Annotated in this window: 64 protein-coding genes, 4 tRNA genes and 1 pseudogene (2 of these 69 cut by a window edge); 66 read left to right on the top strand and 3 right to left on the bottom strand. The window is 57.8% G+C overall.

Going from position 1 to position 55786, the window contains the following annotated elements; all coding sequences use genetic code 11:
* Both glgP and P0111_12535 read right to left on the bottom strand, forming a co-directional pair.
* Positions 1-1462: the 5' portion of an alpha-glucan family phosphorylase gene (gene glgP, locus P0111_12540; protein ID MDF0644851.1), read on the bottom strand. The gene continues 695 nt to the left of window position 1, outside the view; 1462 of the gene's 2157 nt are visible here — the first part of the coding sequence; the start codon lies at positions 1460-1462; its stop codon lies off the left edge, out of view.
* 73 nt (positions 1463-1535) lie between these two features.
* Positions 1536-2381 carry a hypothetical protein gene (locus tag P0111_12535; protein MDF0644850.1) on the bottom strand — a complete coding sequence of 282 codons (846 nt, stop codon included), beginning with the start codon at positions 2379-2381 and terminating at the stop codon, positions 1536-1538.
* A 181-nt stretch (positions 2382-2562) separates the two neighbouring features.
* Here P0111_12535 and P0111_12530 point away from each other — a divergent pair, with 181 nt between their 5' ends.
* The 64 genes and pseudogenes from P0111_12530 (at position 2563) to P0111_12215 (ending at position 52684) form a co-directional block, all read left to right on the top strand.
* Positions 2563-4593 carry an ATP-dependent helicase gene (locus P0111_12530; protein MDF0644849.1) on the top strand — a complete coding sequence of 677 codons (2031 nt, stop codon included), beginning with the start codon at positions 2563-2565 and terminating at the stop codon, positions 4591-4593.
* A 3-nt stretch (positions 4594-4596) separates the two neighbouring features.
* The gene (locus P0111_12525; protein ID MDF0644848.1) at positions 4597-5478 is read left to right on the top strand and encodes a hypothetical protein; all 882 of its coding nucleotides are present in this window, start codon (positions 4597-4599) and stop codon (positions 5476-5478) included.
* A gap of 389 nt (positions 5479-5867) precedes the next feature.
* Positions 5868-5952: transfer RNA gene (locus P0111_12520), tRNA-Tyr, on the top strand.
* A gap of 115 nt (positions 5953-6067) precedes the next feature.
* A tRNA-Gly gene (locus tag P0111_12515) sits at positions 6068-6142 on the top strand.
* Between the two features lie 108 nt (positions 6143-6250).
* Positions 6251-6326: transfer RNA gene (locus P0111_12510), tRNA-Thr, on the top strand.
* A 158-nt stretch (positions 6327-6484) separates the two neighbouring features.
* A complete protein-coding gene (tuf, locus tag P0111_12505) occupies positions 6485-7690 on the top strand; it encodes an elongation factor Tu (GenBank protein MDF0644847.1) in 1206 nt (401 codons plus the stop codon).
* Between the two features lie 41 nt (positions 7691-7731).
* Positions 7732-7881, top strand: coding sequence for a 50S ribosomal protein L33 (gene rpmG / locus P0111_12500; GenBank protein ID MDF0644846.1), 150 nt, complete (start codon positions 7732-7734; stop codon positions 7879-7881).
* A 21-nt stretch (positions 7882-7902) separates the two neighbouring features.
* Positions 7903-7977, top strand: a tRNA-Trp gene (locus P0111_12495).
* Between the two features lie 154 nt (positions 7978-8131).
* Complete coding sequence (gene secE, locus P0111_12490) at positions 8132-8326, top strand: preprotein translocase subunit SecE (protein ID MDF0644845.1); 195 nt, start codon at positions 8132-8134, stop codon at positions 8324-8326.
* A gap of 143 nt (positions 8327-8469) precedes the next feature.
* A complete protein-coding gene (gene nusG, locus P0111_12485) occupies positions 8470-9006 on the top strand; it encodes a transcription termination/antitermination protein NusG (GenBank protein ID MDF0644844.1) in 537 nt (178 codons plus the stop codon).
* Positions 9007-9112: 106 nt separating this feature from the next.
* Positions 9113-9538: a 50S ribosomal protein L11 gene (gene rplK, locus P0111_12480; protein ID MDF0644843.1), complete on the top strand. Its 426-nt coding sequence runs from the start codon at positions 9113-9115 to the stop codon at positions 9536-9538.
* Positions 9539-9563: 25 nt separating this feature from the next.
* Positions 9564-10256, top strand: a complete 693-nt coding sequence (gene rplA, locus P0111_12475) for a 50S ribosomal protein L1 (GenBank protein ID MDF0644842.1) — start codon at positions 9564-9566, stop codon at positions 10254-10256.
* A 148-nt stretch (positions 10257-10404) separates the two neighbouring features.
* Positions 10405-10911 (top strand): annotated as a pseudogene (gene rplJ, locus P0111_12470) (50S ribosomal protein L10).
* 27 nt (positions 10912-10938) lie between these two features.
* On the top strand, positions 10939-11340 hold the full coding sequence (gene rplL, locus P0111_12465) for a 50S ribosomal protein L7/L12 (protein ID MDF0644841.1): 402 nt from the start codon (positions 10939-10941) through the stop codon (positions 11338-11340).
* 78 nt (positions 11341-11418) lie between these two features.
* Positions 11419-15375 (top strand): DNA-directed RNA polymerase subunit beta, encoded by a 3957-nt coding sequence (gene rpoB, locus P0111_12460; GenBank protein ID MDF0644840.1) that lies wholly within the window; start codon positions 11419-11421, stop codon positions 15373-15375.
* A gap of 103 nt (positions 15376-15478) precedes the next feature.
* On the top strand, positions 15479-19603 hold the full coding sequence (rpoC, locus tag P0111_12455) for a DNA-directed RNA polymerase subunit beta' (GenBank protein ID MDF0644839.1): 4125 nt from the start codon (positions 15479-15481) through the stop codon (positions 19601-19603).
* Positions 19604-19726: 123 nt separating this feature from the next.
* Positions 19727-20098, top strand: a complete 372-nt coding sequence (gene rpsL, locus P0111_12450) for a 30S ribosomal protein S12 (GenBank protein MDF0644838.1) — start codon at positions 19727-19729, stop codon at positions 20096-20098.
* Between the two features lie 37 nt (positions 20099-20135).
* Entirely contained in the window at positions 20136-20606 is a 471-nt protein-coding gene (gene rpsG, locus P0111_12445) for a 30S ribosomal protein S7 (protein ID MDF0644837.1), read from the top strand.
* 111 nt (positions 20607-20717) lie between these two features.
* Positions 20718-22799, top strand: a complete 2082-nt coding sequence (gene fusA, locus P0111_12440) for an elongation factor G (protein ID MDF0644836.1) — start codon at positions 20718-20720, stop codon at positions 22797-22799.
* A gap of 35 nt (positions 22800-22834) precedes the next feature.
* Positions 22835-24040, top strand: a complete 1206-nt coding sequence (gene tuf, locus P0111_12435) for an elongation factor Tu (protein ID MDF0644835.1) — start codon at positions 22835-22837, stop codon at positions 24038-24040.
* Positions 24041-24064: 24 nt separating this feature from the next.
* Positions 24065-24379: a 30S ribosomal protein S10 gene (gene rpsJ, locus P0111_12430; protein ID MDF0644834.1), complete on the top strand. Its 315-nt coding sequence runs from the start codon at positions 24065-24067 to the stop codon at positions 24377-24379.
* A gap of 78 nt (positions 24380-24457) precedes the next feature.
* A complete protein-coding gene (rplC, locus tag P0111_12425) occupies positions 24458-25078 on the top strand; it encodes a 50S ribosomal protein L3 (GenBank protein ID MDF0644833.1) in 621 nt (206 codons plus the stop codon).
* 3 nt (positions 25079-25081) lie between these two features.
* Positions 25082-25705: a 50S ribosomal protein L4 gene (rplD, locus tag P0111_12420; protein ID MDF0644832.1), complete on the top strand. Its 624-nt coding sequence runs from the start codon at positions 25082-25084 to the stop codon at positions 25703-25705.
* Complete coding sequence (locus P0111_12415) at positions 25702-25995, top strand: 50S ribosomal protein L23 (GenBank protein ID MDF0644831.1); 294 nt, start codon at positions 25702-25704, stop codon at positions 25993-25995. The genes rplD and P0111_12415 overlap by 4 nt, the downstream gene beginning before the upstream one ends.
* An 18-nt stretch (positions 25996-26013) precedes the next feature.
* Positions 26014-26856, top strand: a complete 843-nt coding sequence (gene rplB, locus P0111_12410; GenBank protein ID MDF0644830.1) for a 50S ribosomal protein L2 — start codon at positions 26014-26016, stop codon at positions 26854-26856.
* Entirely contained in the window at positions 26849-27136 is a 288-nt protein-coding gene (rpsS, locus tag P0111_12405) for a 30S ribosomal protein S19 (protein ID MDF0644829.1), read from the top strand. Before rplB ends, rpsS begins: the two co-directional genes overlap by 8 nt.
* A gap of 24 nt (positions 27137-27160) precedes the next feature.
* On the top strand, positions 27161-27511 hold the full coding sequence (gene rplV, locus P0111_12400; GenBank protein MDF0644828.1) for a 50S ribosomal protein L22: 351 nt from the start codon (positions 27161-27163) through the stop codon (positions 27509-27511).
* 47 nt (positions 27512-27558) lie between these two features.
* Positions 27559-28230 (top strand): 30S ribosomal protein S3, encoded by a 672-nt coding sequence (gene rpsC / locus P0111_12395; GenBank protein ID MDF0644827.1) that lies wholly within the window; start codon positions 27559-27561, stop codon positions 28228-28230.
* Between the two features lie 14 nt (positions 28231-28244).
* Positions 28245-28658 (top strand): 50S ribosomal protein L16, encoded by a 414-nt coding sequence (rplP, locus tag P0111_12390; protein MDF0644826.1) that lies wholly within the window; start codon positions 28245-28247, stop codon positions 28656-28658.
* A gap of 33 nt (positions 28659-28691) precedes the next feature.
* The gene (rpmC, locus tag P0111_12385; GenBank protein MDF0644825.1) at positions 28692-28901 is read left to right on the top strand and encodes a 50S ribosomal protein L29; all 210 of its coding nucleotides are present in this window, start codon (positions 28692-28694) and stop codon (positions 28899-28901) included.
* 21 nt (positions 28902-28922) lie between these two features.
* Positions 28923-29189: a 30S ribosomal protein S17 gene (gene rpsQ, locus P0111_12380; GenBank protein MDF0644824.1), complete on the top strand. Its 267-nt coding sequence runs from the start codon at positions 28923-28925 to the stop codon at positions 29187-29189.
* Positions 29190-29224: 35 nt separating this feature from the next.
* Positions 29225-29593: a 50S ribosomal protein L14 gene (gene rplN / locus P0111_12375; GenBank protein ID MDF0644823.1), complete on the top strand. Its 369-nt coding sequence runs from the start codon at positions 29225-29227 to the stop codon at positions 29591-29593.
* 25 nt (positions 29594-29618) lie between these two features.
* Positions 29619-29948, top strand: coding sequence for a 50S ribosomal protein L24 (gene rplX, locus P0111_12370; GenBank protein ID MDF0644822.1), 330 nt, complete (start codon positions 29619-29621; stop codon positions 29946-29948).
* A 17-nt stretch (positions 29949-29965) separates the two neighbouring features.
* Positions 29966-30625 (top strand): 50S ribosomal protein L5, encoded by a 660-nt coding sequence (gene rplE, locus P0111_12365; GenBank protein MDF0644821.1) that lies wholly within the window; start codon positions 29966-29968, stop codon positions 30623-30625.
* A gap of 21 nt (positions 30626-30646) precedes the next feature.
* On the top strand, positions 30647-30832 hold the full coding sequence (locus P0111_12360) for a type Z 30S ribosomal protein S14 (GenBank protein ID MDF0644820.1): 186 nt from the start codon (positions 30647-30649) through the stop codon (positions 30830-30832).
* An 83-nt stretch (positions 30833-30915) separates the two neighbouring features.
* A complete protein-coding gene (rpsH, locus tag P0111_12355) occupies positions 30916-31311 on the top strand; it encodes a 30S ribosomal protein S8 (GenBank protein MDF0644819.1) in 396 nt (131 codons plus the stop codon).
* A gap of 39 nt (positions 31312-31350) precedes the next feature.
* Positions 31351-31887, top strand: a complete 537-nt coding sequence (rplF, locus tag P0111_12350; GenBank protein ID MDF0644818.1) for a 50S ribosomal protein L6 — start codon at positions 31351-31353, stop codon at positions 31885-31887.
* A gap of 6 nt (positions 31888-31893) precedes the next feature.
* On the top strand, positions 31894-32259 hold the full coding sequence (gene rplR, locus P0111_12345; protein MDF0644817.1) for a 50S ribosomal protein L18: 366 nt from the start codon (positions 31894-31896) through the stop codon (positions 32257-32259).
* 44 nt (positions 32260-32303) lie between these two features.
* Positions 32304-32813 (top strand): 30S ribosomal protein S5, encoded by a 510-nt coding sequence (gene rpsE, locus P0111_12340; protein ID MDF0644816.1) that lies wholly within the window; start codon positions 32304-32306, stop codon positions 32811-32813.
* A gap of 8 nt (positions 32814-32821) precedes the next feature.
* On the top strand, positions 32822-33013 hold the full coding sequence (gene rpmD, locus P0111_12335) for a 50S ribosomal protein L30 (GenBank protein ID MDF0644815.1): 192 nt from the start codon (positions 32822-32824) through the stop codon (positions 33011-33013).
* On the top strand, positions 33010-33459 hold the full coding sequence (rplO, locus tag P0111_12330; GenBank protein MDF0644814.1) for a 50S ribosomal protein L15: 450 nt from the start codon (positions 33010-33012) through the stop codon (positions 33457-33459). The genes rpmD and rplO overlap by 4 nt, the downstream gene beginning before the upstream one ends.
* A complete protein-coding gene (gene secY / locus P0111_12325; GenBank protein ID MDF0644813.1) occupies positions 33452-34771 on the top strand; it encodes a preprotein translocase subunit SecY in 1320 nt (439 codons plus the stop codon). Before rplO ends, secY begins: the two co-directional genes overlap by 8 nt.
* A 4-nt stretch (positions 34772-34775) precedes the next feature.
* Complete coding sequence (locus tag P0111_12320) at positions 34776-35432, top strand: adenylate kinase (protein ID MDF0644812.1); 657 nt, start codon at positions 34776-34778, stop codon at positions 35430-35432.
* Positions 35429-36178: a type I methionyl aminopeptidase gene (map, locus tag P0111_12315; GenBank protein ID MDF0644811.1), complete on the top strand. Its 750-nt coding sequence runs from the start codon at positions 35429-35431 to the stop codon at positions 36176-36178. The genes P0111_12320 and map overlap by 4 nt, the downstream gene beginning before the upstream one ends.
* 29 nt (positions 36179-36207) lie before the next feature.
* Positions 36208-36426 carry a translation initiation factor IF-1 gene (infA, locus tag P0111_12310; protein MDF0644810.1) on the top strand — a complete coding sequence of 73 codons (219 nt, stop codon included), beginning with the start codon at positions 36208-36210 and terminating at the stop codon, positions 36424-36426.
* 16 nt (positions 36427-36442) lie between these two features.
* The gene (rpmJ, locus tag P0111_12305) at positions 36443-36556 is read left to right on the top strand and encodes a 50S ribosomal protein L36 (protein MDF0644809.1); all 114 of its coding nucleotides are present in this window, start codon (positions 36443-36445) and stop codon (positions 36554-36556) included.
* A gap of 112 nt (positions 36557-36668) precedes the next feature.
* The gene (gene rpsM, locus P0111_12300) at positions 36669-37064 is read left to right on the top strand and encodes a 30S ribosomal protein S13 (GenBank protein ID MDF0644808.1); all 396 of its coding nucleotides are present in this window, start codon (positions 36669-36671) and stop codon (positions 37062-37064) included.
* Between the two features lie 24 nt (positions 37065-37088).
* Positions 37089-37472, top strand: coding sequence for a 30S ribosomal protein S11 (gene rpsK, locus P0111_12295; protein ID MDF0644807.1), 384 nt, complete (start codon positions 37089-37091; stop codon positions 37470-37472).
* A gap of 81 nt (positions 37473-37553) precedes the next feature.
* Positions 37554-38180: a 30S ribosomal protein S4 gene (gene rpsD / locus P0111_12290; GenBank protein MDF0644806.1), complete on the top strand. Its 627-nt coding sequence runs from the start codon at positions 37554-37556 to the stop codon at positions 38178-38180.
* A 92-nt stretch (positions 38181-38272) separates the two neighbouring features.
* Positions 38273-39262: a DNA-directed RNA polymerase subunit alpha gene (locus tag P0111_12285; protein ID MDF0644805.1), complete on the top strand. Its 990-nt coding sequence runs from the start codon at positions 38273-38275 to the stop codon at positions 39260-39262.
* A gap of 16 nt (positions 39263-39278) precedes the next feature.
* Positions 39279-39689, top strand: coding sequence for a 50S ribosomal protein L17 (gene rplQ, locus P0111_12280; protein ID MDF0644804.1), 411 nt, complete (start codon positions 39279-39281; stop codon positions 39687-39689).
* Between the two features lie 231 nt (positions 39690-39920).
* Positions 39921-40445 (top strand): LPS export ABC transporter periplasmic protein LptC, encoded by a 525-nt coding sequence (lptC, locus tag P0111_12275; GenBank protein MDF0644803.1) that lies wholly within the window; start codon positions 39921-39923, stop codon positions 40443-40445.
* Positions 40420-40977, top strand: a complete 558-nt coding sequence (locus P0111_12270; GenBank protein MDF0644802.1) for an LptA/OstA family protein — start codon at positions 40420-40422, stop codon at positions 40975-40977. The genes lptC and P0111_12270 overlap by 26 nt, the downstream gene beginning before the upstream one ends.
* Before the next feature lie 23 nt (positions 40978-41000).
* Positions 41001-41756 (top strand): LPS export ABC transporter ATP-binding protein, encoded by a 756-nt coding sequence (gene lptB, locus P0111_12265; GenBank protein MDF0644801.1) that lies wholly within the window; start codon positions 41001-41003, stop codon positions 41754-41756.
* An 18-nt stretch (positions 41757-41774) separates the two neighbouring features.
* The gene (gene rpoN / locus P0111_12260; GenBank protein ID MDF0644800.1) at positions 41775-43289 is read left to right on the top strand and encodes an RNA polymerase factor sigma-54; all 1515 of its coding nucleotides are present in this window, start codon (positions 41775-41777) and stop codon (positions 43287-43289) included.
* A 163-nt stretch (positions 43290-43452) separates the two neighbouring features.
* A complete protein-coding gene (gene raiA / locus P0111_12255) occupies positions 43453-43959 on the top strand; it encodes a ribosome-associated translation inhibitor RaiA (GenBank protein ID MDF0644799.1) in 507 nt (168 codons plus the stop codon).
* A gap of 11 nt (positions 43960-43970) precedes the next feature.
* Complete coding sequence (rapZ, locus tag P0111_12250) at positions 43971-44834, top strand: RNase adapter RapZ (protein MDF0644798.1); 864 nt, start codon at positions 43971-43973, stop codon at positions 44832-44834.
* Positions 44835-45073: 239 nt separating this feature from the next.
* Positions 45074-46180, top strand: coding sequence for a type IV pilus assembly protein PilM (gene pilM / locus P0111_12245; GenBank protein MDF0644797.1), 1107 nt, complete (start codon positions 45074-45076; stop codon positions 46178-46180).
* Positions 46181-46272: 92 nt separating this feature from the next.
* Positions 46273-46728 carry a PilN domain-containing protein gene (locus P0111_12240; protein MDF0644796.1) on the top strand — a complete coding sequence of 152 codons (456 nt, stop codon included), beginning with the start codon at positions 46273-46275 and terminating at the stop codon, positions 46726-46728.
* Between the two features lie 4 nt (positions 46729-46732).
* On the top strand, positions 46733-47356 hold the full coding sequence (gene pilO / locus P0111_12235; GenBank protein ID MDF0644795.1) for a type 4a pilus biogenesis protein PilO: 624 nt from the start codon (positions 46733-46735) through the stop codon (positions 47354-47356).
* 30 nt (positions 47357-47386) lie between these two features.
* Positions 47387-47986, top strand: coding sequence for a pilus assembly protein PilP (locus tag P0111_12230; GenBank protein ID MDF0644794.1), 600 nt, complete (start codon positions 47387-47389; stop codon positions 47984-47986).
* On the top strand, positions 47983-49959 hold the full coding sequence (pilQ, locus tag P0111_12225; protein ID MDF0644793.1) for a type IV pilus secretin PilQ: 1977 nt from the start codon (positions 47983-47985) through the stop codon (positions 49957-49959). The genes P0111_12230 and pilQ overlap by 4 nt, the downstream gene beginning before the upstream one ends.
* A 260-nt stretch (positions 49960-50219) precedes the next feature.
* Complete coding sequence (aroB, locus tag P0111_12220) at positions 50220-51392, top strand: 3-dehydroquinate synthase (GenBank protein ID MDF0644792.1); 1173 nt, start codon at positions 50220-50222, stop codon at positions 51390-51392.
* 26 nt (positions 51393-51418) lie between these two features.
* Positions 51419-52684, top strand: a complete 1266-nt coding sequence (locus tag P0111_12215) for a GAF and ANTAR domain-containing protein (protein MDF0644791.1) — start codon at positions 51419-51421, stop codon at positions 52682-52684.
* A 36-nt stretch (positions 52685-52720) separates the two neighbouring features.
* On the opposite strand, the gene P0111_12210 is transcribed toward P0111_12215, so the two are convergent.
* Entirely contained in the window at positions 52721-53641 is a 921-nt protein-coding gene (locus P0111_12210) for a hypothetical protein (GenBank protein ID MDF0644790.1), read from the bottom strand.
* A 324-nt stretch (positions 53642-53965) separates the two neighbouring features.
* Between P0111_12210 and P0111_12205 the strand changes: the two genes are divergently transcribed.
* A complete protein-coding gene (locus P0111_12205; GenBank protein MDF0644789.1) occupies positions 53966-55453 on the top strand; it encodes a hypothetical protein in 1488 nt (495 codons plus the stop codon).
* Positions 55454-55514: 61 nt separating this feature from the next.
* A protein-coding gene (gene urtA, locus P0111_12200; protein MDF0644788.1) for an urea ABC transporter substrate-binding protein crosses the window boundary here: on the top strand, positions 55515-55786 show its 5' end (the start). 1084 nt of this gene lie beyond the right edge of the window; only the first 272 of its 1356 coding nucleotides appear in the window; the start codon lies at positions 55515-55517; the stop codon falls past the right edge of the window.

Genomic DNA, 55786 nt, shown 5'->3' with positions numbered 1-55786 from the left:
GCACCTGCGAGGGGTGGAGCTGTCCCTGCATCCAGCCGGTGCGGACCCGCCCACGGATAAAGCCCATGAGTTTGCGCTTCATCGTCTGGCGAACGGCCCAGAGTTCATGATCGGGAATATCGAGGACCCGCTGCCACATGGCCGGATCGTCGCAGCTCTCGGCCCACATCGGGCTGAGCGATTTGCTGTACAGCCTGTGAAGGTCAGGAGAAATCCAGGTTGGCGCGTGGATGCCGTTGGTGATGCTCCGGATCGGCACCTGTTCAACGGGGAGCCCGGGCCAAAAATGCTGCCACATCTGGCGACTCACCCGTCCGTGCTCCCGGCTGACTCCGTTGAGATGCGCCGACAACCGCATCACAAGCGCGGTCATGTTGAACCCACGTCCCCGAGATTCCGGGGTTTCTCCCAGGCCGAGGAATTCCTCACGCGAGAGACCGATCTGATCCCAAAAACCTGCAAAGTACTTCTCCATCAGGTGATGTGGAAACACGTCATGACCGGCGGGTACAGGCGTGTGGGTCGTGAACACGGTGCTCTGCCGGACGATCTCGCTCGCCTCGGCGTGAGATGTGCCTGCTTGTACCAACTCCCGAAGGCGCTCCAAGGTCAGAAAGGCGGAATGCCCTTCGTTGGCATGCCAGACGGAGGGAGCAATGCCCAGGTTGCGCAGAACGCGAACGCCTCCGATGCCGAGTAGGATTTCCTGGCATAACCGCATCTCCTGGTCACCTCCGTACAATCGAGCGGACAGGGCGCGGTTCTCAGGCGTGTTCTCGTGCACGTCCGTGTCGATCAGGTACAGCGGGACCCGACCAACCTGCACTTTCCAGACGACGGCGGCGACGGTCCGGCCGCCTATCTCCACCGCAATCCGACAAGGTTCCCCTGATGGGGTCAGCGCCGAGTGGATGGGAGACTCCTCGCGATTGAACGCCGCGTAGGCTGCTTCCTGCCAGCCTTCCGTCGTGATGCGTTGGCGGAAGTATCCCTGTGGATACATGAAGCCGATGCCGACCAGCGGCACACCGAGATCGCTCGCCTCCTTGCAGTGGTCGCCGGCCAGAATGCCCAAGCCGCCGCTGTAAATGGGGATGGAGGTGTGGAGGCCGAACTCCGCGGAGAAATAGGCGATGGTTTCCTTGACCGAAGCGGCATGCTGTGTGCTGAACCAGCTATGGCCGTTGGCCCGGTACTGATCGAACAATTTAATCACCGCGGAGTACTGCCGAAGATAGGACGGATCCTCCGCCAGGCGCGCCAGCCGTTCCGGTTTCACATCCGCAAGCAGCTTGACAGGATTGTGTTGCGTCAGAAACCACAGCGTGGGATCAATCGTTTCGAACAGCTGTCGCGCCTCCAACGTCCAACTCCACCACAAATTCTGGGAGAGCTCCTCGAGGCGGGCCAAGCTGAGGGGTAGGCCGACACGTGCATTCTGAGAGATGTTCGTAGTCTCCACTGCGACTCCTTATGAGAATGTGAGGCCAAGGCGGTCGTGAGGGGGATAGCGGAGCACCCCGCGCCGAGTGGGGTCAGGCGTGGCCGGCCTTGTGCCAGGAGGTCCACTCGTCCGAGAATGCCACGGATGCGTAGCGTTCGCCAAGAATTTTTGCAACTCGATTCATCAGCTTGGTCAACTGCTGCACTTCTTCCTGGGTCAGGTCCTGGCGGAAGCGTGGATGCAGTCCCCAACGGGTTTCCACTTCATCGCCGGTGACGGTGGACATGACGCTGATGAGCTTGATTTCGTTCCCGGTGGGATTCCTCGGTGCAGATGCGGCGTCCGGTTGGATCGTCGGGGCTGATGCCGATTGCGAAGCGACGCCGGCCGTCGGAAGAGGAGCATCTCCTTGCAGGATAGCGGTGATCGCTGGGACAGCCGCACTGGCACAGAGCGTGGCGGCCGACGTAATCTGCGGATGACCGCTTACGCCGAGCGCCTCCGCTACTCGCCCGCCGAAGACATCGAACATTTCATTCTTGGCCTTGCTGTCCTCCGTGATGGAAAAGCGATATCGCTCATAGAGTTGACGGCTCTCCGCCACGGTGCCTCCGATCGTCATCATGATCTCGGACTGATCCACGGTGGAGCCGAACGCCGGTTCCAAGACCGTCTTGAGCTGGGTGGTCACCGCGTCCTCCAACCCGTTCATGAATTCCGGCTGATCCTTGATCGGAATATGGAACGCCGAAATCCTGTCCGTCAGATTGAACATGACTTTGAGGAACTCGAGATAGAGACCCCACTCGTCCTGACGCTTGAGTTTCAGCGCCTGCTCGGGCGCGTTCTTTTTCATGACGGTCACTGATTCGCCGGCGACGGCAAGCATCAACTCGGCGAGCGACCGTTGCTGAATTCCGTATGGCGTCTTCCCCATATAGAAAATAATATCGTCGGGCGGTGAAGTTCAGATGTCGTCGAAAAAGGCATTATAGCCGAGAGATCCCTTCGGACTCCAGTGGGGGCTCCCGCTGAGGGCCGTTCCTGAGGGCCGCCACCCGCGTTGAAACGGTCTCGATCATAATGTTATACACCGCAGATACTCCGTACTCTCTTGCATGAATCGAAACATCACACCGTACATTCTGAAGCGGACGGGGGACGAAGCCGTGCCGCGCAAGCTGTCGATCGACTATGCGGCGGAGTTGAATCCGCAGCAATTGGCCGCGGTGACAGCCGGCGACGGTCCGTCGCTCGTAATTGCAGGGGCGGGGAGCGGGAAAACCCGCACGCTGGTCTATCGGGTTGCATATCTCATCGATTCGGGTATCGATCCTTCCAACATCTTGCTACTCACATTTACGAGGAAATCGGCGCAAGAAATGCTCGAGCGAGCCGGCGAGCTGATCGGCTCGCGCAGCGGCCGCGTGTGCGGCGGCACGTTCCACTCGGTCGCGAACATGTTGTTGCGCCGCTACGGGCGAGCTATCGGGGTGGAACCGGGGTTCACGATCTTGGATCGCGGGGATGCGGAGGATCTCATCGCACTTGTGCGATCTCAGTCGGGGCTCAGCGACAAGGACAAGCGATTTCCCCGGAAGGGGACGATCGCCGAGATTTTCAGCAAAGCTGAAAACACGCTGCGAAGCCTGGACGACATCGTCCTGGAGGAATTCAGCCATTTTGCCGATCATCTGGATGTGCTGGGGCAACTGCAGAAGGGCTATCAAGCCGCTAAACGGCAACGGCAGCTGGCGGATTACGACGACCTGCTGGTCCTGCTCCGGCGACTGCTGACGGAAGACCCGCACGCTCGGGAGGCGATTTCCCAGCTGTATCGGTACATCCTGGTCGATGAGTATCAGGATACCAATCGTTTGCAAGCCGACGTGATCCGCAAGCTCGCGTCGAGACGTCAGAACGTGATGGTGGTGGGGGACGACAGCCAATCGATCTATGCGTTTCGCGGCGCAACGTTCAAGAATATCATGGAGTTCCCGACGCTCTTCCCCGGCGCCACGATCTACAAGCTGGAAGAAAACTATCGCAGCACCCAGCCGATCTTGAATCTCGCCAATTGCATCATCGAAGAGGCGGCAGAAAAATACAGCAAGCACCTGTTCACGCGCAAACTGGACGGGCCGCTGCCGACGTTGGCAGAGGCACCAGGCGAGAATGCCCAATCTCGCTTTATCGCACAAAAGATCCTCGAGCTCCGCGAGGAAGGCGTGCCGCTGGGCGAGGTGGCCGTCCTGTTCCGCTCGAGCTTCCATTCGTTCGATCTGGAGATCGAGCTCGCTCGTCGCGGCCTGCCGTTCGTCAAGCGCGGCGGCGTCAAATTCATCGAAACCGCACATGTGAAGGATCTGTTGGCGCACCTGCGCGTGGTTGCCAATCCGCTCGATGCGGTCAGTTGGCACAGGGTGTTGATGTTGGTCGAAGGCGTCGGTCCGAAGAAGGCGCAGGAGCTGCTGGCGTCGTTGGTCAAATCGGATGCGCCGTATCGGGTCTTGCGGGACGTGGGCGGACGATCGAGCCAAGGGTTGAAAAATCTCGCCCACACCCTCGAGAGTCTGGCCGCCTCGGCCGATCGAGGGACGGCTGAGCAAGTGAATCACATCTATGACTATTACCTTCCGATTCTCAAGGAGCAATACGACGACTATCCCAAGCGAACCAGGGATTTGGATCACCTGCATACCATCGCGGAGGGGTATCCCGATGTCGGCCAATTTCTCGCCGATCTTGCGCTGGAACCTCCGGACGGGAGCGCGATGGAGGTGGAAGCGCCAGACGGCGACGATGAACGGATGGTCCTGTCCACGATCCATTCGGCCAAGGGATTGGAGTGGCAATGCGTATTCGTAATCTGGATCGTCGACGGAAAATTCCCGTCGCTCTATTCGTTCGTCGCGGATGAGGAATTGGAAGAAGAACGCCGCCTGTTCTATGTCGCGGTCACCCGTGCGAAGCGTCATCTCTATCTCACCTATCCGATCAACGTGTTCGATAGGAGCAGCGGCATGCTGCTGTCGAAACCTACGCGATTTCTCGATCATGTCTCCCCGGCCCTGTTCGAGCAGTTGGCCCTCATTGAGGAAGAGGGAGAACATGCCGACTGGCGCCGCGATCGGGACGATTCGTACTGATCCGTGCCGGAATCGCTTATCCACATGATGCGGCCGTTCCGTGACCGGAGCCCGGTTCTGTGCTTGCTCTGCTGCTGGTGCCTTGTCCTGATTTCACCGGTCGGAGCGGAGAGGACGTCCGGCCACACGTGGAGGCAGATTGTGGTCGAGGCGGAACGGCTTGGATTGCCTGTGAAGTTTCTCAAGGCCGTGCCACCCGACTTCGTCAAGTTTGAATTCGACGATCTCCAGGCGTTTGCAGCGGAGTATCATCTCGGCGAGCATCGGATGGTCTTGAATCGTTCGCTTTCGTTTAACGCTGCTGGAGGCACCCTTCGGCCGCTGAGCCGCCTGACCAACAGCGAAATGGAAACGCTGTACCATGAGCTCTTTCACGCATACATGGACTACCTGGCGACTGACGGCCGGGGGGACGCTCTGGCATTCGCGCGCAGGCAGCAACAGTGCCGGTACGGTTCGGTCTTGATCAATCCGGTTGTGCAGCGCAGGACCGAGACGGAGGAGCGATATCTGAGCGAAGTCGAATCGTGGGAAGCGTTGAACGAGGCCTGGGCGGTTTTCATCGGGTGGGCAGTGTGGAGCCAGTTGGAATCAGCCGGTCGGACTGCCCTGTCGCTTCAGAAGTCGGGAAAACCGAGGGCGGCTTGGCTTCGCCGCCTGGAGGACGCAGACCGCGAGGGAAAACTTCGCGGCTACTATGAGCCCGAGAATCCCGAGGAACGGGCCGGGGCGCGGAAGCGGTTTCTAGCTCCGGCTTCCAGGATCTCACCGGAGGAAGTCCGCCATCTTCTGAAGGAGGCGCTCGGATTTCCTGACGATCTGATCAAGCAGGCAGATCAGGTGCTCAGTTCCGGCAAACCCCCTCGTCATTCCCACTCGTGTTAGCCGTGTCTCGTCCGGGGATTTCATTAAAATTGCACGCTTATGGTATGGTGATTCCGGACAAGCCATGAGCCGGCCGACGGGCCTCTGAATGAATCGGCTCTCATCTTTGACATGAATCACGGATTTTGGGCGGTTCAGGGTAATGTCTAAGACCGCGGAGAGACCGCCGAAAAGAAAAATTTGTGCCGCAGGCCTTCTCCCCCTTGACTTCAAAAGACTTCATCAATAGAATCGGGCGTTTCTTGAACAAGGCTCTGTCCCCAGATCAGTACTTTATCCTTTTTTAAAAGGAATAGGTGCTGTACATGGACGAGCCTGCTCTGCTTTTTTCGTCCGCGATGGTGAGAGAGGGCAGGGGTTTTCTACTGAACATTTGTTGTTGCCTGTTCGGGCAGGTACCCAAGTGGCCAAAGGGGGCAGACTGTAAATCTGTTGCCATCGGCTTCCAAGGTTCGAATCCTTGCCTGCCCACCAAACCACGCTTGCGTGGGCCGGCGAGCTTAAGATGAAACGAGCCGGATAGACACCTTCAGTGTTCTTGTTTTGGAGACGTGCGAGCGGATGAGCACTTTGAGTGTCACTGAGTAGGGCGGGCGTAGCTCAGCGGTAGAGTCCCAGCCTTCCAAGCTGGCTGTCGTGGGTTCAACTCCCACCGCCCGCTCCAAATAGGGACGGGAGAGGTTTCTGATCGAACATGAAGCGAGGGGGGCGAGCGGAATCGTCCTGAAGGATTGCCCGATTGATACACGTCAGTTCACGATTGACGAGGAACGCCCACGTAGCTCAGTTGGTAGAGCACGTCCTTGGTAAGGACGAGGTCACGCGTTCGATCCGCGTCGTGGGCTCCAAACAGAGCTTGCTCGATCCGGAGCGCCTTTCATAATGCGCGACGGGATATACACCGCAAGTGTTGAGGGTTTTCTTGATGATCCGGCTCAACCCGAAGCATGATGAGGCCGACCGCATCGGGCTAACACTCTCAGCGTTCCGAGAAAAGGAGTGACTTATGGCGAAGGCGAAATTTGAGCGGAAGAAGCCGCACGTGAACATTGGGACGATCGGGCACGTGGACCACGGGAAGACGACGTTGACGGCGGCGCTGACGAAGGTGTGCGCGGATAAGGGGATGGCGAAGTTCATCAGTTACGACGAAGTGGCGAAGGCGAGCGAGAGCCAGGGGCGGCGGGATGCGACCAAGATCATGACGATTGCGATCAGCCACGTCGAATACGAAACCGACAAGCGGCACTATGCCCACGTGGACTGCCCGGGGCACGCCGATTATGTGAAGAACATGATCACGGGGGCGGCGCAGATGGACGGGGCGATCCTGGTGGTGAGCGCCGCGGACGGCCCGATGCCGCAGACGCGGGAACATATTCTGTTGGCGCGGCAGGTGGGGGTGCCCTACATCGTGGTGTTTCTGAACAAGGCGGACAAGGTCGACGACAAGGAATTGCTGGATCTGGTGGAATTGGAAGTGCGGGAGCTGCTCTCGAAGTATGACTTTCCGGGGGACAAGACCCCCATTATACAGGGCAGTGCCTTGAAGGCGATGGAAGGGGATCAGGGGCCGCTGGGGGTGCCGGCGATTGTGAAGTTGCTCGAGTCGGTGGATACCTATATTCCGACGCCGCAGCGGCCGATCGACAAGCCGTTTTTGATGCCGATCGAGGATGTGTTCACGATCAGCGGGCGGGGCACGGTGGTGACGGGCCGGTGCGAGCGGGGGATCGTGAAGGTGGGGGATGAAATCGAGATCGTGGGGCTGCGGCCGACACAGAGCACGGTGGTGACCGGGGTGGAGATGTTCCGCAAGGTGCTGGATGAAGGGCAGGCGGGGGACAACATCGGGGTGCTCTTGCGGGGGACGAAGAAAGAAGACGTGGAGCGGGGCATGGTGTTGGCGAAGCCGAAGACCATTACGCCGCATACGAAGTTCAAGGCGGAGATTTATGTGCTGACGAAGGAAGAAGGGGGACGGCATACGCCGTTCTTCAACGGGTATCGGCCGCAGTTCTATTTCCGGACGACGGACGTGACGGGGATCGTGTCGTTGAATCCGGGCGTGGAGATGGTGATGCCGGGGGACAATGTGAGTGTGACGGCCGAGTTGATCAGTCCGATCGCGATGGACCAGGGCCTGCGCTTTGCCGTGCGTGAGGGCGGCAAGACCGTCGGCTCCGGCGTCGTCACGGAAATCCTGGCTTAAGGCAAGGGACTGTGGTCCTCTGACCGCATGGGAGAATTGCGATGCGAGAGATTATCGACTTGGCTTGTACCGCCTGCAAACAGCGGAACTATTCGACCAACAAGAACAAAAAGAACGACCCGGACCGGTTGGAGAGAAATAAGTTCTGCAAGTTCTGCCGGAAGCATACGCCCCACAAGGAAGTGAAATAGGCGCTCAGCACCGCCGAGCGAAGGGGCATAGTGTTAATGGCAGCACGTCGGTCTCCAAAACCGAAAGTCTGGGTTCAAATCCTAGTGCCCCTGCCACCCCGAGCGTGCTCGTACCGCCGGCCTTGCGATCATGGCCGACGGACAAACACCGCAAGTGAGGGGTTTTGGAGACTGGGAGTGTTACTCGACCGTGAAGCTGAACGGTGACTCTTGTTGAGTGGGTCGGTAGCCGCGAAGATGTAGGAGTGCGATGTTTAAACGGATGATCGATTCGGTCAAGACATTTTTGACCGATGTGCGCACTGAACTCAAAAAGGTGTCTTTTCCCACCCGTGCGGAAACGATCGGGTCGACTACCGTGGTGATTGTATTTTGTGTATTGATGTCTCTGTATCTCTCGGTCATCGATTCGTTCCTGGTGTGGTTAGTCGGAAAAATTCTCTAGTGGGAGTTTGGCGACTCACGATGGTCTCCTTATCGCGGGAGACCTCGGATAGCCGTTATTCCGCGGGGCGGGGGACGAGAAGTGTCGGAACGGTCATGACATCTGCGCCATTGTGGCTTGAACCAGCGATTCGAGGATAGGGCATGGGAAAAAACTGGTATGTCATCCACACCTACGCGGGCTTTGAGCAGCGGGTTAAGACCAGCTTGCATGAGCGGGCTAACCAAATGAGCCTGGCCGAGCAGCTGGGGCAGGTGTTGGTGCCCACCGAGGATGTGATTGAAATTAAGGATGGGAAGCGCCGGACCTCTCGACGAAAGTTTTTTCCCGGCTACGTGCTCGTCGAGATCGAAACCCCGTTGACGGATGAGACGCTTCAGATGATCAAGGAGACGCCGAAGGTCACCGGTTTCGTCGGGGGGGGCGCGCAGCCGACGCCTTTGACCAGCGAAGAGGTGGCGGAATTGCTCAAGCAGGTGGATGCGGGAAGCGCTGGCCCGCGCGAGCAGGTGAAGTTTATCAAGAGCGACAACGTCCGGATCGTCGATGGTCCCTTCATGGGGTTCAACGGCATGGTCGACGAGGTCGATCAGGATCACAACCGACTCAAGGTGATGGTGAGTATTTTTGGGCGATCGACGCCGGTGGAACTGGGATTCTTGCAGGTAGAACGAATCTGAAATGTGCAATGTGGAATGTTCGACGTTGAATGCCGAGCCGGGGCAGACTTGTCCCGGGCGGTTCAACACGTAACATTCCCCATTCGACATTCGAAGGGGAAGGACAATGGCGAAGGAAGTTTCCGCGCAGATCAAGTTGCAGATTCCGGCGGGCAAAGCCAATCCGGCGCCTCCGGTCGGGCCGTCGCTCGGTCAGCACGGGGTCAACATCATGGAATTCTGCAAACAATTCAATGCCAAGACGCAGAAGGAAGGTGACAGCATCATTCCAGTGGTGATCACCGTGTACAAGGACCGAACCTTCACCTTCGTCATGAAGACGCCGCCAGCTTCGGATCTGCTGAAGAAGGCCGCCGGCATCATCAAAGGGTCGGGCGTGCCGCAGAAGGACAAGGTGGGGAAAATCACCAGGAAGCAGCTGAATGAGATCGCCCAGAAGAAGCTCGCGGATTTGAATGCCGCCGACTTGGAGGGAGCCGTCAAGATCATTGAAGGTACGGCCCGCAGCATGGGCGTGGTCATCCAAGGCTAACGACAAGACAGAAGGAGTGCCTGGTATGGGAAAGAAAATGAAAGCCGCGTTCGACAAGGTCGAGCCGCGCCAGTATCCCCTGCGCGAGGCCGTCGATGTCGTCAAGAGCGCCGCGTATGCCAAGTTCGACGAGTCGGTCGACTTGGCGATCCGTCTTGGCGTTGACCCGAAGCGTTCCGACCAGATGGTCCGGGGTACCACCTCGCTGCCGCACGGAACCGGAAAGAAAATGCGTGTTCTGGTATTTGCCAAGGGGGAGAAGGAGCAGGAGGCGCGCCAGGCCGGCGCGGACTATGTCGGGTCCGATGATCTGATGGAGAAGATCAAGGGCGGGTGGATGGAGTTCGATTCCGCCATTGCGACGCCGGACCTCATGGCCGCTGTGGGAAAACTGGGCAAAGTCCTCGGACCTCGCGGACTGATGCCCAACCCCAAGACCGGGACGGTGACCTTCGAGGTCGGCAAGGCAGTCGGAGAAATCCGAAAGGGGCGGGTCGAGTACAAAGTTGAGAAGGCCGGTATCGTGCAAGTCCCCGTCGGCAAAGTCTCTTTTAATGCCGATCAGTTGTATGACAATGCCGCAGCCGTGCTGGAGGCGGTGGTGAAGGCGCGACCGGCTTCGTGCAAAGGCCGGTACCTGAAGAGCGTGACCATCTCGAGCACGATGGGTCCGGGAGTCAAGCTCGATGCCGCGGCGATTGCTAAGCAGTGGAGCTGAAGGCGGGGCTGCAAGGACCTGCGGGCTGGATTCGACCGCTCGGGGAGTCCTGCTCCGGCTAGGAGCTTGTTCCTGGAGTTGCTGAGGGTGAGCGACGGACGTCATCGACGATGGTCCGCGGTTGTCGCGAAGGAAGAGGGGGAGTGAGATGAAGAAGGAAGAGAAGGCCACAGCAGTGGCGGAGTTGACGGAAAAGTTCGGCCGGGCGCGGTTGGCCATTCTGACCGAGTGCAGCGGGCTCCCAGTCAACCAGGTGACCGAGCTTCGGAAACAGCTGCGCGGCGCCAAGGCGGAATACAAGATCGTTAAGAACACGTTGGCGGCGCGGGCTTCCGAAGGGACTTCCCTGTCGGAGTTGAAGACCCATTTGAAAGGGCCGACGGGCATGGTGATCGGCTACGACGATCCGGTGCTCCCAACCAAGATCCTCCGGGATTTCATCGCGGCCGAGAAGCGTGAAGAGAAAATCCGTATCACGCTCGGCGTACTCGATGGGAAAGTCGTTCAGGCTGCCGAATTGGCGGCCGTTGCAAAGCTTCCGAAAAAGGAAGTATTGATCGCGATGCTGCTGTCGGCCATGCAGGGGCCGATCCGTGGCGTCGTCTATACGCTCAACGCAGTGCTGTCCAAGTTTGTGAGAGTCATTGCCGCCATTCAGGATAAACGGAAAGGAGAGGGAGACATGCCAGCTACAGAGGGAAAGTTGTCGCAGGAGGAGTTGATCAAGGCCATCGAGAGTATGAGCGTGCTCGATCTGGCTGAATTGGTGAAAGGGCTCGAGAACCGCTTCGGCGTTACCGCCGCGGCTCCGGTCGCCGCGGCAGCGGCCCCAGCCGCTGGCGGCGCGGTTGCCGCTCCCGCGGAAGAAAAGACGGCGTTCGACGTCATTTTGGTCTCCGCGCCGGCGGATAAGAAGATTCAGATCATCAAGGTCGTGCGCGAGCTCACCAGCCTGGGACTCAAGGAAGCCAAGGATCTCGTGGAAGGGGCTCCCAAGCCGGTCAAGAACGGCGTGGCGAAGGAGGAAGCCGACACGATGAAGAAGAAACTGGAAGAGGGCGGCGCGAAGGTCGAGATCAAGTAGCCTGTCGTTCGATCAGCATCTGTGGGTACCCGCATGTGCGGGTACCCAAGCCCAACCATTGTAGTGGAGGACTGGCGAATGTCCGAAACGACTCTACAAGAGTTCGTCGAGCGGAAAGACTTTTCCCGCATCCGTACGAGCATCGACATTCCGGATCTCATCGAGATTCAGAAGCGATCCTACGAGGAGTTTCTGCAATTCGAAGCGGAGGCTGAACGGCGAAAAGATCATGGGCTCCAGGCCGCCCTGGCCAGCGTGTTTCCGATCCCGGATTACAACAACACGGCCGTCCTGGAGTTCACCAGTTACACGCTCGGAATACCCAAGTATGACGAACGGGAGTGCCTGGAGCAGGGTATGACCTTCGCCGTGCCGCTGAAGCTGCGCGTGCGACTCGTGGTCTTCGACAAGGAAGACAAGGGACCCAAGAAGAAGGTGCTGGATGTGCGCGAGCAGGAGGTCTACGTGGGCGAGCTTCCGCTCATGACGGAGCGGGGCACGTTCATCGTCAACGGGACCGAGCGGGTCGTCGTCAGCCAGTTGCACAGGTCGCCGGGCGCCTCGTTTACCCACGACAAGGGCCGGACTCACGCCAGCGGGAAGGTGCTCTACTCGGCGCGGATCATTCCCTATCGGGGTTCATGGCTCGACTTCGAGTTTGACGCGCGCGACATCCTCTACGTGCGTATCGATCGTCGCCGCAAGATGCCGGCCACCATTCTTCTGAAGGCGTTCGGCTACTCCGGCGACGATCTGCTGAAAATGTACTATCCCGTGGAAGAGATCCGGGTGGTGAAGGGCAAGCTGATGCGGAAGCTGGATCCCGAGATCCATCAGGGGCTTCGCTGTTCAGTGGAGTTGTCCGACAAGAGCGGAAAGGAACCGCTGGTCCGGGAAGGCACGAAGTTGACCAAGGGGGTGATTGCCAAGCTCAAGGCCGCCGGTGTGAAAGAAATCCCGCTCTCGCCTTCTGAACTGGTGGGCCGCGCGGTGCTTACGGAGCTGGTGGACAGCAAAAGGAACAAGCTTGCGGAGAAGAATCAACGGCTGACCGCCGAAGTCGTCGAGCGGATCCTGGAGACCGAGATCGAGGAGTTCAAGGTCATCTATTTCGACACGGCCACCACGACTCCCGTCATTCTCGATACGTTGGAAATGGAGCGCACAGGTTCCAAGGAGGAGGCGATGGTCGAAATCTATCGCCGGCTCCGTCCCGGAGAGACTCCGTCCGTCGAGACAGCCCGCGCCCTATTCGACAATTTGTTCCTCAACTCGAAACGGTACGACCTCTCGCCGGTCGGCCGATTGAAGCTCAACAAGAAGCTGGGGCTCGATCTGCCGCTGGAGCAGCGCACGCTGACGGCGCAAGACATCGTGGAGGTCATCCGCTATCTGGTCAATCTCAAGATGGGCAAGGGCGAGATCGACGATATCGACCATTTGGGCAATCGGCGGGTTCGGTCGGTCGGCGAATTGCTGGAAAATCAGTTCAGGCTCGGATTGGTCCGCATGGAGCGCAGCATCAAGGAGCGCATGAACCTCCTGGACATGGAGACCGTGCTGCCTCATGACTTGATCAACGCCAAGCCGGTTGTGGCTGCGGTCAAGGAATTTTTCAGCAGCAGCCAGCTGTCGCAGTTTATGGACCAGACGAATCCGTTGGCGGAGATCACCCACAAGCGGCGTTTATCGGCGCTGGGTCCCGGCGGCTTGACGAGGGAGCGGGCGGGCTTCGAAGTCCGTGACGTGCACCCGTCGCACTACAGCCGTATTTGTCCGATCGAAACGCCGGAAGGGCCGAACATCGGCTTGATCACGTCGTTGGCTACCTATGCCCGGATCAATAAGTTCGGGTTTATCGAAGCTCCGTATCGGAGAGTCGAAAAGGGGCGCGTCACCGATCAGATCGAGTTTCTGTCCGCCATCGAGGGCGACAAATACGTCATTGCGCAGGCCAATTCGAAGGTGGACGGGGGGGGGCGGTTGGTTTCCGAAACGGTATCCGCCCGGTCCGCCGGCGATTTTGTGACGGCGACTCCAGACAAGGTCGAATATATGGACGTCTCGCCCAAGCAGGTGGTCAGCGTGGCGACCGCGCTCGTGCCGTTCCTGGAGCATGATGACGCGAATCGCGCGTTGATGGGTTCCAATATGCAGCGCCAAGCGGTGCCGTTGTTGAAGGCGGAAGCCCCGTTGGTGGGGACCGGCATGGAAGCGGTGGTGGCGCGGGATTCAGGCTACGTGGTGCAATCCAGACGGTCCGGTGTCGTCGAAAGCGTCGATGCCACCCGAGTCGTTGTGCGCGCCGATGCCAAAGAGGGCCGGAAGCGAAACGATTCAGGGCTTGACGTCTACGATATGATCAAGTTCCAGCGGTCGAATCAAAATACCTGCATCACCCAGACACCGGTGGTGCGGATCGGGCAGCCTGTGAACAAGGGCCAAGTGTTGGCCGACGGTCCAGCCATCGACCAGGGGGAGTTGGCGCTCGGCAAGAACGTGCTGGTCGCATTCATGCCCTGGGGCGGTTACAACTTCGAGGACGCCATTCTACTGAGTGAGAAGCTGGTGCGTGAGGATGCGTTCACCTCCATTCACATCGAGGAGTTCGAAGTAGAGGCTCGCGACACCAAGCTGGGGAAGGAAGATATCACGCGCGACATCCCGAACGTCGGCGAAGAGGCGCTGCGCAATCTCGACGAGAGCGGCATCATCCGAATCGGCGCGGAAGTGAAGCCCGGCGACATTCTGGTCGGCAAGGTAACGCCGAAAGGCGAGACGCAGCTGACTCCGGAAGAGAAGCTCCTCCGCGCCATCTTTGGCGAGAAGGCCGGAGATGTGAAGGACACGTCGTTGACCGTGCCCCCGGGTGTAGAAGGCATCATCGTCGACGTGAAGATTTTTTCACGCAAAGGGCTCGACAAAGACGAGCGTTCCAAGAGCATCGAGAGCGAAGATGCGATGAAGCTCCAGCGTGATCATCACGAGGAGCTGCGCATCATCGACGAGGAAAAGACCAAGAAAGTCAGGAAGCTGCTGTTGGGTAAAGTGGTCGGCCGCGATCTGATGGATCCCGAGAGCGGCGACGTCATCTTGAAGAAAAAAGGCAAGCTGACCGCGGAGATCCTCAAGCGGCTGCCCGACGACACGGTTCGGTACATCATCCTGAGCGACCCGGATGAGCAAAAAGAACTCGAGGACGTTGAGCGCCGAGCCAAAGAGCAGATCGAGATTCTGCAGACGCTGTACGACGAGAAGGTCGGGCGCCTCAAACGGGGCGACGAGTTGCCGCCGGGCGTCATCAAGCTCGTCAAGGTCTACATTTCGATGAAGCGCAAGATACAAGTCGGCGACAAGATGGCCGGCCGGCACGGCAACAAAGGCGTCGTGTCACGTGTGTTGCCCGAAGAGGACATGCCCTATTTGCCGGACGGGACGCCGGTGGAAATCGTCTTGAATCCGCTCGGTGTGCCTTCTCGTATGAATGTGGGCCAGATCTTGGAGACTCACCTGGGCTGGGCCGCGAAGGCTTTGGGCATCAAGGTGGCGAGCCCCGTATTCGACGGTGCGTCGGAGAAGGAAATCAAAGACCTACTGAAGAAGGCCAAGCTGCCGTCGAGCGGACAGACTGTCCTCATGGACGGTCGGAGCGGCGAGCCCTTCGGCAGTCCGGTCACGGTGGGCTACATGTATGTATTGAAGCTGCACCATCTGGTCGACGACAAGATTCACGCACGGTCGATCGGACCCTACTCGCTCGTGACACAGCAGCCGTTGGGCGGCAAGGCTCAGTTCGGCGGACAGCGGCTGGGCGAGATGGAGGTGTGGGCGCTGCAGGCCTATGGAGCGGCCTCCACGCTGCAGGAGTTCCTGACCGTCAAGTCCGATGACGTACCGGGCAGGTCTCGGATGTATGAAGCAGTCGTCAAAGGGGAGCCGTTCCTGGAGCCGGGCTTGCCCGAGTCGTTCAACGTGCTGGTCAAGGAGCTGCAAAGCCTCGGGCTGGACGTCGAGTTGGTCAAGACTCAAGACTAACCACTTGTGTGCCGGGCACGTCCCGGCATCAGAGGAGGTCACTACCTTGGAAGGCGTATACACATTATTTGAGAAGCCGAGGGACGCGGTGTCGTTCGACTCGATGCGGATCCGCATCGCCTCGCCCGAAAAGATCCGGTCCTGGTCGTACGGCGAAGTGAAGAAGCCCGAGACGATCAATTACCGGTCGTTCAAACCGGAGAAAGACGGCTTGTTCTGCGCGAAGATTTTCGGCCCGATCAAGGATTGGGAGTGCAATTGCGGCAAGTACAAACGCATGAAGCACCGGGGCATCGTCTGCGACAAGTGCGGAGTCGAAGTGATTCAGAGCAAGGTGCGTCGGGAACGCATGGGCCACATCGAGCTGGCGGCACCGGTGGCGCACATTTGGTTCTTGAAAGGCGTGCCCAGCCGCATCGGCACGCTGCTGGACATGAGCCTCAAGCAACTGGAAAAGATTCTCTACTTCGAAAGTTACGTCTGTGTCGATCCTGGCCAGACGGACTTGGCGGAGAAAGAGCTCGTGACGGAAGAGAAGCTCCGACAGTTGCAGTCGGAATTCGCGTCCAATTCCTATAAGGTCGGCATCGGCGCCGAGGCGATTCGCGACTTGTTGCGGAAGATCGACATCAATGCCAAGTGGGATGAAATCAAGGCGAAGTCCAAAACATCCACGTCGGCGGCGCTGAAAAAGAAGCACGCGAAACAGCTCAAGGTTATCGAGGCGTTCCGCAAGTCAGGGAATAAGCCCGAGTGGATGATCATGGACGTGATCCCCGTGCTGCCCCCCGAGTTGCGCCCGCTGGTGCCGCTGGACGGCGGACGTTTTGCTACGTCGGATCTGAACGATCTCTATCGCCGCGTGATCAACCGGAACAATCGGCTGAAGCGATTGATGGAGTTGAAGGCGCCCGGGGTCATCATCCGCAACGAAATGCGTATGCTGCAGGAGGCGGTGGATGCCTTGTTCGATAACGGCCGTCGAGGCCGTGCGATCCGCGGGCCCAATAAGCGCCCGCTCAAGTCGCTGAGCGACATGCTGAAGGGCAAGCAAGGACGTTTCCGGCAGAATCTGCTCGGTAAGCGTGTGGACTATTCAGGCCGGACGGTCATCGTTGTCGGTCCGGAACTGCGGCTGCATCAGTGCGGTCTCCCGAAGAAAATGGCTCTAGAGCTCTTCAAGCCGTTTATCTTTCACAAGCTGGAAGAGCGGGGCGCTGCCACGACCATCAAGAGTGCCAAGCGTCTGGTCGAAAAGGAGCGGCCTGAAGTGTGGGACGTGCTCGATGAGGTCATCAGAGAGCATCCGGTGCTCTTGAATCGAGCGCCGACGCTCCATCGACTGGGCATCCAAGCCTTCGATCCGGTCCTGGTCGAAGGGAAAGCGATCCGGCTGCATCCGCTCGTCTGCGCCGCGTTCAATGCGGACTTCGACGGCGACCAGATGGCCGTCCATGTGCCGTTGTCCGTCGAAGCCCAAGTGGAAGCGCGCGTGCTGATGATGTCCATCAACAACATTCTCTCGCCCGCCAACGGCAAGCCGATCGCCGTACCGTCGCAGGACATGGTGCTGGGGTGCTATTGGCTGACGAAGGAGCGGGTCGGTGCGAAAGGTGAGGGAAAAGTCTTCGGCTCGCCAGAGGAAGTGCGCATCGCCTTCGATGCGCGTGAAGTGGAAGAGCATGCGCGGGTCAAGGTGCGCATCGAAGGCAACCTGGTGCAAACAACGGTCGGCCGCGTGATCCTGTCCGAGGTGTTGCCTGCCAGCATGCCCTTCTCCTATGCCAACAAGCTGATGACGAAGAAAGAGGTGACCAAGCTGATCGATTCCGTCTACCGACAGTCCGGGCACCGCGAGACCGTGACGTTTCTGGACAAAATCAAGGACACAGGGTTCCAGTATGCCACCCGGGCCGGCGTGTCGATCTGCATCGACAACATGCATATTCCCAGCAAGAAGGAAGAGTTGATCGGAAAAGCGCAGCGCGAAGTCAACGAGATCGAGCGGCAGTATGCCGAAGGCTTGATCACGAACGGTGAACGCTACAACAAGGTTATCGACATTTGGGCCCATGTCACCGAGCAGGTGGCGGGTGAAATGATGAAGGAGCTGGGTGCCGGTGGCGACGCGGCCAAACAGGAGGCCTTCAACCCGATCTTCATGATGGCCGACTCGGGAGCCCGAGGCAGTTCGCAGCAGATCCGTCAGTTGGGCGGTATGCGCGGATTGATGGCGAAGCCGTCCGGAGAAATCATTGAGACGCCGATCACGGCGAATTTCCGCGAAGGCCTGACGGTGCTGCAGTACTTCATCTCGACGCACGGCGCGCGTAAGGGCTTGGCGGATACGGCGTTGAAGACCGCAAACTCCGGGTATCTCACTCGACGTCTCGTCGATATCGCGCAGGACGTCATCATCAGTGAAATCGATTGCGGCACAACCGACGGGATCTTCGTGAGCGCGCTGGTCGAAGGCGGCGAAATCATCCAGCCGATCGAAGAACGTATCTTGGGACGCCTGGCGGCCGAGGATATCCGCGATCCCGTGACCGGCGAGATCATCGTGTCGTTCAACGAAGAGATCACCGAAGATCGAACGAAGGACGTCGTGGAAGCGGCCGTCGACCGGGTGAAGATCCGGTCCGTCCTGACCTGCCAGTCACGTCGCGGCGTCTGCCGCGCCTGTTATGGGCGAGATCTGGCGCGTGGCCGTTTAGTCGAAAAGGGCGAACCGGTCGGCGTGATCGCGGCGCAGTCCATCGGAGAGCCGGGGACCCAGCTGACGATGCGTACGTTCCATATCGGCGGTACCGCCAGCAAGGTGGTGGAGCAAACGGTGCTCGAAGCGAAGCATGCCGGCTACATGAAGTTCATGAGTTTTGACGCCAAGAAGAACGCCGATGTGCACAACGCCGGCATCGCCGTCCGCAACAAGGATGGCGAATGGGTCGTGATGAACCGGAATGCGAAGATCGCGATCGTCGATGAGAACGGTCGGGAACGCGAGAAATACCCGGTCGTCTACGGCGCCAAGATCAAAATCAAGGACGGCGATCGCATCGCCCTGGCCCAAAAGCTGGTGGAATGGGATCCGTACTCGCTGACGATTCTGACCGAGGTCGGCGGGAAGGTTGCGTACGGCGACATCGTCGAAGGCGTGACGATGAAGGAAGAATTCGACGAGGTGACCGGTCTGTCGAGAAAGGTCATCATCGAGCACACGGGCGCGACGCTTCGTCCCCGCGTGTCGATCAAAGACGAAGGCGGAAAAACCGCAAAGGTGTCGGGCGGGGCCAATATGGTTGCCCGGTATCTGCTGCCCGTCGGCGCACATATCTTCGTGGAGAAGGGCGCCATGGTGCATCCGGGCGATGTGCTCGCGAAGATTCCGCGCGAGACCACGAAAACGAAGGACATCACCGGCGGTCTTCCCCGCGTGGCGGAACTCTTCGAAGCTCGGAAGCCGAAAGAACAAGCCGTCATCAGCGAGATCGACGGAGAGATTTCTTACGGCGGGTTCGTCAAGGGCCAGCGCAAGGTGTTGGTCGACAACAAGATGGGCGATACCAAGGAGTACTTCATCCCGAAAGGCAAGCACGTCAATGTGCACGAAGGAGATTGGGTGCGCGCCGGAGAGCCGTTGATGGACGGGTCGGCGAATCCGCACGACATTCTCGATGTGTTGGGTCCTAATGAATTGCAGAAGTATCTGGTCGACGAGGTACAGGACGTGTATCGCCTGCAAGGTGTGTCGATCAATGACAAACATATCGAGATCATCGTGCGGCAAATGCTGCGCAAGGTCAGGATTGAAGATCCGGGGGACACGGAATTCCTTCCCGGAAGCCAGGTCAGCAAACTGGTCTTCGAAGAAGAAAACGATCGGGTGCTGAAGAAAGACGGCAAACCCGCGCTTGGCAAGCCCGTACTTTTGGGTATTACCAAGGCGGCGCTGACGACCGACAGCTTCATTTCCGCCGCGTCCTTCCAGGAGACGACCAGAGTTCTGACCGAAGCGGCCATCAACGGGCGCGAGGACAATCTACTGGGCTTGAAGGAAAACGTCATCGTCGGACGATTGATTCCGGCCGGGAGCGGGTTTGAGGAGTATCGCGATACATTCGTGATCAGTCCCAAGCCTGAACCGGTGGCCGTCGGTACGGGAGAAGCGCCGGCGCTGCCGCGCGAGGGGGTGGTAGCCGCCTCCGGGGAGTCGACCGGGTCGTGACGCCGGACGTGCGGTTCGACCATGGCTTGACAGCATAAGGGTTGATCATTATAATCCTCCGGCTTTGCCCTTGAAGATTGGGGTCGAGCGGAAAACCAGAGTTTCAGATCAAGAGAGAGAGCAATGCCGACGATCAATCAACTTGTGAGAAAGGGCCGGCAGCTGGCCCATGCCAAGACTAAGAGTCCCGCGCTCAAGGCCTGTCCGCAGAAACGCGGCGTGTGTCTGCGCGTCTACACGTCGACCCCGAAGAAGCCGAACTCCGCGCTTCGGAAAGTCGCCCGCGTTCGACTGACGAACGGGATGGAAGTGACGACGTACATTCCCGGAGTCGGCCACAACCTTCAAGAGCATTCGATCGTGCTCGTGCGAGGCGGCCGCGTGAAGGATTTGCCGGGCGTGCGCTATCACATCGTGCGCGGTGCGCTCGACGCCGTCGGCGTCGCCGACCGAAAGCAAGGCCGTTCCAAGTATGGAGCCAAGCGTCCGAAGTAATTTGATCCACCGAATCTGAGCAGAGAGAACGGAACGTATGCCACGAAGCAGATTTTTGGGACAGCGAGAGCCGCTCCCGGACGTTCGATATCGCGACAAGATCGTCGGGAAATTTCTCAATATTCTGATGGAGAACGGCAAGAAGAGCACGGCGGAACGGATTTGTTACGGCGCGTTCGATGTGATCCAGGAAAAGACGGCCGGAGATCCCCTCAAGGTGTTCAAGGCGGCGATCGATAACGTGAAGCCGATCGTCGAAGTGAAGTCTCGACGGGTCGGTGGCGCCTCGTATCAGGTGCCGGTCGAAATCCGCCCTGCTCGCCGGATGTCGTTGGCGCTACGTTGGTTGTCGGAGTATGCGCGGACGCGCGGCGGCAAGAGCATGCGGGAGAAGCTCGCGGCCGAACTGCTGGACGCATCCAACAATACAGGGGCCGCGGTAAAAAAGCGGGAAGACGTGCATCGCATGGCGGAGGCCAACAAGGCCTTCGCGCACTATCGCTGGTAACGTCATTCTGTGCTGCAGTTGGGCCGTGCTGCGATCCGCAGACGCGGGGTGCCCCTGAATCGCAGCTTTCACCGGCTCAATCTGCAGCACGTGTATTTTTAGGGGTTAAACGTGGCTAGGCAAGCACCATTAGAACGCACGCGTAACATCGGGATCATGGCGCATATCGACGCGGGGAAAACCACGACCACCGAGCGGATTCTCTATTACACCGGCATGACCCACAAGATGGGTGAGGTGCATGAGGGTGCTGCGACGATGGATTGGATGGAGCAGGAGCGTGAGCGTGGGATCACGATCACCGCTGCGGCCACAACCTGTTTCTGGAAGGATCACCGCATCAATATCATCGATACACCCGGACACGTGGACTTTACGATCGAGGTCGAACGGTCCTTGCGGGTCTTGGATGGGGCGGTTGCGGTCTTCGATTCGGTGCAGGGCGTCGAGCCGCAGTCAGAAACCGTATGGCGGCAAGCCGACAAGTATCAGGTGCCGCGCATCGCATTCATGAACAAGATGGATCGGATCGGCGCCGACTTCTATTTCAGCGTGCAGACCATCATCGACCGGCTGGGCGCGAATCCCATCCCAATCCAGATTCCTATCGGGAAGGAATCGGAGTACCGCGGCTCGATCGATCTGATCACGATGAAGGCCTATGTGTATGATGATGAAACGCTGGGCGCCAAGTACAAGGTGGAAGAGATCCCTGCCGACTTGTTGGACAAGGCCAAGGAGTATCGGGAGAAGATGCTCGAAGCGGTGGCAGAGTTCGACGATCAGGTGATAGAAAAATATCTCAATGGACAGACCTTGACCGAGGAGGAGATTCGCCGTGCGGTCCGCGCCAGTGCCATTGCGATGAAGGTCACTCCGGTGCTCTGCGGGTCGGCGTTCAAGAACAAAGGGGTGCAGCAGCTGCTCGACGGCGTGGTCGATTTTCTACCCTCGCCGCTCGATATTCCGTCCGTGAAGGGCATCGATCCGAATACGAATAAGGAAGTCGAGCGCAAGGCCGCCGATTCCGAGCCGTTCGCCGCGTTGGCCTTCAAGATCATGTCCGATCCCTTCGCCGGTCAGTTGACCTACTTCCGCGTGTATTCCGGCACGCTCAAGACCGGTACGCCCGTGCTCAATGTGACCAAGGGGACAAAGGACCGCATCGGGCGTCTGCTGAAAATGCACGCGAACAAACGTGAGGAGATCGACGCCGTGTATGCGGGGGACATCGTGGCGGCGGTGGGACTCAAGGGCGCGACGACCGGCGACACCTTGGCCGACGAGAAGCAGCCGGTATTGCTGGAAGTCATGAAGTTTCCTGAACCGGTTATTGCGATGGCGATCGAGCCGAAGACGAAGCAAGACCAGGAAAAGATGGGCTTCGCGCTTCAGAAGTTGGCGCAAGAAGATCCATCGTTCCGTGTTCGTACCGACGAAGAGACGGCCCAGACCATCATCGCCGGCATGGGCGAGTTGCACCTGGAAATCATCGTCGATCGCTTGTTACGGGAGTTCAAGGTTGAAGCGAATGTCGGCAAGCCGGAAGTGGCCTTCAGGGAAACGATCAGGCGCAAGGCCGAGTCGGAATCCAAGTATATCAAGCAGACGGGCGGTCGAGGTCAGTATGGCCATGTGGTGCTCACGGTCGAGCCATCTGAACCGGGTAAAGGACTGGAGTTTGTCAACAAGATCGTCGGCGGTGCGATCCCGAAGGAATATATCCCTGCGATCGAAAAGGGCGTGAAAGAACGGATGGAGAACGGTGTGATCGCCGGCTATCCGTTGCGGGATATCAAAGTGACCGTGATCGATGGGTCGTATCACGAGGTGGATTCCAACGAAATGGCGTTCAAGATCGCCGGTTCCATGGGCTTTTCCGATGCCTGCAAGAAGGCTGATGCCGTGCTCCTTGAGCCGATCATGAAAGTGGAAGTACTTGTGCCGCAAGAGTTCATGGGCGACGTCATCGGCAACCTGAACGGCCGTCGCGGCAAGGTACAAGGGATGAAGGTTCGCGCCGGCGCCCAGGCCATCGAAGCTTCGGTGCCGCTCATGGAGATGTTCGGTTATGCCACGGATCTCCGGTCTCGCACGCAGGGAAGGGCGACGTACAGCATGGAATTCGATAGATACGATCAGGTGCCGCGGCAGATTGCGGAAGCAATCATCGCGAAATACCGAGGCGAGTAATTCGGGGGTCACAGAAGTTGTAGGGAGGGTTCGGCATGGCGAAGGCGAAATTTGAGCGGAAGAAGCCGCACGTGAACATTGGGACGATCGGGCACGTGGACCACGGGAAGACGACGTTGACGGCGGCGCTGACGAAGGTGTGCGCGGATAAGGGGATGGCGAAGTTCATCAGTTACGACGAAGTGGCGAAGGCGAGCGAGAGCCAGGGGCGGCGGGATGCGACCAAGATCATGACGATTGCGATCAGCCACGTCGAATACGAAACCGACAAGCGGCACTATGCCCACGTGGACTGCCCGGGGCACGCCGATTATGTGAAGAACATGATCACGGGGGCGGCGCAGATGGACGGGGCGATCCTGGTGGTGAGCGCCGCGGACGGCCCGATGCCGCAGACGCGGGAACATATTCTGTTGGCGCGGCAGGTGGGGGTGCCCTACATCGTGGTGTTTCTGAACAAGGCGGACAAGGTCGACGACAAGGAATTGCTGGATCTGGTGGAATTGGAAGTGCGGGAGCTGCTCTCGAAGTATGACTTTCCGGGGGACAAGACCCCCATTATACAGGGCAGTGCCTTGAAGGCGATGGAAGGGGATCAGGGGCCGCTGGGGGTGCCGGCGATTGTGAAGTTGCTCGAGTCGGTGGATACCTATATTCCGACGCCGCAGCGGCCGATCGACAAGCCGTTTTTGATGCCGATCGAGGATGTGTTCACGATCAGCGGGCGGGGCACGGTGGTGACGGGCCGGTGCGAGCGGGGGATCGTGAAGGTGGGGGATGAAATCGAGATCGTGGGGCTGCGGCCGACACAGAGCACGGTGGTGACCGGGGTGGAGATGTTCCGCAAGGTGCTGGATGAAGGGCAGGCGGGGGACAACATCGGGGTGCTCTTGCGGGGGACGAAGAAAGAAGACGTGGAGCGGGGCATGGTGTTGGCGAAGCCGAAGACCATTACGCCGCATACGAAGTTCAAGGCGGAGATTTATGTGCTGACGAAGGAAGAAGGGGGACGGCATACGCCGTTCTTCAACGGGTATCGGCCGCAGTTCTATTTCCGGACGACGGACGTGACGGGGATCGTGTCGTTGAATCCGGGCGTGGAGATGGTGATGCCGGGGGACAATGTGAGTGTGACGGCCGAGTTGATCAGTCCGATCGCGATGGACCAGGGCCTGCGCTTTGCCGTGCGTGAGGGCGGCAAGACCGTCGGCTCCGGCGTCGTCACGGAAATCCTGGCTTAACGATCGAGAAGGATAGGGGTTGGCATGGTGAAGGTCGATCAGAGAATCAGAATCAGGTTGCGCGGATTTGACTATCGCGTGCTGGATCAATCCGTGGCGGAGATCGTTGAAACCGTCCGTCGCAGCGGTGCCAAAATCGTGGGCCCGATCCCGTTGCCGACTCGGATCGAGAAGTTCACGGTGCAGCGGGCCACCCATGCGGACAAGAAGGCGCGCGAGCAATTTGAAATCCGCACGCACAAGCGTCTCATGGATATCATGGAGCCCACGCCGGAAACCATGGACTCTTTGATGAAGCTGAATTTGGCTGCCGGTGTGGACGTAGAAATCAAGTTATGAGTTCTGGATGCTCAGTGCTGAGTTTCGGATGTCGGATGTCTCAGCACTCAGGACTCACCGCTTGGGACTGGAATTGATATGACGAACGGATTGCTTGGAAAAAAACTGGGAATGACGCAGGTGTTCGATGAGAGTCAGCTGGTTCCGGTGACAGTTATTTCCGCCGGGCCTTGTCGGGTCGTGACGGTGAAAACGAAAGAGCGCGACGGATACGAGGCGGTGCAGCTGTCCTACGGTGAGGCGAAAGAGCGCGGGCTGTCTAAGGCGCAGTTGGGTCACCTCAAGAAGCATGAGGCACCCGCCAGCCGGACGCTCAAGGAATTCAAGATGACCGGCCACGTGACGGTGGGGCAGACGATCAAGGTGGATATTTTCAAGAAGGGTGACTGGGTCGACGTCATCGGCGTGTCGAAGGGGAAGGGCTTCCAGGGAGTTGTGCGGCGTCACCACTATTCCGGCGGACCTGAATCGCATGGATCCATGTTCCATCGTGCCCCTGGATCGATCGGCGCCAGTTCATTTCCTTCCCGCGTGTGGAAGGGAAAGACGTTGCCTGGACACATGGGCGCGGAGCGGGTGACCTCCCAGCGACTGAAGGTCGTCGAAGCACGGCCGGAAGAGAATCTGATCTTTGTCCGCGGGGCCGTTCCCGGCGCGGCGAACGGGTTGCTCGTGGTCAGAAAGTCAAAGAAGGGATAGGACATGCCGACGGTCGACGTCATTGATCTGAACAGGCGCAAAGTAGGCTCCGCTGAGCTTCCCGCCGAGGTGTTCGGCTGTCAGCCTCACGTAGCGCTGGTGCATGAGGCGGTCGTGATGCAGCGTGCCTGTGAGCGGCAAGGCACGGCCTCTACGCTCCGGCGCGGAGAGGTCAGCGGATCGGGCAAGAAACCGTGGAAGCAGAAGCATACGGGCAGGGCTCGCGCCGGTTCTTTACGGTCTCCAGTCTGGAGGCACGGGGGGTCAGTGTTCGGTCCCAAGCCGAGGAGTTATGCGTTCAGCATGCCGAAGAAAAAATACCGTGCGGCGCTGCAGAGTGCGCTGTCGGCGAAGGTGGTAGGCGGGCAGGTGGTGGTTCTGTCAGATCTGTCGCTGGCGCAGCCCAAGACGAAATTGCTGGCGAAAACCTTGGGTCAGTTCGGGAACGGCGTCCATATCCTCATCGTCGCAGGGGAAGGTCACACAGGGCTCGTTCAGGCGGCTAGAAACCTTCCGACCGTGGCAGTCGTGGCGCCTGATCAGTTGAACGTCTATGACGTGGTACGAGCGGAGACCATCGTCATCCCCGAACGGGAGCTGGCCCGTGTGAAGGAGGTCTGGGCATGAGATTGGATCTTCATCACGTGCTGATTCAGCCGCTCCTGACAGAAAAGGTGACGGCGATGCGCGAATCGAACAACACGGTCAGCTTCCTCGTCCATCCGGGAGCCAATCGGGTGCAAATCAAGCAAGCCGTTGAAACTCTGCTCAAGGTCAAAGTTGAACGGGTGAATGTCCTCAACGTGCAAGGCAAGCTCAAGCGCCTGGGACGGTTCTCCGGAAAGCGTTCGGACTGGAAGAAGGCTTTCGTCAAGCTGAAGCAAGGTGAAAAACTCGAGCTGTACGAGAGTGCATAGAAGAGGAAAGAGACGTCCATGGGGTTGAAAGCCTATAAACCGACAACATCAGGGCGCCGCGGGATGTCCGTGGTGACCACCGAAGAATTAGCCGGCAAGAGACCTGAAAAATCGCTGACGTCGTTTCACCACCGGAGCGGTGGGCGCAACAACGACGGGCGAACAACCGTCCGCTTTCGCGGCGCTGGACATCGGCGGCTGTATCGAAAGATCGATTTTCGCCGGGACAAAGTCGGTATCTCTGCCAAGGTTGCAGCGTTGGAGTACGATCCCAACCGGTCAGCCCGTATCGCCCTGCTCACTTATCGCGACGGGGAAAAGCGCTACATTCTCGCACCGGTCGGACTTCAAGTAGGCGATGTATTGCAATCCGGTGCAGGCGCAGAGGTGCGCACGGGGAATGCCCTTCCTTTGGCCAACATGCCGTTGGGGACGACCATCCACAACATCGAGCTCAAGCCGGGCAAGGGCGGTCAACTGATCCGCAGCGCCGGCGGATTCGCGCAGGTGATGGGCCGGGACGGCGACTACGTGCAGGTGCGGCTGAAGTCGGGCGAGATGCGCAGAATTCTTGCGTCTTGCATGGCTACCGTCGGGCAGGTGGGAAATCTGGATCACGAGAACATCAATGTGGGAAAAGCCGGGCGCTCACGCTGGATGGGACGGCGCCCGCACGTGCGCGGCGTGGTCATGAATCCAGTTGACCATCCGCACGGCGGTGGTGAAGGCAAGTCCGGCCAAGGGAATCCCCATCCAGTCTCGCCGTGGGGCCTGCCGACGAAGGGATACAAGACCCGGAACAACAAGGCGACGGACAAGTACATCATTGCCCGACGCAAGTCAGGAGTGCGCAATGCCTAGATCGGTTAGCAAGGGGCCATTTGTCGACGAGCATCTGCTCAAGAAAGTGGAGCAGATGAATCAGACCAAGGACCGGAAAATCATCAAGACGTGGTCGCGTCGCTCCACCGTCGTTCCGGACATGATCGGGCATACGTTTGCGGTGCATAACGGCAAGAAGTTCATTCCGGTCTTTGTCACTGAAAATATGGTGGGCCACAAGCTCGGTGAGTTCTCCCCCACCCGTTTCTTCAAAGGGCACGGACAGGCTAGGTCGGAAAAAGCGGTCGCCTTAAAATAGGGCATGATTAGGTAAGGATTTGATATGGCAGAAGCACGAGCGGTATTGAGATTCGTTCGCGTGGCTCCACGGAAGGCGCGTCCCGTCGTCGACATGATTCGCGGACAGCAAGTGCCCATGGCCTTGGCGATGCTCAAGCATTTACCTCGTCATGCGGCGCGTGTCATCGAGAAGGTGCTGCGATCTGCCGTCGCGAATGCCGAGCAAAAGGAGCTGGGGGACAGCGACTCCATGCGTGTCTCCAAGGCATTCGTGAATTGCGGGCCGACCTACAAACGGTTCCGTGCCCGGTCGATGGGACGGGCAAATGCCATTCAAAAGCGAACGAGTCATATCACGGTCGTCGTGGAGGCGTCGGGTCTCACGGGGAAGTAACCCGCATTGCGGCCGGTCGGCCGCGGCAGAACTGAGGAACAGATCGTATGGGTCAAAAAACGCATCCAATCGGTTACCGTCTCGGATACAACTACACGTGGAGTTCGCGGTGGTATGCCGAGAAAGACTACGCGAAACTGCTGCACCAGGACATCAAGATCCGCAGGATCGTGAAGCAGAAGCTCTTCCACGCCGGCGTGGCCAAGGTGGAGATCGAGCGGTCGGGCGATCAGACGCGGGTCATTATCCACACGGCCCGTCCCGGGATCATTATCGGTCGCAAGGGCGCCGAGGTCGATAAGTTGAAGGCTGAATTGGAGAAACAGTACGGCGGGCAAGTGTATATCACCGTCAAAGAGATCAAGAAGCCTGAGCTGGATGCGCAATTGGTCAGTGAGAACGTGGCTACGCAGTTGGAGAAACGCGTCGCGTTTCGCCGTGCGATGAAGCGAAGTGTGCAGTCGGCGTTGCGCCTCGGTGCGCAAGGAATCAAGATCATGATCGCCGGCCGCTTGGGCGGTGCCGAAATTGCGCGGACCGAGTGGTACCGCGAGGGGCGCGTGCCTCTGCATACCCTTCGGGCTGAAGTCGATTATGGATTTGCGGAAGCTCACACGACGATGGGACAGATCGGCGTGAAAACGTGGATCTACAAAGGGGAAATTCTTCCCGCGCAACCGCTCAAGCCGGAATCGGCCTTTGAGCGTCGATTGGCATGAGTTAAGAGGCGATCGTGCTGGCACCGAAAAAAGTCAAGTTCCGAAAGATGATGAAAGGCCGTATGCGAGGCAAGGCCTACCGAGGCGGCAATGTCACGTTGGGCGAGTTCGGGCTCAAGGCGCTGGAACCGGGCTGGGTGACCAGCCGGCAGATCGAAGCGGCTCGAATTGCCATCACACGGTATGTGAAGCGGGGTGGACAGGTATGGACGCGGATTTTTCCCGACAAACCCATTACGAAGAAGCCGGCTGAAACACGGATGGGCAAGGGAAAGGGCAATCCGGAATATTGGGTGGCAGTCGTCAAGCCAGGCCGGATTCTCTATGAGATGGGCGGGGTGACGTCGGAGATTGCCAACGAGGCATTTCGTCTGGCCTCGCACAAACTGCCGATCGCAACCAAGTGTGTAGCACGCGGAGAGTTTTAGCGAACGTTGAGTTCAGGAGAAGGCGGGAGCGTGATGGAGCTCAAAGAACTGAAGCAATTGACTGCACCTGAATTGTCGGAGAAAGCCAAGGAGTTGACGCAGGAGCTGTTCAACCTCCGCTTTCAGCTGGGGACTGGACGCCTGGAAAACCCGATGCAGGTCCGGAAAACAAAGCGAACGATCGCGCGGGTGAAGACCCTCTTGCGTGAAACGGAGCGAACGAGCCGAAAGGCGGGCTCGTAAAAGGGGGAATAGGTACGCACTATGGCAGAGACGGGTGTCAAGCGGCGTGAGTGGATCGGGCGGGTTGTCAGCAATAAGATGAACAAGACTGTCGTGGTGGCAGTGGAACGGTCCGTCGTCCACCCCATCTATCGAAAAGTCTTACGGCGGATCACCAAGTTGAAGGCCCACGATGAGCAGAATGCGTGCGGGGTTGGTGACCGGGTGCGGATGATCGAAACCCGACCCATCAGCAAAGAGAAGCACTGGCGAGTGGTTGAAGTCTTGGAAAAAGGGCGCGGCGAATAACTCGCTCGTCCACGACGACAAGGAACGAGTCAGACATGATTCAGAACTATACCTACATGGATGTGGCCGACAACTCAGGGGCGAAGCAGGCCATGTGCTTCCATGTTCTCGGCGGCTCGAAACGCCGATACGCCTCCCTGGGAGATATCGTTGTCGTGGCCGTCAAGGAGGCGATTCCTCAGGCGACCGTCAAGAAGGGCGATGTCAGTCGTGCGGTGATCGTGCGGACAACGAAAGAAGTTCGGCGGGAAGATGGGTCCTACATCAAGTTCGACCGGAACGCCTGTGTGTTGATCAACAAGGAAGGGGAGCCGGTTGGCACTCGTATTTTTGGACCGGTCGCCCGCGAGCTTCGGTGGAAAAAGTTCATGAAAATCATTTCTCTGGCTCCGGAAGTCCTGTAGGCCGGACGGCGATAGAGGAGTAGACGTGGAAGCGTTGCAGAAAGTTCGAATCCGCAAAGGTGATACCGTCGTGGTCATCGTCGGTCGCGACCGAGGGAAGTCAGGAAAGGTCCTGTCGGTTGACCGCACTGCCGGCCGCGTGGTGGTGGAGAAATTGAACATGATCAAGCGGCACACCAAGCCGAATCAGAAGGTGAAGCAGGGTGGTATCCTCGAGCGCGAAGCACCGCTTGCGATTTCTAACGTGATGTTTCTGTGCCCGGTCACCCAGAAGCCCACGCGACTTGGCGTACGGGTGCAGGCTGACGGCACGCGCGTCCGTTTCAGCAAGAAGTCTCAGGACGTAGTGGAATAACGGCAAAGGGAAGGCACATGGCGGACGCGAAAGACCCGAAAAAGACGAAAGGTGCGAGACCGACGGGGCGCCCATCGAAGAAGGATGGCGCAACGGCTCCTCAGGCGCTGGATGACGGGAGCGAAGAGTCGAAGTTCAGCCCGCGCCTTCGCGAGATGTATCGAGAGCAGGTCGTTCCGGTCCTCATGAAAGAGTTCGGATATAAGAACCTGATGCAGGTGCCGAAACTCGAGCGGATCGTGCTGAACGTCGGAATGAGCGAGGCCACCCAGAATGTCAAGCTGCTCGAAAGCGCAGCCACCGAACTGGGGATGATTACGGGACAGAAGCCCATCATCACTAAAGCTAAGAAGGCGATTGCCGGATTCAAGCTGCGGCAGGGGATGCCAATCGGGACCAAAGTCACTCTGCGCAACCGCCGGATGTACGAGTTTTTCGATCGACTGGTGACCTTGGCGCTGCCCCGGATCCGAGACTTTCGTGGCGTATCGCCCAAGGCGTTCGACGGGCGCGGCAACTATACGTTGGGTCTCAAAGAACAGTTGATTTTTCCGGAGATCCAGTATGACGAGGTGGCCTCGATCCACGGCATGGACATCACCATCGTGACGACGGCCCGCACCAATGACGAAGGCAAGGCCCTGCTACGGCAGTTAGGGATGCCCTTCCGGACCTAACGTGTAACGAAGGAGCCGATTGTGTCAAGATTAGCCCTGCGCAACAAGTGTGCGAAGCAGCCCAAGTTTTCCACTCGCGGGTATCATCGTTGCGGGATCTGCGGGCGGGTGCATGGATTTTTGCGCCGATTCAAGATGTGCAGAATTTGCTTCCGCTTGCTGAGCCTGAAAGGGGAAATTCCGGGAGTCAGGAAATCCAGTTGGTAAGGCGGCGGACGTGGAGTCAGGTCTGACTGGCCGTATGGTGCGAACAATCCAACGACGGGTGTGAAGGGAGTCTAAGGGAGTCTATGGTTACGGATCCGATCAGTGACTTGCTGGTGAGATTGCGAAACGGATTTCGGCGACAACATGAAGTCGTCACCATTCCGGCGTCCAAGCTGAAGCGCGAAGTGTTGCGCGTTCTACAGGCGGAAGGCTTCATCCACGACGTCGAGGCGGCTGTGGAGGAAGGCCATCCGGTTCTCAATGTTCGTCTTCGGTATGTGGGTGAGGGACAACCGATGATTACAGGGATGGAGCGTGTGAGCAAGCCGGGTCGGCGAGTCTATGTCGGGAACAAGAACATTCCACGGGTGCGCAACGGCATCGGCATGGCGATCCTGTCGACTTCAAAAGGGATCATGACCGATCAAGCGTCCCGCAAGGCGGGCCTCGGCGGTGAAGTGCTCTGTTCGATCTGGTAGCGGCCTGTTGGCTGCATCGGCAAGAAGGATGGCGTAGCGATGTCACGCATAGGAAAAAAACCGGTTCCGGTCCCGGACGGGGTCGACGTAAAAGTGGCGGGGTCGGTCGTGTCCGTGAAGGGTCCGCTGGGTAAACTGGATTGGGCGCTTGCGCCGGGTATCGGTGTCACCGTGGATAACGGCCAAGTCCTCGTCACTCGATCAAGCGATGCGCGCAACGTTCGGGCCTTACACGGTTTGGTCCGTGCGGAATTGAGTAACATGGTCCACGGCGTCACCAAGGGGTATGAGCGGAATCTGGAAATCACCGGTGTCGGTTACAAGGCCGCGGTGCAGGGGCGCACGATGAGTTTCAATGTGGGCTACATAAATCCGGTCGTGTATCCGATACCCGCCGGGATCGAGGTGAAAATCGACAAGCAGACCATGATCAACGTGAAGGGCGTTGATAAGCGGCTTGTGGGGCAAGTGGCGGCCAACCTCCGGGCCATCAAGCCGCCCGACGTCTACAAGCAGAAGGGTGTGCGGTACGTCGGTGAAGTCTTGCGTAAGAAGGAAGGCAAAACAGGGAAGTAGGATGCCATGAACAGTATGGAGAAGAGCCACCAACTCGCGCGGCGGCAGCGGCGTGTTCGCCAGCGGATTTTTGGAACCGACGAGCGACCGCGGCTCAACGTGTTTCGCAGCAGCAGCCACATTTATGCGCAGATCATCGATGATCTGAAGGGACTGACGTTGGTGTCGGCGTCGTCCCTTGATAAATCGCTGCGCACCTCGCTCAAGTCCACGAGCAGCATTGTGGCGGCCAAAGCGGTCGGGAAGCTGCTGGCGGAGCGGGCTAAAGCCGCCAAGGTTCACGCGGTCGTGTTTGATCGCGGCGGCCGTCTCTACCACGGTCGAATCAAAGCGTTGGCGGATGCCTCCCGTGAGGGAGGGTTGCAGTTCTAGGGCAGCGGCCGTCGAATCTTCACACAGGAGAGGGGGAGTAGCGCGTGCGAGTTAATCCCGATGAACTCAGTTTGAAGGACAAAGTGGTCTTCATCAACCGTGTAGCCAAAGTGGTCAAGGGCGGCAAGCGATTCAACTTTTGCGCGCTCGTGGTGGTCGGAGACGGGCAGGGTTGGGTCGGTATCGGCAAAGGGAAGGCGGCCGAAGTTCCGGTGGCCATTTCCAAGGCCGTGCAGCAGGCCAAGAAGAACTTGGTTCACGTTCCGCTCAAGTCCGGAACGATTCCGCACGAGGTCCACGGGCTCTTCGGGGGTGAGCATGTGCTCTTGAAGCCTGCCGCGGAAGGTACTGGAATCATCGCCGGAGGTGCGGTGCGGGCCGTCGTGGAGTTGGTCGGCGCCCATAACGTCATCTCCAAGACCCTCGGGAGAGGCAACCCTTTCAACACTGTGCGGGCGACGCTCGACGGCCTGACGCAGCTACGAAATCCGGAAGAAGTGATGCAATTGCGACGCGGCGTCACCGAGGTTCGTTCGGCCGGCGTGGGGGCATGATGGGAACGATGAAAACATCCACAGCGAGCGTACGCATTACCCTGAAGCGGAGCCCCATCGGAACGCCGGAGCGTCACCGGCTCGTCTTGCGTGGACTCGGACTGCGAAAAATTCGTCAGGCGGTTGTGCGTCCGGATACGCCTCAAGTCCGCGGTCTTATTCATCAGGTCGGCTATTTGCTGGAAGTGCAATCACAATGAATCTACACGAACTGGCTCCTGCGAAAGGAGCAAAGAAAAAGCGCAAGAGGATCGGTCGAGGTCCGGGGTCCGGGCATGGCAAGACCGCCACGAAAGGGCATAAAGGCTTGTTGGCCCGGTCCGGTGGCGGCAAGGGAGCTGGCTTCGAGGGTGGTCAGATGCCGCTTATTCGGCGCGTTCCCAAGTATGGATTTACTAATCCGTTCAGGAAGGAATTTGCCATCGTCAACCTCAAGAGTCTGGCCGAATTGGCCGAGCAGGGAACGATCACTCCTCAGACATTGGTCGATGCCGGACTCGTCAGGCGCGTGACGTTGCCGATCAAGATCCTTGGAAACGGGGAGATCAACAAGCCGCTGGTGGTGCAGGCGCACAAGTTCAGCAAGTCGGCCGAGGCCAAGATCCAAGCAGCAGGAGGCAAAGTCGAGGTCATTCCCGGTGTTTGAGCGGCTCCTGACGAGTTTTCAGAACATTTTCAAGATTCCCGAGCTGCGGACCAGGATCCTGTTCACGCTGGGCATGCTCGTCGTCTATCGAGTCGGTGCGCACATTCCCACACCGGGGATCAATGGGGAGGCGCTCCAAGACTTTCTGCAAAAGCAGGGCGGGGCACTGCTCGGGTTTCTGGATATTTTTTCCGGCGGTTCTCTGTCGAGGCTGACGATCTTTGCGCTCGGCATCATGCCGTACATTAGCGCATCGATTATTCTTCAGCTCCTGACGGTGGTTATTCCCCATCTTACCAAGCTGGCCAAGGAAGGGGAGCGCGGTCGGAAGAAGATTATTCAGTACACGCGATTCGGGACGATCGGCATCGCCCTGATTCAAGGGTTCGGCATCGCCGTCGGCCTGGAGCAGATGAACAGCGGAGCGTTCGTCCTGGACAAAGGTTGGGGATTCCGCCTGATGACGGTTATCACCCTCACCGCCGGCACGGCGTTTCTGATGTGGCTCGGGGAGCAGATCACTGAGCGAGGGATCGGCAACGGGATTTCGCTGATCATTTTCGCCGGCATCGTGGCGCGGCTTCCCGCGGCGGTGGCGCAGACCTTTGATCTGTACAAGGTTGGCCAGTTGAGCTTCCTGTTGTTGGCCGCGCTCGCCGTGTTGATGGTCGCGGTCGTGGCCGCCATCGTGTTTCTGGAAAGCGGCCGCCGCAAGGTGCCCGTGCAATATGCGAAGCGGGTGGTGGGTCGACGGGTCTATGGAGGGCAGAGTACGCATATTCCGCTGAAGATCAATACGGCCGGGGTGATTCCGCCCATTTTCGCCTCATCGATCATTGCGTTCCCTGCCACCATTGCCGGCTTTTTCGAGACGCCATGGGTGAAGGCCATCGGGGCGCAGCTGGCGCCGGGGTCCCTATTGTATACGCTCATGTATGTCGGTTTGATTTTGTTTTTCTGCTTTTTCTACACCGCGGTGGTGCTCAATCCGGTGGATATGGCCGACAACATGAAAAAGTACGGCGGCTTCATCCCCGGGATTCGACCGGGCCAGCGGACCTCGGATTATATCTATAAGGTTTTGACGCATATCACCTTCGCAGGGGCAATCTACCTCGCGATCGTTTGCGTGATTCCGGAGTTCCTGATCTACAAGCTGAACGTGCCCTTTTATTTCGGCGGCACGTCGTTGCTGATCGTGATCGGCGTCGGACTGGATACCGCGCAGCAAATCGAATCGCATATGCTGATGCGCAACTACGAAGGGTTCCTGGGAAAGGGCATGGGACCGCTACGCGGCCGGAGCGGCTGACCTCATGCGCGTGGTATTTCTCGGAGCGCCGGGTGTCGGCAAAGGAACTCAAGCGGATCGAGTTGCCGCAGCGTTCAAGGACGTGAAGATCTCCACCGGCGACCTGCTTCGCGAGGCGGTGAGAAATCAAACGACGCTGGGCCGCGAAGCCAAAAGCTATATGGACCAGGGCAGGCTGGTCCCCGATAGCGTCGTGATCGGGTTAGTCCGGGAAAGGCTCGTCGGTCTCAGCGAGGGGAACGGGTTCATCCTCGACGGGTTCCCGCGGACGGTGGTGCAGGCCGAGGAGTTGGATCGTGTGCTGGCGTCCGCGAACACGCCGCTGAATCGCGTCGTCAACTTTCAGGTCTCTCGAGATGATGTGGTTCGGCGCTTGAGCGGGCGGCGAAGTTGTCCCAGGTGTCAAGCGTCGTTCCATGTGGACTTGGCTCCGTCGAAAAAGGGCGCCGCCTGCGACCGATGCGGTGAACCGCTAGTACAGCGCAGCGATGACCGACCGGAAGCGATCGAGACGCGGCTCAAGGTGTATGAGGAACAAACGGCTCCGCTGATTCGATATTATCGCGATCGACAACTTCTGTCGGAACTCGACGGATCCGGCACGGTGGAGGCGGTATTTACGGCGCTATCCCGAGTGCTGGCCCCCTACAGGCCGACATGATCATTCTGAAGACGCCAGCAGAAGTTGCCCGGATGGCAAAGGCGTCGAGAGTGGTGGCGGAAGCGTTGGAGGTCCTGAAGCAAGCGGTCAAGCCCGGAGTTACGACGGACGAGCTGGACCGGCTGGCTGAATCGGAAATTCGTGCTCGAGGCGCCCAGCCGGCGTTCAAAGGGTATAGAAATTATCCCAAGACGCTGTGTGCCTCGGTCAACGAACAGGTTGTGCACGGCATTCCTTCCAAGCGCGTGCTGAAAGAGGGAGACATCATCGGCCTGGATTTGGGCGCGATCGTCGAGGGGTTCTACGGAGACTCGGCGGTCACCGTCGGTGTCGGACAGGTGGATGACAAGACGGCGAGGCTGGTTCGCGTGACGGAAGAAGCTCTCGCGCTCGGTATTGAGCAGGCGGTAGTGGGACGCCGCTTGTCTGACATCTCCCACGCGGTTCAGCGTCATGTCGAAGCTGCGGGATATTCAGTCGTTACGGAATTTGTGGGTCACGGTATCGGCCGGCAGCTGCATGAAGAACCGCAGGTTCCGAATTACGGGAGACCTGGACAGGGACCACGGTTACAACAGGGCATGGTCCTCGCCATCGAGCCCATGGTCAATATGGGAGGCGCGGCGGTCAGAGTCCTCGACGATCGGTGGACCGCGGTGACGGTGGACGGAAGTTTCTCGGCGCATTTCGAGCATACGATCGCCGTTCAGCCGGAAGGACCGGCGAGAATCCTCAGTCGATTGTGAAGAGTCGTCAGAAGAAAGGATAAGGGTTCGTGCCCAAGGAAGACATCATCGAGATTCAAGGCACCGTGGCCGAAACCCTACCGAACGCCATGTTTCGCGTGCAACTCGAGAACGGTCACAAGATCTTGGCGCATATTTCCGGAAAAATGCGCATGCACTTTATTCGGATCCTTCCCGGCGACAAGGTGACGGTTGAAATGTCTCCGTACGATTTGACGCGGGGTCGGATCACGTATCGGTTCAAGTAGGAGCATTGGAAGACACATGAAGGTGAAATCGTCCGTCAAGCCGATCTGTGCCAAATGTAAGGTCGTAAGACGCCGAGGGGTCGTGCGGATCCTGTGCGAGAATCCGCGGCATAAACAACGGCAGGGATGAAGTAACGTACTGAGCGATGAATGCTGAGCCCTGAGCTGGCAGTCGAAGCAGCACAACCTGGCACCGAAGGCATCTCAGCACCGAGAAGATAGTACTCAGCACTGGAGGAAACATGGCACGTATTGCCGGAGTGGATCTGCCCAGAGAAAAGCGGTCGGATATCGGTCTGACCTATGTGTTCGGCATCGGCCGAGCCGCTGCACGAACTATCCTCGCCAAGGCCGGAATCGACGGAGCGATCCGTGTAAAGGATCTCAGCGAAGACCAAATCGTGAAGATCCGTGAGATCATCGATCAGGGCTATCAGGTCGAGGGGGATCTCCGAAAGACCTTCTCGATGAACATCAAGCGTCTGATCGACACCGGTGCTTATCGCGGATTGCGGCATCGCAAGGGATTGCCCGTTCGCGGCCAGCGGTCGAAGACCAACGCGAGGACCCGCAAGGGGCGTCGCGCGGGAGTCGGAAGCAAGCCGAGACCGGCGGCCCGCCCGGCATCTACCACCTAACCCATTCGCGGCAAAGGGACTCTCATGAGCGTTAAAAAGGGGAAGAAGAAGGAGCGACGGATCGTCCAGAGTGGGGTCGCCCACGTGCAGGCCTCGTTCAACAACACCATTGTGACGATTACGGATATGAGCGGCAATACGATTGTCTGGGCGAGTGCCGGCAACCAAGGATTCAAGGGTTCCCGCAAGAGCACACCGTTTGCCGCACAACGGGCCGGTGAAGCTGCTGCTCGAAAAGCGATGGAAAGCGGGATGCGCCAGGTCGATGTCTATGTGAACGGCCCGGGGTCCGGCCGCGAATCGGCGATCCGTTCGCTCCAAGGAGCAGGGCTTCGGATCAATCTCATTCGGGACGTGACGCCTATCCCGCACAATGGCTGCCGGCCGCCGAAGCGTCGGCGAGTGTAACTGAGGTCACTCGACTGTGTAATAAGACTGGAACGTAAGGGCACCGACCGGTGACGGTGTCCGGTAACCGGAGGTAGAGAAGTGGCAAAGTATCGAGGTCCTGTCTGTCGGTTGTGCCGGCGTGAGGGGGAGAAGCTGTTTCTGAAGGGCTCCCGCTGCATGACGGAGAAATGTGCCATCGAGCGGCGCAGCTATCCGCCCGGCCAACATGGGCAGGGGCGCCAGCGGACGTCGGACTATAGCCTTCAGCTTCGAGAGAAGCAGAAATTACGGCGGATCTACGGATTGCAGGAATCGCAGTTCCGTGGCGTCTTTGAACGGGCTGAGCGCCAGACCGGCGTCACGGGCGAAGCGTTGTTGCGCCTGCTCGAATCGCGACTCGATAACGTGGCTTACCGACTCGGGTTCGGCGCGTCGAGGCGCGAGGCCCGCCAGCTGGTGAGTCACGGTCATGTGACGGTCAATGGCCGGAAAATGAATGTTCCCGGCGCCGTGGTACGGGCCGGAGATGTCGTGGCCGTTCGCGAGCGAAGTCGGAACTTGGTCACCATTCAAACGGCTCTGGAATCGGTCGAAGGGCGGGGTGTGCCGGAGTGGTTGGAGTTAGACAAGGCCGGATTCAAGGGTACGGTCCGCGCCCTTCCGACGAAAGACCAGATTACGCTGCCAGTCAATGAGCAGATGGTCGTCGAACTCTATTCAAGGTAACGGTGACTTCATACAGCGCCGCTCCTCTGCAGAATGCCTCGCCGAGGTTGTGCAGGTGCTGACACGATGAAGGGGGACTCATGATTAAAGCGATGAAGGATTTCCAGATCCCGCTGCGGGTCGAGGTCGATAAAGAAACCCTCTCTCCGACATTCGGGCGGTTTTCGACCGAGGCCTTTGAACGGGGATTTGGGACGACTGTGGGCAATGCGTTGCGCCGGGTGCTGCTCTCCTCGTTGACGGGTGCCGCAGTGACAACGGTGAAGATCGAAGGGGTGTTGCACGAGTTTTCGACGATTCCCGGAGTGACCGAAGATGTCACGTCGATCATCTTGAATGTGAAGGGACTTCGGTTGGCGCTTCATACCGACAAGCCCAAGACCATCCGTCTCAAGAAGAAAGGGCCCGGTGAAGCGAAAGGTTCGGATATCGTTCATGATGCCGACATGACGATTCTGACCCCAAATCTCCATATCGCCACATTGGATAAGGATGCGACGTTGGATATTGAGATGACCGTGAAACACGGCCGTGGCTATGTGCCTGCTGAGCGGAACAAGGAGGAAGGCCTGCCCATCGGAGTGATTGCGATTGATTCGATTTTTTCGCCCATCAAGCGGGTCAACTTTCAGGTTGAAAATGCCCGTGTGGGCCGCATGACCGATTATGACAAGCTCACCTTGGAGATTTGGACCGACGGAACGATCTCGCCCCGAGATGCGCTCTCGATCGCCGCAGGCATTTTGCGGGATCATGTGGATATTTTCATCAATCCAGAAGCACGAGTGGAAGGTCGTGGGGAGCTGGCCGGTGAAGACGCTCAACGCGAGATCAACAAGAACCTGTTCCGCAGCGTCAACGAACTGGAACTGTCCGTCAGGGCAGCCAACTGCCTGAAGAATGCCAACATCAAGACGATTGCCGATTTGGTGCAGAAGACTGAAGCCGAGATGCTGAAGACAAAGAATTTCGGTAAGAAGTCTCTCAATGAAATCAAAGAAATATTGACCGAAATGGGACTGGGCTTGGGGGTCAAGTTGGACGCGTTGCCCTCAAACGGCAATCCCAAGCCGATTGAATAACGAACAAGAGGGAACCGTGCGTCACAGAAAAAAAGGCAGACAACTCGGCCGACAGACCAAGCATCGCTGGGCGTTGTTCAGAAGCCTTGTGACTTCGCTGCTCGAACACGAACGGATCGAGACAACAGAAGCCAAGGCCAAGGAAATCAGAGGCTTTACTGATCGCATGATCACGCTTGGCAAGGACGGTTCATTGCCGGCCCGCCGGCGAGCGCTCAGTTTTCTTCGGAGTAAGCCGGTCGTGACTAAGCTCTTCGGTGACGTGGCGGCGCGATTCAAGGATCGGCCGGGCGGATATACCAGAATCATAAAGACCAGACGGCGAATCGGTGATGCTGCCGAATTGGTTGCGATCGAACTGGTCTCCCGCCCTGATGCGACGGCCACGAAACAGTCAACTCCACCCGGCGAAACCGCGAAATCCTAGTTCATTGATGGGCCGATGGGACTCTGGTGAGTCCTGCCGGCCCGCTCCCTTCATTCAGACACATTCCTGCCTGCGGTGTTTTCCCGAGGAATTATGGCATCCGTCAAGGTAAGAAGTTTACTTGCTCGGACGCGCATGCTACTATCGTGCCACTAGTTACTGCTGGTTTGGAGCAAGACCTATAAAGTGTGGAGAACGCTGGCACAGCGAGGCCTTCTTGGGTTGAGCGTTGTGCTGGCCGGTTATCTTGTGTACCTGCTCATGACGAATTCGACGTCCGCACCCCCTCCCACGAGACAGACCAGTGCGATGGATCAGGCGGACGCCACCATTTCCCGCTTCACCTTTACCCAAACCAAAGGGGACAGGGTGCAGTGGCAGGTCGACGCCAAGCAAGCCAGACTATTTGAACAGAAAAAACAGGCCCACCTCGATACGGTCGCCGTCACACTTTTCGGGCAGGCGGGCAAGGAGCTGACTGTGGAAGGAGATGAAGGCACGCTCAATACGGACACGAAGAACTTTGCTCTGGCGAACCGGATTGACCCGCTCGTCATCCGGACACAGAGCGGCTATACCATCTACACGAATCACTTGACCTGGACCGATGAAACTAGAGAAATTCGAACAAGCGACCCTGTCCGTATCGTTGGACACGGATTGGAAGTGACTGGCGTCGGGCTGTTGGGTCATATGGACCGTGAAGAATTCGAAGTGCTCGAGGACGTGCATGTTGAAGTGTCTCCTGTCTCTTAGCGTGGTGCTCGCTGGCGTGTCTCTCACCGCCCATCCGTCGCTGGCTGCCCCGGTGACTGCCGGTGCCGATCAGTCCGTCAGTACGACCATCACCTCAAGGAAGATGACGGTGAAGAATCATGACAGCCAGGCGATTTTCGAGGGTGCGGTCGTACTGACGCGCGGCACCTTGGTGGTCTATTCGGATCGGATGATCGTCTCGTTCGGCTCGGCGCAATCCAACGGAGTCGAAGATAGAAAGGCGCAGGATACGGTGCAGCGAAAGGGGCCGGATACCGTCTCGAACCGGGCGGTGAACAAAATCGAAGCGATCGGTCGGGTGAAAATCGAGCGCGACAGCGGAAACGCAACGTGCGAAAAGGCGGTGTATTACCGAGAGGAAGATAAGATCGTCCTGACCGGATCGCCTGTGGCCTGGGAGAAGGGGACCAGAGTGAGCGGCAGACAAATTACCATGTTTCTGGCGGAGGATCGAAGTGTCGTTGAGGGGGGATCTCACGTGCGAATCGAGTCGGAGGGAGGAGCCAAGTGACCGAAGTGGCGCAAGCCTCTGCAATACCCTCCACCCCTGCCGCGTCCGGACCCGGGAAAACCGCTCTTCGGGCGACGGGATTGGTCAAGAGCTTTCGTTCACGGAAAGTCGTCAAGGGTGTGTCTGTGGAAGTGCATGCCGGAGAAGTCGTCGGTTTGCTCGGGCCGAACGGGGCGGGAAAGACGACGATTTTCGACATGATGGTCGGTCTCACCCAGCCCGACGAAGGTACGATCACACTGGACGGCCAGCCGTTGACGACGTTGCCCATGTATAAACGCGCACGCAAAGGGATCGGATATCTTCCTCAGGAGTCGTCGATTTTTCGGCGCCTGTCCGTCGAGGACAATATTGTGGCAATCCTCGAAATGCTGGATTACTCTCGATCAGAGCGAGCTGAGCGCGCGGAGTTCTTGCTAAAAGAGCTGGATCTCGGACATATTCGGACAAGCATGGCGTACGCGTTGTCCGGCGGCGAACGTCGAAGACTGGAGATCACCAGGGCATTGGCGACCAATCCATCGTTCATGTTGTTGGACGAGCCGTTTGCCGGGATCGATCCCATTGCCGTGGCGGACATTCAGCAGATCATCACCCGACTAAAGGAAAAAGGTATCGGGATTCTTATCACCGATCACAACGTTCAAGAGACGCTTTCCATTACGGATCGTGCCTACATCATCAACGAAGGTTTGATTCTGGAGGCGGGTTCGCCCGAGGCCATCGTGAAAAGCGAAACGGCTCGAGCTGTCTATCTCGGCGATCGATTCAGGTTATGAGGAACGAATACGGTGTCGATGAAACTACGACTTGACCTGAAGCTCAGCCAAAAGCTCATCATGACGCCGCAATTGCAGCAGGCAATCAAGCTGCTGCAATTGTCACGACTGGAGCTGCAACAGAGTCTCGCTCAGCATTTGATGGACAATCCGCTGCTGGACGAGTTGCCGGCTGAGGCCGAGGAGAGTGAAGGAAGCTCTGCCGATGAGCAGGTAGAGGACTCCCCCGCCACATCGAGCAGCTCCGACACGACCGAGTCCGAGGAAGCGACCCCCGAAGAGCGTGACACGCCTGATGAGGTGTCCGCGGCAGGCTGGGAGGAATACTTCCAGACAGACCGGAGGACGGGAAGCGGTGAGCGGCAGTCCTCATCGTCCGATGACTTTCCTTCCTCTGAACAAAATATGCGGAAGGCAACCTCCCTGGAGGATCATCTGCTTTGGCAGTTGTCCTTGTCCGGGTTGTCCGAACGACAGAAGGAGATGGGCCGATTGCTCATCGGCAATCTGGACGATGACGGCTATCTGCGCATGCCGCTGTCGGAAGTTGCCAGCGGGACTGAGTTTACCGAGGCAGAGGTTGAGTCGGTTCTGAAGGACATACAGACGTTTGATCCGACAGGGGTGGGAGCTCGTGACCTTTCCGAATGTCTTCTCCTACAATTGGGGCACCTTGGGCGGGGTCCCATTGGATCGTTGGGAGCTCGTCCCGGGGCACTGAAGGGGTCGATCGTCGAGGCGATCATACTCCACCATCTCAAGGATCTCGAGAAGAAACAGTATGCGCGGGTGGCCAAGGCTCTGGAGGTGACGGTGGAAGAGGTCTTGCAGGCCACCAAAGTGATTGAAGCGCTTGAACCGAAGCCAGGCCGTCCCTTCGACAACACCCAGAATTATGTCATCGTTCCGGATGTGTTTGTGGTGAAGAACGAAGGGGAATGGGTCGTGTTGCTGAACGACGACGGACTGCCGCGAATGCGGATTAGCCCCTATTACAAGCAACTCATGAGTTCGGGACAGAGCGGATCGTCGGAAACCAAAGCTTACCTGGACGAACGCCTCCGTGCCGCACAATGGGTGATTCGCAGTATCGAGCAGCGCAACAAGACCATCGTGAAAGTGGTCTCCAGCATCGTCAAGTTTCAGGAGCAGTTCTTTGAGCATGGAGTGCAGTATCTAAAGCCGCTGGTGCTCAAGCAGGTTGCCGAGGACATCGGGATGCACGAATCGACCATCAGTAGGGTGACGGCGAATAAGTACATGTATTGTCCGCAAGGCATGCTGGAGCTTAAGTTTTTCTTCAACGCAGGGCTGCAGCGTGCGGATCAACCAAGCGACATGTTGTCGTCTGTGACCGTGCGGGAAATGATCCGCAAGATGGTCGCAGCCGAGGATGCTCGTCATCCGTTGAAAGATGAGGAAATCGCCGCGCGTCTCCGCGAACAACAGGTGCTGATCGCGCGACGAACGGTTGCGAAGTACCGGGCTGAGGAGAACATTCCTCCCGCAACACAACGCAAGCAATTTTTCTAGGCGTCGGGAGATAGGTTGCAAGGTCATCCTGTTCGGATGTCGGATATCCCAATTCCGGCAGGCCGACGAACATCATGCTGCTTTTGTTAGGTGGCGCCTCGTGACCACCCACCCGGCACTTACCATAATCGATTAAGATGAATCACTCACTAGGAGCAGATGAATGAAGATTACAGGTAGGCATTTGGCCATTACTCCAGCCCTCAGGCGTCACATTCGCGAGAAGTTCGAACGATTGGATCGGTACGGAGTACTGATGGATCGAGTGGAGATCACGCTCGGCGTGAACAAGCTGCAGCATACGGCGGAGGCGCTCTGTTCCGTCGACAGAAAACGATTTCAAGCCAAAACGTCGACCAGAGAAATGTACATGACAATCGATCAATTGGCCGATCGGCTTGAAACACAGATTCGCAAGTACAAAGAGCGGCGGACCGAGCATAAAGGGAGAACGGTTTCTGCGAGACAGTCACCGCTCGAGGCTCCAGATTCCGGTGAACATGCGATCGAGGTGGTGAGGCCAAAGGTTTCGGTGTTGTCTCGTGCCGCTGCATCAAGCCGCCTGGACGATCTGCCAGGTTCAATCATGGTGTTCACGTGTGCTGATTCTGGGAAGCTGCAGATATTGAGAAGAGCTGAGAGCGGCAAGATCGTGCTCATCGATCCATAAGAGTGCCTGAAATGGCGGGATTAAAGCTCGTAGTGATCAGCGGTCTTTCGGGCGCTGGTAAGTCCCATGCACTAAAGTCGTTCGAGGACGTCGGGTATTTTTGCATCGACAATTTGCCTCCCGCTCTCCTTCCCCCATTCGTCGAGTTATGCCATCAGCAAGGCGGGGAAATCAGGAACGTCGCCCTGGGTATCGATGTTCGCGAGCGCGTGTTCTTCACTGATCTGGTGGGAGTGCTCGATCGGGTGAAAGCCTTGGGACATTCCGTTGAGCTCTTGTTTCTCGAAGCCCGCGAGGAAGTCTTGGTCCGAAGGTTTTCCGAATCTCGAAGGCCCCATCCGCTGCTTCCCGATCTGCCGGTGCTTGAGGGTGTAAGATTCGAGAAGGAACGTCTCGCTGAGTTGCGGAGTCATGCGGATCGTATCATCGACACGTCCGATTTGACGGTCCATGAGTTGCGGGATCTGCTCGCGAGACAGTTTAGTCAGGACCGAGCGCCACGCCGCTTAACCATTTCCATCATCTCCTTCGGCTATAAGTTCGGTGTTCCCTATGATATCGATCTGCTGTTCGACGTCAGATTCTTGCGCAATCCTTTTTTTATTCCCGAACTTAAGCCATTGACCGGAGAAGACCCGAGGGTCAGGGCATTCGTTCTAGCGGATCCCGACGCGGTTGCCTTCATCAGCCATTTGGACCAGCTGTTCAAATTTCTCATCCCACTATTCGAGCGCGAACGTCGCAGTTACCTCAACGTCGCGATCGGTTGCACCGGTGGCAGACATCGCTCGGTATCTGTGGCTAAGCGGTTACAAGAAAGCTTTGCTGTAACAGGTTATCCGACCACCGTCGTCCATCGAGATCTGGGTAAGTAGCAACCCCGTTCAGTCCTCTCCTCGATAAATCGCGTACATTTCCTCGGAAAATCCGGTTGTCATTTCTGTCGATTTCTTGACAGACAAGAGGCATGAACTATACTTGGCCTGTGCATCGTAACAATTTCCGCTGTGGCGGCGCGGTCTTTGTGCTGAACGGTCGTCGATGACCCAGCGATGCAAGAAATCGAGAAATGATTTTGCCGGTCCTGTGAAGTGAGATACAGTCTGAGGCGCGTATGCTGAAGTCCCTTAAAAGTCTGGTAGAAACGGATATCTTTTCGATGCTCACGCCGAAGCGTCAGCTTGTGGGCTTGGACATCGGGTCAAGCGGCATCAAGCTTGTCCAGCTTAAAGAGCACCGAGGGCACTATCTGTTGCAGAAATTCGGTATCAAGCCGCTTGAGCCCGAGGTCATCGTCGACGGGACGGTTATGGACGAGGGACGCGTCGTCTCGGCGATCAAGGAGCTGTTTGAAGAATTGAAGGTCAAGGTCAAGCAGGTGGCCGTTTCAATTTCCGGTCATGCCGTTATCGTGAAAAAAATCAGTCTTCCTCCGATGCCGGACGACGAGCTCGAGGGCCAGGTCAGACTTGCAGCGGAGCAATATATCCCGTTCGATATCAACGAGGTGAATATCGATTTTCACGTGCTGCCCTCCTCGGGAGGCGACGCGGATGAAGGCGAGATGTCAGTTATTCTCGTGGCGGCAAAGAAGGACAAGATCAACGAGCTGACGGAATTGGTCAAGGGAGCCGGTTTGTTTCCCATGGTCATGGACGTCGATGCGTTCGCCATTGAGAACATGCATGCAATCAACTATCCCGTGTCCCAAGAAGACACGACGGCTCTGGTGAACATCGGAGCCAGCGTGATGAATATCAACATCGTTCGTGGCAGTGTCTCGGTGTTTACTCGCGATATTCCGATCGGAGGGAATCGGTATACCGAGGCAATGCAACGGGAGCTAGGTCTTTCGTATGAAGATGCGGAGGAAACGAAAAAGGGTGGCCGTTCTGCCGGCTCCAATCAATCGGCCGTGACGGGGGTGATCGACAGCGTCAACGCCGAGGTGGCTTCGGAAATCGCACGGACGGTGGATTATTTCAAGTCCACGATGTCGGACGCTGAAGTCCAACATGTTCTGTTGTGCGGAGGCGGCGCTCAAGTGGCAGGTCTCGAGCAACAGTTGCGAGACCGTATGAACGCAATGGTGGAGATCGCCAATCCCTTCGGTGAAATCGACACGTCAGGATGCGACATGGATCAAGCCACTCTGGCGGAGATGGCTCCGATTGCCGCGGTCGGGGTTGGTTTGGCCCTGAGATCGGTAGGGGATCGATGATTCGTATCAACTTATTGCCGGGGCCGAAAGGACGAAAGGCAAAGCCACAATATGATGTTCGTGCCCAAGCCATGCTTGGGATTGGCCTTCTCATGATCACGATTGCAGGCTGCTGGTGGTACTCTGCAGCTCTGGATGAAGAATTGGAAGCCCGACAGACCGAGAAGAGCGACAAGACCAAACAGGTGGCATCACTGAACGAGCAGGTCAAGCAGGTTGCCGACTTTGAACAGCGCAAGCGGCACCTGGAGGACAAGAATCGTGTTATTGACCAGTTGGAGAAATCCCGTGTCGGCCCGGTGAAGGTGTTGGACCATGTCAGTCAGAGTCTCGACCCCCTCAAGCTCTGGCTGGTCCGTGTCGGCGTCAACGGTCAGAACATCGACTTGGAGGGGCGGGCTCTGTCGAATGACGATGTGGTGGAGTTCGTCAACAACCTGCGGCGCACGGATTATTTTACCAACATTGATCTTCAGGAGAGTCGTTCCGCTACGGAAAGTCAGTTGAGCGTCTATCAGTTCAAACTCGCGTTTCGGCTGAAGGGATAAGCTGATGACCTTTCCCGCGATCAACCTGGAAGTGCTGCGCACGGTTCCGCTGGCTCAGAAGATTGGATTACTGGTGTTGACACTGGCCGGAGTAGTGGTGGGATTCTACTACTATGTCGTGGAACCGAAGACCACCGAGATCGCGGGACTCCAAGGGGAAATCAGCAAGCTTGACGGAGATATTCAAACCCTTTCAATCAAAGTTAAACATCTCGACGAATTGATCGCCGCCAACAGGCAGTTGGAAATCGAACTGGCCAAGAAGAAGGAGCGGCTCCCGCCCGAAGAGGAAGCGGTCATGCTGCTCAAACAAGTTTCTGATCTCGCCATCAGACTCGGCCTTGACGTCAAGCTTTGGAAGCCGAGTGCGAAATCAGAAGATCCTTCGAAACTGTTTGTGCGGATGCCGGTGAATGTAGAGGTGGCTGGAGGGTATCACACGGCGGCTCTCTTCTTTGACCGGATCAACAGTTTGCCCAGGATTGTGACTGTATCGGGTGTGAAGATGGGTAGTCCCAAGAGCGACAAGGGCCGCGTTGTCACACAGACGGTATTTGATTTGATCGCGTACGCCGCGCCTCAAGAACCCAAGGTGGCTGTGGTCGTGCCGGCAGCCCAGAGTAAGTGATCGCTTATAACCGGCGGGAAGGTGATGCTCGTGTGGCACGTATCTAAGGCGACCGCGCTGTTGGCAGGCTGTTGCATCGTACTTATGTCTGGAGAAACAGCGCTAAGTCAACTCGGACTGACCCTCAACGCGAAGCAGGTGGCGCCGATGCGGCAGGATTCTCTAAAGGTGCCGTCCCCCGCCGATATGGCGCGACGGCCATCCGGCGATACCGTGCCTCCCGTCTCAGAAGGCATTATCCCCCAGGCCGATGCCCAGCAGGCATCGGTTCCGTTGTCATCCAACGGGTATGATCCTTCTGGTCGTCGCGACCCGTTCGCTCCGGTACTTCAGCAACTTGCGCCTGGCCAGATCGATCTTACACTTCCTCCTCTGCAGCGAGTCGGGTTGACGGACATGAATCTGATCGCCGTAGTTTGGGGAGCTTATGGGTACACGGCAATGGTCCAAATGCCTGACGGCAACGGCTATGCCGTGAGGAAGGGAACAAGGATCGGGCCAAACAACGGTGTGGTCAGTGCCATCACTGAAAAGGGGATAGTGGTTCAGGAACGGTTCACTGATGTCTATGGGCGAAAGCAAGAGCGGGAGTATGTCAAGCTCCTCCATCCGAAAGAGGGTTCAGAATGACACCTAATGCGATGCACACAACAACGGTCGTTCGCATTATTTCTGCGATGGGCGCGGTCGGCCTCCAGCTGGCGATTACATCGCTGGGCATCCCGGCTGATCTGGGCAACAGTCAAACCAGTCCGAGTCTGTCAGCCGAGTTCTCCTCGTCGGCTATTGCCCTGACGCGTCCAATTGAAGCGCCCGCGCACAGCCTGACGGCCATCGACATTCAGCGTGATCCCAAAGATGTGGCCGTCACAATTGCCGGCGATGGAGTTCTGTTCTATGAAGCCAATCTCGTGAGCGGCCGTCGGCTTGTCATCGACGTGCCGAACGTGACATCGGCGATTCGCAAGCCGATCTGGACCGTCAATCATTCCTTGCTTCGCCGAGTGCGTGTGGGAACCTATGCGGAGAAGGTCCGAATCGTTCTCGACATGAACGCTGATGTGGAATATTCCGTGCAATCTCGTGGCACCAGTCTGGTCGTGAGTTTGGCGCACAGCGCTGCCAGTGAGAATGAGGGAGCCGATCGTGGAGATCGTCCTGCGATTCCTCCAGTCAGCCGTGCCGAGGGGTTGAACGGAACCGCGGAGTTCATCGCGGATCAGGGTAACTTCCGGAAGGTACGGACTTCCAATCTTGAGCGGATCCCCGCGATGTTTCGAGTTCGCCCTGCCCAAATGATGATCGGCGGAGAAACCGCTGAAAAACAGACACCCAAAGATGACCTGGTCCTCGGGGAAACGCGATATGTCGGCCGACGAATCTCGCTGGACTTTCAGCAGGCCGACATCAGTAATGTCCTTCGGCTGATTGCCGAAGTGAGCGGGTTCAACATCGTCGTTGGCGAGGGTGTCAAGAGCAAAGTCACCATGAAGTTGGTCAGTGTGCCTTGGGATCAAGCGCTCGACATGATCCTGAAGATGAACGGCTTGGGAAAGATTCGACAAGGAAACATTCTCTGGGTCGACTCCTTATCGAACATCGCCAGACAGGAGGATGAGGAGGCTCGAGCGAAGGATGCAAAAATCAAGGCCGAGGAACTTGTGGATCGTGTGTTTTACGTCCGAAATCTTCAGGCACAGGAATTGATGACGGCACTTCGTCAGAACTTGAGCACGAGGGGAGTGATGCAGATCAGCCAGGGCACGAATGCTTTGGTCGTCAGGGACACCGAGAGCAAGATGAACGTGCTCAAGCAGTTGATCGATGGACTGGATCTCGCTGTTCCTCAGGTTCAGATCGAGGCACGCATCGTCCAGGCCGATACCACGTATTCGCGGTCTCTCGGCGTTCAGTGGGGCGTTCAAAACCTCAATTCTGGGCAATCGTTCGGAGTGGCCAACTTTAAGTCGGGTACGAGCGGTCCGTTTGGAGCCCAGGCGTCAGACTTTCTCGTGAATCTTCCCGCGACTGTCGGCGGTTTGGTTTCGACGCCTGGCGCCGGATTCACATTCGGAAAAGCGGATGGAGCGATGCTCGATGTAAGGCTTTCCGCGGGAGAACTGTTGGGGTTGAGCAAGGTTATTGCCGCGCCGAAGGTCACTACGCTCGACAAACGGGAAGCCAAGATCTCGCAAGGCGAATCGATTCCGTTCCAAACGACATCATTGCAAGGAACGCAGACGACATTCGTAGACGCAAATCTCGAGTTGAACGTCACACCGCAGATCACTTCCCGTGACCCGAAGGAGATCGGCAAGCAGATTCTGATGCGGGTGCGCGCAACGAGAAACGCCGTGGGAGCACGAAGCAATCCCGCTGGTCCCAGCATCGACCGGCGGGAAGCAAATACCCAGGTGATCATACGGGACGGAGAGACGATGGTCATTGGGGGAGTGTTCATCGATACGCAGAACAACAACGTCGCGGGAGTCCCGTACCTTTCCCGCATTCCTGTGCTCGGCTGGCTCTTCAAACAGAAGACGGAGTCTGTGGCCAAACAAGAACTGCTGATCTTCCTGACCCCGTCCATCGTCAAGACGTAACGGGCTAATTCCCCGTCTTCACCTTCATTCTTGCGGAGGCTGAGCTGAGAGCAGCCGGCCTCCTCCAGCTTCCTCGCTTTCTCTCCCACGAAACCTACGCTGCATCACGATGTGCTTCCTTTGAGGGTCCGACCTTTTACACGCGCACCGGTTGTGCTACTATCCCATCTCACGTAAACCATTGATATATCGTCTAAGATTTGGATCGTCTTTTGTGCCGTTCCGCGCCTTTATCCAAGACTCTTGCGGGGAATGAGAAAATGAAGCTGAAAGGCTCCGGCGCAATTACCGTGATGCCGTCCTCAACTGAAAAGACCATCCAGGTCGATTTGGGAGAGCGGAGCTATAAGATCACAGTCAAACCAGGGCTGTTGTCCACTGTTGGGACTCGTCTTGCGCGGCTCACGCACGGCCGAAAGGTGGGCATTGTCACCGACACCCATGTGGCCTCCCGCTATCTTGCCGGACTTCGCCGTTCTCTCTCGAGAGAAGGACTGGAGCCGGTATCGCTCGTTCTCCCTCCGGGAGAGCGAACGAAGAGCTTGAAAATGGTCGGCACGGTGCTCGATGTGCTCGCTCGTCGGAAATTCGACCGCCACTCGATGTTGGTTGCGCTCGGCGGCGGAGTCGTCGGCGACCTGACAGGTTTTGCCGCGGCGATCTATCTGAGGGGAATCCCTTTTGTGCAAGTTCCCACCACGCTGGTCGCACAAGTGGATTCCAGCGTAGGAGGTAAGACCGGGGTGGATCACCGATTGGGCAAGAACCTGATCGGGGCCTTTCATCAGCCGCGCGCTGTTTTCATCGACCCAGACACGCTGCGCACGCTGCCGCGGCGAGAATGGATCGCCGGATTAGCGGAGGTCATCAAATACGGTGTCATCGCGGATGAGGCGATGTTTTCCCGACTGGAACGAACCATGCCCGCATTGTTGAAGGTGGACCCATCGGCCGTCATGCCGGTGATTGTTCGGTCGTGCGAAATTAAAGCGCAAATCGTCGTCGAGGATGAGAAGGAGACCGACCGACGAAGAACTCTGAATTACGGCCATACGATCGGACATGCCTTGGAGTCGTTGGGAGGCTATCGAGGATTGATCCATGGTGAAGCGGTCGGTATCGGATTGGTCCAGGAGGCAAGTGTGGCTTCGTTCATGGGGTTGTGCAGCGAGGATGTTGTGGGCCGAATCACGTCCCTCGTGCGTCTTGCTGGGCTTGCCGATCGCATGGGGAGTGTTTCCCTTCCGAGGCTGTGGGAAGCGATGCTCCATGACAAGAAGGCTGTGGCCGGCCAGGTCGTCGGAGTGTGGCCCGTGCGAATCGGTGAGACCGTGATCAAGCCGGTCAGCAAAGAAGTCTTCGTGGATTGGTACAAGAAGCGAGTCAAGAACGCGAAGAGCCCCGTTGCTCGGAATCAACAGGTTTACTGGTAAGCAGTCGCCAACGAAAGCAGTCACCCATGGCCTCGACACGTCAGTTGTCGTTCGCGCAGCTCGAGCAAGCGTTTCGGGAAAAGTCCCGTGAAGTCGATATACTGCATCGGATCACCGATTCCATCAGCAATACATTGGATCTCGAAGCAGTCCTCAAACACATCGTTGAGGTTGTGGTGGAAGTCACCAGGGCGGATGCCTGTCTGCTTTATTTGCTGTCCGACAAGAGTGATGAACTGATTCTTCGGGCTTCGAAGAACCCTCACCCGAAGCTGATCGGGCGAATCACCATCGGAATGGGCGAAGGGATTACGGGTTGGGTGGCGCAGGAGCGCACCAGGGTGGTGATTCCGAGCAACGCGAGCGACGATCCGCGGTTCAAGTTTTTTCATAATCTCCCGGAGGATCGACACCAGGCCTTCGTTTCCGTTCCCATCATGGCCAAAAAGGAAGTGGTCGGCGTCATCAACGTGCAGCACCGGCGGCCCAAGCGATATCGCCCCGATGAACTGGCGTTGCTGTCGACAATCGCCAACCAAGTGGGCGGCGCCATTGAGAATGCCCGCTTATACGAGCAAATGCGACGGAAGGCGTTGCAGGTGGAAACCCTCTCCCAGGTGTCCGAAACCGTCGCATCGAATCGTCTCATCGAGGACGTCCTCCAGCTGCTGGTTACCATGACCGCGCAGATGATGAACTCGAAAATTTGCTCCATCATGCTGCTCGACGGGGCCAGCGGAGATCTGCGCATTGAGGCGACGCAGAGTCTAAGTGAATTGTACCGTCGCAAGCCCAACTTGAAGATCGGTCAAAGCATTAGCGGTCGTGCGGTTCAGGAGCGCCGGCCGATCATTGTGGCAGATGTGACAAAGGAGCCGGACTACATGTATCCGGACATGGCAAGGAAAGAAGGGTTGTGCTCACTCTTGTGCGTTCCGATGCTCGTGAGAGAAAAGGCGGTTGGTGTCATCAACAGTTACACATCTGCGCCCTATTCTTTTACGAGCGAGGAGGTCAAGCTGCTGCAGGCCATCGCCAACCAAGCGGCGATCGCGATCGAACATACGACCTTGCTAGAGAAGTCATTTGAAATGCAGGAAGCATTGGCCGTGAGAAAGCTCCTTGATCGTGCCAAAGGCTATCTGATGCGCTCCAAAAAATTGTCCGAAGAGGAGGCCTTCCGGCTTATTCAGCGACAGAGCATGGATCTCAGGAAGTCGATGCGGGAAATCGCCGAGGCCGTGCTGCTGGCGGGAGAATTGGACGAGCGGGCCGACAAGCAACGAGGATGATGCCGCCCGCCGTTCTCCAGCGCTACGGGTATGATGCTATGGGGACTTCGGAGTGCCGGAGGATTTGGACGGAGCCGACTGCCGTCCGGCCTCTTGATCCGCCAGGCGGCGCTTGATGTCTTCCAGCTCCTTTCTCAGGACTTCCAGTTCTGGATCCCTCTTGCTCGCCTCTCCGGTCTTGACTCGTGAGTTCGGAGCGGACGCGGCCGCAGGAATCGGCGGTACCGGCTGGCTCACGACCTCCGGGCCGGTGTCGAACGGAAGGCCGGCCAGCAACTCGTAATCGATCACCAGCGTGGTATCGGTCGAGAGAGAGTCACGGTACTTGTCGTCACGCTTGGCCGCTTCCGGGACAAACATTACAGTATGGTTCAGCAGTCCGGTCGGGTCGGGGATTCGTCTATTGGGCATGTTGATGGTATTGGGTTGTTCAGCCCGGTATCGATATTGAGTCAACGTCACATAGAGTGAACGGCCGTAGGCGTAGATCGCTCCCGCTGTGGTTTCCGGTGGCGCAAGCCGCAACGGAGGCTCGGAGGAACCGACGGCCGCGCCGACCCGCTGCGAATAGACAGGTGCGCCCCGCTGATTGACCGTGAACCCAACCTGCTGATCCGGCGCCGCGCGGCTCAGGCCGTCGGTAATCAACGGCGCCAGGTATGACACATCGTCTTCCGAGAAGGCCGGCAGAGCCTCTGACTTGCGGACTCCGATGTCTTGCAGAAATCCTTGATTGTCCCTGACCAGGACGCCGCGTAGGACGCGCGATACCGTACCTGTCGGCAGTTTAATGGGATGGGCGGCCTGAAAAGACCGATCAGCGATGCGTTCCAGAACTACTTTGCCGTGTTCGGACTCGGTCAGCGTCAGATCCAGTTCCGGAGAAGCCGCGCACGCGACCACGCCGAGCACAGGGACGACTGCCGCGACATGCAGGAAACCGAAAGGCAATCTCATTCGAGAACCTCGATCAAACAAACCTCCGATGCAGTCTAGCATAGGACTGCGGTGGACGATACGGAGAGCCTCGGCGTCGAGATTTCAAAAGTATCCGCTTGACAGAGAGGGCTGTCCGATTTTATAAGTACGCCCGTCTAACCGTCTCAGGGTGGACAAGGGAGTCTGAGCTTAGACCACCGCAGATGAGGACATGAGAAAAGGACAATGGCGTCCTTTTGGTCCATCAAGTGGGCCGGAAGGGCGCCTTTTTTATTTGTGGTGAAGTTCGATCCCGAACTTCTGGCTATGGCCTTGCGTCAACCCAAAGGGAGATCCACTGTTATGAAGGGCGGAAGAAGATTTCTCCGAATACTCGGAAGCACTGTCGTCGCCTTGTTCATGCTGGGACTGTTCGGTACGGTTGCGCTGGCCGCGGACGGACAGAGTTCTGGCGAATCAACCGGGACAGGCCGGAAGCCTCGGGAGATGCAGACGCCGCCCGCCTCGCCGCCTTCTCCGGGAAGTGAGGAAGGAAAGAGTGCGGGAGAGGCGGCCGGGGGTGGTCGTCTGTCTCGGGAAACACAGACTCCGCCCGCGGTAATCTGCGGAGGATGCGTAACCCGCACCCATGAGCATGAATCAAAGGGCAGCATTGTGCCGTACGGGCGCATCGAATTGGACGGGATCTACAGTACCCGCAATACCAACCCACTCGATCCTGGGCAATTCAATGGATATGCGACGGCAGCAGGAAAAAGCAGCAATTCGTCCTCGACGTTCAACCCGCGTTACAGCGTCTTCGGCCTCCGCGCCGATCACACCGACGGCTCCAACGTCATTACCGGTGTGGTGGAGACGGACTTCTATTCGCAGACGGACAATGCGGGGAACATTTCGCCGCGCCTCCGCCTCGCGTTCGCCCGGTACTCTCCGAACAACAGCAGAACAAGTATCACGGCCGGTATGGACTGGACGCCGGTCATGGGCCTGCACCCGAATCTCATCGATTTCTCGATCATGGGTTACAACGGCAACTTATGGCAACGTCTTCCGCAGGTCACGATTCGGCATCGGTTCAGCGAGCACATCGACGCGCTCGTGACGGCATTCAGATTTGAAAGAGGCTTGTCGGCGATTCAACCCCAGACGCAACGGCGCCCATTTACGGGCAACGGTGTCGGCGGCGTTCCGCCTGTTTCCTGTAATAATCCGTCGGGAAACTTTGCCTGTTCGGAGAATGCCTTCAATGATCCCGTCCAGATGCCGTACGTGGGAACAAGGTTCGGTTACACCGGCACAGGCAAACTTCAAGGCATGATGGTGGCGGTGAGCGGGGCCTATAGATGGTATCGATCCGCTCCGACCGCTCTGGTGGGCGGTATCCCGTCCGGGCAAGACATCAACTCTTACCTAATTGGCGGTGAATTTGTCGTGCCGCTGACCAAACAGCTGAAGTTTGCCGGGGAGATCGCCTATGGGCAAGGTTTGGGCGTGGAATTCTTCAGGTATGGGCAGGATCGCAACCTCGGAACCGGTAAGCCGATACGGACGACGGTGGGATGGGGGGAACTGGACTACGCTCATGATAAAGATACGACCTTCATTGCCGGATACGGATTCGACAATCCGCTCAACTCCGATTTGCAGGGTGATGTGGCGGGTCCCGACACGCAGTATCTTCTCAACCATCGCACGTATGTGACGGCCGTCCGCCATATCTGGAGCGACTTCTACGTGTCGTTCGAATGGAATCATCTGATGACGGAATGGTCGACGAATGAGCGCTTTGCCGGTGACAACTTCATGCTGTCCACCTGGTATAACTTCTAGATCGCGTGTCGTCATGCCCGACGTATACGATCGCCGGGTGAAAGGAATCCGACATATGGACATGAAGAAGAAGCAGACCGACACCACGCCAACCGAAATGTCCGCAGATGGCGATTCGTCGCGGCGGGACTTTTTGGTGCGGGGCGCCAGAGTCACGGCTGGTGTCGGTGTGGCGGCGCTGCTTGGGAACCTAGGTCATTGGGCGCTCTCCTATGCGGCGGACAAGGAGCCGATCAAGGTCGGCGTGCTTCATTCTTTGAGCGGAACGATGGCCATCAGCGAGGTCTCGCTCCGTGACGTCGTATTGATGGCAGTGGACGAAATCAACGCCAA

It is taken from the genome of Nitrospira sp., from assembly GCA_029194535.1.
Lineage (GTDB): Bacteria > Nitrospirota > Nitrospiria > Nitrospirales > Nitrospiraceae > Nitrospira_C.
This window is presented reverse-complemented; position numbering and strand designations above follow the sequence as displayed.

What these genes read in the sequence shown, in the direction of transcription:
- raiA (MDF0644799.1), top strand. Translation starts at nt 43,453, where the DNA reads ATGAAGATTACAGGTAGGCATTTGGCCATTACTCCAGCCCTCAGGCGT.
- pilM (MDF0644797.1), top strand. Translation starts at nt 45,074, where the DNA reads ATGCTGAAGTCCCTTAAAAGTCTGGTAGAAACGGATATCTTTTCGATG.
- aroB (MDF0644792.1), top strand. Translation starts at nt 50,220, where the DNA reads ATGAAGCTGAAAGGCTCCGGCGCAATTACCGTGATGCCGTCCTCAACT.
- P0111_12530 (MDF0644849.1), top strand. Translation starts at nt 2,563, where the DNA reads ATGAATCGAAACATCACACCGTACATTCTGAAGCGGACGGGGGACGAA.
- rplO (MDF0644814.1), top strand. Translation starts at nt 33,010, where the DNA reads ATGAATCTACACGAACTGGCTCCTGCGAAAGGAGCAAAGAAAAAGCGC.
- P0111_12285 (MDF0644805.1), top strand. Translation starts at nt 38,273, where the DNA reads ATGAAGGATTTCCAGATCCCGCTGCGGGTCGAGGTCGATAAAGAAACC.
- P0111_12240 (MDF0644796.1), top strand. Translation starts at nt 46,273, where the DNA reads ATGATCACGATTGCAGGCTGCTGGTGGTACTCTGCAGCTCTGGATGAA.
- rpsG (MDF0644837.1), top strand. Translation starts at nt 20,136, where the DNA reads ATGCCACGAAGCAGATTTTTGGGACAGCGAGAGCCGCTCCCGGACGTT.
- rpmJ (MDF0644809.1), top strand. Translation starts at nt 36,443, where the DNA reads ATGAAGGTGAAATCGTCCGTCAAGCCGATCTGTGCCAAATGTAAGGTC.
- P0111_12320 (MDF0644812.1), top strand. Translation starts at nt 34,776, where the DNA reads ATGCGCGTGGTATTTCTCGGAGCGCCGGGTGTCGGCAAAGGAACTCAA.
- rpsQ (MDF0644824.1), top strand. Translation starts at nt 28,923, where the DNA reads ATGGCAGAGACGGGTGTCAAGCGGCGTGAGTGGATCGGGCGGGTTGTC.
- tuf (MDF0644847.1), top strand. Translation starts at nt 6,485, where the DNA reads ATGGCGAAGGCGAAATTTGAGCGGAAGAAGCCGCACGTGAACATTGGG.
- rpsH (MDF0644819.1), top strand. Translation starts at nt 30,916, where the DNA reads ATGGTTACGGATCCGATCAGTGACTTGCTGGTGAGATTGCGAAACGGA.
- rpoC (MDF0644839.1), top strand. Translation starts at nt 15,479, where the DNA reads ATGCGGATCCGCATCGCCTCGCCCGAAAAGATCCGGTCCTGGTCGTAC.
- rplB (MDF0644830.1), top strand. Translation starts at nt 26,014, where the DNA reads ATGGGGTTGAAAGCCTATAAACCGACAACATCAGGGCGCCGCGGGATG.
- rpsS (MDF0644829.1), top strand. Translation starts at nt 26,849, where the DNA reads ATGCCTAGATCGGTTAGCAAGGGGCCATTTGTCGACGAGCATCTGCTC.
- rplF (MDF0644818.1), top strand. Translation starts at nt 31,351, where the DNA reads ATGTCACGCATAGGAAAAAAACCGGTTCCGGTCCCGGACGGGGTCGAC.
- nusG (MDF0644844.1), top strand. Translation starts at nt 8,470, where the DNA reads ATGGGAAAAAACTGGTATGTCATCCACACCTACGCGGGCTTTGAGCAG.
- P0111_12535 (MDF0644850.1), bottom strand. Translation starts at nt 2,381, where the DNA reads ATGGGGAAGACGCCATACGGAATTCAGCAACGGTCGCTCGCCGAGTTG.
- P0111_12215 (MDF0644791.1), top strand. Translation starts at nt 51,419, where the DNA reads ATGGCCTCGACACGTCAGTTGTCGTTCGCGCAGCTCGAGCAAGCGTTT.
- rplE (MDF0644821.1), top strand. Translation starts at nt 29,966, where the DNA reads ATGGCGGACGCGAAAGACCCGAAAAAGACGAAAGGTGCGAGACCGACG.
- P0111_12210 (MDF0644790.1), bottom strand. Translation starts at nt 53,641, where the DNA reads ATGAGATTGCCTTTCGGTTTCCTGCATGTCGCGGCAGTCGTCCCTGTG.
- rpsK (MDF0644807.1), top strand. Translation starts at nt 37,089, where the DNA reads ATGAGCGTTAAAAAGGGGAAGAAGAAGGAGCGACGGATCGTCCAGAGT.
- P0111_12205 (MDF0644789.1), top strand. Translation starts at nt 53,966, where the DNA reads ATGAAGGGCGGAAGAAGATTTCTCCGAATACTCGGAAGCACTGTCGTC.
- rplD (MDF0644832.1), top strand. Translation starts at nt 25,082, where the DNA reads ATGCCGACGGTCGACGTCATTGATCTGAACAGGCGCAAAGTAGGCTCC.
- rpoN (MDF0644800.1), top strand. Translation starts at nt 41,775, where the DNA reads ATGAAACTACGACTTGACCTGAAGCTCAGCCAAAAGCTCATCATGACG.
- secE (MDF0644845.1), top strand. Translation starts at nt 8,132, where the DNA reads ATGTTTAAACGGATGATCGATTCGGTCAAGACATTTTTGACCGATGTG.
- rplL (MDF0644841.1), top strand. Translation starts at nt 10,939, where the DNA reads ATGCCAGCTACAGAGGGAAAGTTGTCGCAGGAGGAGTTGATCAAGGCC.
- rplA (MDF0644842.1), top strand. Translation starts at nt 9,564, where the DNA reads ATGGGAAAGAAAATGAAAGCCGCGTTCGACAAGGTCGAGCCGCGCCAG.
- rpmD (MDF0644815.1), top strand. Translation starts at nt 32,822, where the DNA reads ATGAAAACATCCACAGCGAGCGTACGCATTACCCTGAAGCGGAGCCCC.
- rplR (MDF0644817.1), top strand. Translation starts at nt 31,894, where the DNA reads ATGAACAGTATGGAGAAGAGCCACCAACTCGCGCGGCGGCAGCGGCGT.
- rpmC (MDF0644825.1), top strand. Translation starts at nt 28,692, where the DNA reads ATGGAGCTCAAAGAACTGAAGCAATTGACTGCACCTGAATTGTCGGAG.
- rplN (MDF0644823.1), top strand. Translation starts at nt 29,225, where the DNA reads ATGATTCAGAACTATACCTACATGGATGTGGCCGACAACTCAGGGGCG.
- tuf (MDF0644835.1), top strand. Translation starts at nt 22,835, where the DNA reads ATGGCGAAGGCGAAATTTGAGCGGAAGAAGCCGCACGTGAACATTGGG.
- rapZ (MDF0644798.1), top strand. Translation starts at nt 43,971, where the DNA reads ATGGCGGGATTAAAGCTCGTAGTGATCAGCGGTCTTTCGGGCGCTGGT.
- pilO (MDF0644795.1), top strand. Translation starts at nt 46,733, where the DNA reads ATGACCTTTCCCGCGATCAACCTGGAAGTGCTGCGCACGGTTCCGCTG.
- rplC (MDF0644833.1), top strand. Translation starts at nt 24,458, where the DNA reads ATGACGAACGGATTGCTTGGAAAAAAACTGGGAATGACGCAGGTGTTC.
- rplK (MDF0644843.1), top strand. Translation starts at nt 9,113, where the DNA reads ATGGCGAAGGAAGTTTCCGCGCAGATCAAGTTGCAGATTCCGGCGGGC.
- P0111_12270 (MDF0644802.1), top strand. Translation starts at nt 40,420, where the DNA reads ATGTTGAAGTGTCTCCTGTCTCTTAGCGTGGTGCTCGCTGGCGTGTCT.
- rpoB (MDF0644840.1), top strand. Translation starts at nt 11,419, where the DNA reads ATGTCCGAAACGACTCTACAAGAGTTCGTCGAGCGGAAAGACTTTTCC.
- map (MDF0644811.1), top strand. Translation starts at nt 35,429, where the DNA reads ATGATCATTCTGAAGACGCCAGCAGAAGTTGCCCGGATGGCAAAGGCG.
- rpsL (MDF0644838.1), top strand. Translation starts at nt 19,727, where the DNA reads ATGCCGACGATCAATCAACTTGTGAGAAAGGGCCGGCAGCTGGCCCAT.
- rpsC (MDF0644827.1), top strand. Translation starts at nt 27,559, where the DNA reads ATGGGTCAAAAAACGCATCCAATCGGTTACCGTCTCGGATACAACTAC.
- rpmG (MDF0644846.1), top strand. Translation starts at nt 7,732, where the DNA reads ATGCGAGAGATTATCGACTTGGCTTGTACCGCCTGCAAACAGCGGAAC.
- pilQ (MDF0644793.1), top strand. Translation starts at nt 47,983, where the DNA reads ATGACACCTAATGCGATGCACACAACAACGGTCGTTCGCATTATTTCT.
- rpsM (MDF0644808.1), top strand. Translation starts at nt 36,669, where the DNA reads ATGGCACGTATTGCCGGAGTGGATCTGCCCAGAGAAAAGCGGTCGGAT.
- rpsJ (MDF0644834.1), top strand. Translation starts at nt 24,065, where the DNA reads ATGGTGAAGGTCGATCAGAGAATCAGAATCAGGTTGCGCGGATTTGAC.
- P0111_12415 (MDF0644831.1), top strand. Translation starts at nt 25,702, where the DNA reads ATGAGATTGGATCTTCATCACGTGCTGATTCAGCCGCTCCTGACAGAA.
- rplV (MDF0644828.1), top strand. Translation starts at nt 27,161, where the DNA reads ATGGCAGAAGCACGAGCGGTATTGAGATTCGTTCGCGTGGCTCCACGG.